Genomic DNA, 57671 nt, shown 5'->3' with positions numbered 1-57671 from the left:
CATGGGGGCAACCGGCAGGTCGAGCGTGCCGGCATCGACGCCGACCAGGACGAGCCGTCCGTGCGGACGCAGTCCTGTGATCAGCTCCGCGACGGGCGCGGTCGACGAGGCGGTACTGATGATGGCGTCAACACCACCGACCTCACGCAGCGCCTTCCCCGCTGGCGTGGCTTCGCTGTCGATATATGCGGAAGCGCCCAGGGCGATCGAAGCTTGTTCCCGTTCGGGACCGCGCGCCACGGCGGTTACCTCGTGGCCCATGGCCGCTGCGAACTGGATCGCCAGGTGCCCCAGCCCGCCGACGCCGAAGACCGCTATCCTGCCGCCAGCAGGTGCATCAGCGCCCCGGACTGCGTTGAACGCAGTGACGCCTGCGCAGCCCATCGGAGCGGCGTCGACGAAGTCCAGGGCGTCTGGGATGTGCGCCAGTGCACTGGCCGGGGCGAGGAAGCGGCTGGCCCAGCCGCCTGGGTAGCTGACGCCGGGAATCCTCCGCTCAGGGCAGTGCACGACGTCTCCGGAAAGACAGGCAGGGCACCGCCCGCAGCTGCCTCCGAACCATCCCACGGCCACCCGGTCGCCCGCCCGCCAGCGTTCAACGCCCGAGCCCGTCTCGCAGACTACGCCCGCGACTTCGTGCCCGGGCGTGACAGGCCCCGAAGCGTGCTCTGCGGCTGCGGTGCCGAGGTCGGCGCGGCACACACCGCTGGCAACGACGTCGATCGCCACCCATCCTTCCGGAGGAGAACCGACCTCGACCCGGTCAGCGGCCAACAGGCCGCCGGGCGCATGGACGCGCATCATCGTCGCCGTGCATTCCACTGTGATCTCCCTCGGTCCAGAACTGCTCCACTAGAGCAGACTACGAGTCTTTGCCGGTCGACAGTAGACCACAAACGTGAATCCAGCGATAACATGTGTGTATGGCAGATAAATTAAGCACCGAAGGAATGCGCTATGTACGGGCAGTCGCGGAGACCGGGTCGTTCAGCGCTGCGGCGAAGTCCTACGGCGTCACCCAGCCAGCATTGTCCAACGGCATCGCCAAGCTCGAAGCGGCACTAGGGCAGAAACTGTTCGACCGCTCGCCTCGCGGCGTGACGCCCACTGCCTTCGGGAAAGCCATGCTGCCACGCATCGAACACGCACTGGTCGCGCTGGATGATGTGCACACCGAGGCCGGTCGCTGGAATACGCCTGCACCGGAAACGATCCGGGTCGGCGTCTCGCCCCTCATCGACCCAAAGCTCGTAGTCAGCGCCTACCGGGCGGTCTGCGACCAGCCGGAGCAGGAAGCCCGTCGCCAATTGGTCCTGCGCGAGGCGAATATGCGTGAGCTGCGCGAATCGCTCGTCGCTGGAGACCTCGACCTCATTGTTGTCCCTTCCGTCGAGCCCATGCCACGCTATGCCCACCGGGTCATCGACTCCGAGCCACTGGTACTGATCGAGCCCCGCCCCGGCGAGGGCCCCGCCCGCCTGGACGATCTCACTGGCCGGCAGCTGATCCTGCTGCCCGACACCTGCGGGCTGACGACTTTTACCCGCAGCCTCATTGCCGACAACGAGCTCAACATCTCCGCCTATCCCGGGGAGGCTGGAAGCTACCGGGTCCTTGAAGAATGGTCCCACCTCGGCCTCGGCTCAGCCATGCTGCCGAAATCCAAGCTCGCCTCCCCCAACGCCCCGCACCGGGAAGTCCTCGACGCTGACGGCAGCGTCCTGGAGATCTTCTACGAGACCGTCTGGAATCCTGCTTCCCCCATCGCCAACGAGCTCGAGGACCTCGCTGACCGGCTCGTCCAGCCGTCGGCCTGAAAGCCGACAGCCGCCTCTGGCCATACACATTCCCTATGGCTCTATTCGCTCTGCCCATCTACCGCTGAACCCGGCCCCGCTCGTAGCGTAGAAGCCATGCGGCATCAACAGGCCGCGGTCCACCAGCACGAAACGGAGCAAGCCTTGGCCTTCCTGCAGATCACCCTGGTCGTCGATGAGCGCGATCGCGCCACCGCCGCCGGCGTTTACGCCCGGTACAAGCAGCCCTTCCTCGACAATGTGCCCGGCGCCGCCAGCAAGGAGCTGCTTGTGCGCGACGAGGACGTCGTTGGGGCCTTGTCCCCGTTGCTGAAGGCCGAACCCGAGATCCGAATCTACGAGACCGCCTGAACCCCAGGCCCCGGAACCAAGGAGAACAACATGACTTTTGAAGGACGCAAGCTGATCGTGGTCGGCGGCACCAGTGGCATGGGCCGCGCAATTGCCGAGAAGGCCGCAGCAGAAGGCGCAGAGCTCGTCATCATCGGCCGAAACCAGTCCAAGCTCAACGAGGCCCGGGAGGCGCTGGCGAAGCACGGGCACGCAGTCCACGCGCTGGCCGCAGACCTTGCCGATGCCGAAGCAGTAGCCGAGCTGCGCAACCGGCTCTCATCCGACCACGCCGACGCCACGCTGCTGGTCAACGCAGCAGGAGTGTTCGTGCCTAAGCCATTCCTCGACTACGAGGCATCCGACTACGACTCCTACCTCGACCTGAACAAGGCGACCTTCTTCATCACCCAGACCGCCGCGGCGAACATGGCGGCTGGTGGAAAGGGCGGCTCAATCGTCAATCTCGGCTCGATGTGGGCACACCAGGCAATCGCTGCCACACCTTCCTCGGCGTACTCGATGGCCAAGGCCGGCCTGCATTCCCTGACCCAGCATCTGGGCATGGAACTGGCTGGGCACAAGATCCGGGTCAACGCGATCGCCCCTGCTGTCGTGCGCACACCGATCTACGAGGGATTCATTCCCAAGGACGAGGTCGACAAGGCCATCAGCGGCTTCGATTCCTTCCACCCCATCGGCCGCGTCGGCACTCCTGAGGAGATTGCCGAGATCGCCGCGTTCCTGCTCTCCGACGCCACCGGCTGGGTTACCGGCGCGATCTGGGACGCCGACGGCGGCGTCATGGCCGGTCGCAACTAACCACCACGCTCCCTGGGTCCACGCCATGTCGGCACAGACCCAGGGATTGCCAACCACCACGACAGGAGAAGCTTGCATGGCATACCACGAACACACCGACCACCAATACTTCCGCAACCTGCGTCAGGGAGCACCGAAGGCTGTCGAAGGATTCCAGGCCTTGGACAACGCCGTCTTCAACAACCCCGACGCCGTGATCCCGCTGAAATACACCGAGCTGATGGCGGTGGCGGTCGCATTGACCACCCAATGCCCGTATTGCATCGAAGCACACTCCACTGGAGCGCGGAAAGCCGGGGCCACCGAGGAAGAACTTGCTGAGACTGTCATGGTCGCCACTGCGCTGCGCGCAGGTGCCGCAGTGACCCATGGCTGGCAGGCCATGAAGTTCTTCACGCAAGCTCAGGAATCCAACGCCTAGACGAGAATATCCGGCTGGCCTTCATCACGGTGAACTCGTGATGAAGGCCAGCTGTCTTATGTGGCCAGTGCCGCCCCGGTCCCCGGCAAACGGAGCCGCAGGGCGTGGGCACCCTCAGGGCATCCCGCCAGGCGATCAAACGCCCATCGAATGACCGCCGAACACCAGCCAAGGAATCGGCATAGAAAAGAGGAATCGACGTGGATTTGCGCCAACTGACGTACTTCTTGGCAATCGTTGACCATGGTGGCGTCAACAAGGCAGCCGAGGCGCTGTTCGTCGCGCAACCCTCGGTATCGCAAGCCCTGCACGCCCTCGAACGTGATCTGAACAGCACGTTGTTCGTGCGTGTGGGACGCAAATTGGTGCTCACAACCTCCGGAGAAGCACTCGTGCCAGCAGCCCGCCATGTCTTGAACGGCATCGGGCTCGCCCGTTCATTGGTCGATGCCGCTGAGGGGCTCCGAAGTGGGCGGTTGCTCATCAGCTCCACGTCGTCGCAGTCGGCCCATCCACTGACGCCGCTGATCACCGGGTTCCAGCACCAGCACCCCGGAGTATCGGTGACCGTGCGCGCCGCCAAGCACCGCGAAGATGTCATTGCCTCGCTCTATACAGGCGATGCTGAGCTTGGGCTCATAGGCCGTCCCGAGCATGAGGCGATCCCCAAGGATCTCGACGCGCTGTCGGTCGAAAGCCAACGCTACCTCTGCATAGCGCGCGATCCCGGAGATTTGCCCTCGGTCCTTGGCACTGTCCGACCCGCGGACCTGGTCGGGGCGAGGCTGATCGTTGGCCAGAATGGCACAGAGATGCGAAGGGCCGCGAACCAGGTTCTGGCGATGGCCGAGGGAAGCACCATTGCCGTGGAAATTGAGCACCGCGAGGCGTTGATTCCGCTGATCCTCGCTGGAGCAGGAGTCGCAATCGTCACTGAGGCCTTCATGGATCTCGCTCTTGCCACCGGCTTGGCGTTCCGCGCCCTCGATGTCCCAGGACCGCTTTCGGTCGACCTGCTCAAGCGCCAAGGAACGGTCAGCCCTGCCGCCCAGGCCTTTTGGGACGCCGCGAAGCTGTGGACCCTCAACCACTCCGAAGGCTGCGCTAATCCATAGGCATTTGCCTATAAGAATGCCAGGTTCTACGTCTTAGACGATTATCTGCCGCGCGCATGTAATAGATCACATGATTACCAAACACCGCATTGCAATTATCCCGGGCGACGGCATCGGCGCCGAAGTCATTCCACCGGCCCGTGCCGTCCTGGAGGCCATTGGCCGTCGTCACGCTTTGGACTTCACATTTGACGAACTCGATTGGTCTTGCGAACGATACGCCCTCGAAGGATCAATGATGCCAGCGGACGGCCTGCGCCGAATTCGAAATCACGACGCGATCCTCCTGGGTGCCGTCGGCTGGCCAGGGGTTCCCGATCACGAGTCGCTGTGGGGACTGCTCATTCCGATTCGCCAAGAATTCAAGCAGTACATCAACCTGCGTCCCATAAAGGTCCTCGACGGCGTGCCAACCCCACTTCGCTCTGACATCGTCAAACAGGGAGTCGACTTCGTGATCGTCCGCGAAAACTCCCAAGGAGAATACTCCAACCTCGGCGGACGACTCAATTCCGGCGGCCCCGACGAGATCGTCATCCAGGAATCCGTCTTTACACGCGCCGGCGTGACTCGGGCCATCGACTTCGCACTGCGCACCGCTGCATCGCGCAATGGAACCCTGACCTCCGCGACCAAGTCGAATGCGATGGTGCATTCCATGACGTTCTGGGATGAAGTCTTCACCGAACGGGCAATTCAGCACCCCGACGTCTCTTGCAGCCAGGAACATGTTGATGCCCTGGCAGCGAAACTCGTTATGGATCCAACACGCTACGACGTGATTGTCGCCTCGAACCTCTTCGGGGACATTCTCAGCGACCTAGCCGCCGGAATCGCCGGCAGTCTCGGCATCGCGCCTTCTGGCAACCTGAACCCCGAACGGGAGTACCCATCGATGTTCGAACCAGTCCATGGTTCGGCCCCTGACATAGCCGGCAAGGGAATTGCCAATCCGCTGGCCGCAATCTGGTCAGCGGCGATGATGGTCGACCATCTCGGCCACCACGAAGCCAGCGCCGAAATGCTCGATGCAGCGTTCGGAGTGCTCGCCGACACGCCCATCCGCACGCGTGACCTTGGCGGAACGGCTTCCACCGTTGAATACACCAATGCGGTGCTGGACCGCATCGGCGTCAGCGCGCCCGCATAGGAAACCCTGCGCTTCAATTCCTGCATTGCAGCATCCGGTTAGCCCGCAGGGATCTTCGCAGCACCCCCGATGCCCGCTGAGGCACTCCCGTCAGCGCCAGGGCATTGGCGGCACCCCCAGTGCCCTGCGCGCCGACGCCATATCCCCACTCGCACCACAAGAGAGCCCCATTTGCCAGCGCTGGTTCCTTGCTGAAGACGGAATGCGCTCTTCCAAAACATGTGGTCTAGAACAGGTCTTCGAATGGAGTCATCATGAGCGACCTATTCATCATCAGCTCGGCGATCATTTCGATCATCGCCATCGTGTTCCTAATCCTCAAACTGAAAGTGGACCCGGTCATGTCCCTCGTACTGGGGTCACTGGCTCTGGTACTCGCCAACGGGAAAGGCCCTCAGGCGGCAATCGATGCCGTCATCAATGGTTTCGGCAACATCATGCTCGAAATCGGGCTCATCATTGGATTCGGCGTCCTCGCCGGAACAATACTCACCTACATGGGAGGCATCAACAAGCTCGGAGCGCTTCTGCTTCGCAAATTCGGAACGAAAGCGATGCCACAAGCTTTCGGGCTCACGATTGGAACGCTGCTGGCATCCTTGTACATCGATGTTTGCCTTGTCCTGACGGCACCGCTGGCCAAGGCGACTGCAGCCGACTTGGGGAAAAATGGTCTGCCCAAGATGGCTTCTGCCGTCATGACGGGCCTTATCGTAGGACTGACAATGACCGTTCCCGGCGTGGCGGCGTTGGCGCTGTCGGCGTTGCTGGGTGTTCCGCTCGGCTCCATGCTCCTCTTCGGCGTTCCAGTAGCCTGCGCAACCATCGCAACGACAATCGCTGCCATGAATATATTGTTCAAGTTCGGCCTCTGGAAACCGTCCATGGATGAAACCGATGCATGGTTGCGGGTTCGCGCTCTTGAGCAGCGAATCGAAGAGCTGGATCCCGCAGAGTCGTTGACTGGGAGTTCAAGTCTCCACCAATCCGGCCCAACATCGAGCTCTAACGAGAATTCACGCGCTGCCACCGCACTGCCTGAGCAAGTCGACGCCCATGGGACCATCCTCCTCAACGAAGACCGCCAGCCTCCACTCTGGTTGTCATTGGGGCCATTGCTTATCGGCCTTGGCCTGATTGCTGCTGGTTCAATTTCAGAGGTATTGGGCTTCGAATCTGAGGAATTCAAATTCCTGAGCAACCCCACAATTGCACTTCTAATCGTGCTTCTGGGCACCTGGGCCGTATGCAGGGTCCGAGCTGGCCACGCAGCGACAGCCCAGGCACTGTCACGCGGGTTCCAGGAGAGCGGAAGTATTCTGCTGGTCACCGGCGTCGGAGGTTGCCTCGCTGCCGCAGTGCAGACAATTGGGCTGGGAGACATCCTGACCAAGTATTTCTCGCCCGGAAGTTTCGCGCCCCTGCTCGTTGTATGGGGAATCGCTGCAGTGCTTCACATCGCCATTGGTTCCGTCACGACATCGGCTATTACTGCCGCAGGCATTCTCGCTCCAATCGTCGAACCGCTGGGTGTCAATCCAGTCCTCATCGCGCTAGCCGCCGCATCGGGCAGCATGCTTCTCATCCACGTGACAAGCAATACCTTCTGGTTAATGCAGACCGTCTTCGGGATTAGCACGCGAGGAGCGTTCAAGGTCTACACGTTGCCCGTTTCGATCGCAGCTTTTGCCGGCCTGGCATGGGTGCTTGTGCTGTCAATTTTCATCTAGTTGCACCAGCCCTCACTGATCTGATTATGGCAGCCTTATCACTTCACCTCATGTCAATCACCTTCAAGACACCCCGGGGCCAAGCAACCCCCTCGGTCCACTGGATCTGCGCATCAGCTGATGACTCAAATTAGGAGAGCCTGTATCAGGTGCTCCGCCAATCCTGATCTCACGAGAATGCGCTGTGAAACATTACTGCGCATCGCAAGGCAAATTACATGTCCAATACCATTCAATGCGATGCAAATTCCAAAAGCATCGGCCCGTGCGGCTTCGGCGATACGGTCGATCCGTTCTTGTGCAGCTGCAGTTTCCCTCATCTTGGCTTCATTGATCCGCTGTTGCTTCAGCTCTTCGTCGTCGCTTTGTCGTTGTTGCAAATTTTTGGGCGGGAATTTTTGAATAAGCAAGATGAACACTCGAAGTAGTAGACCAGCGCAGAGGGCGGTCACAGCAGAATGCGAGAAGTGATTTACCGGTGATTCCCAAGCGTCGATGAGTGAGATTTTCGGTAGACAGAAAAAGAGCAGAACCCACGCAGCAAAGGAAAGCGCGGCCGACCAGAAGTTGATTGCCTGTCGTTCTAACCAGGTCATTGGCCACCCAAGAATTGTCCGGCGGTCATAAGCGAGGCGTTCGTTATGATCGAAGAACAGTGCAGTGGTTTCCCGAAATGGCAGGAGATTGCTGTTCGTAGTTTCTCGTGGTCGATGGCGCTTGGCGCTGGTAGCCCTTGCTTCCGGCGTTTTTACTTCTGCCGCTGGTAATTGAGTGCCCGCCCAGCGATGTTCTCTGCCTCCTGGTATCTTCAACGATCATCCGGGAGAGCTCCTGAGCTTTCTTCGGGCTAGTCATGATCGGGGCCCTCAGTGTTCGGGTTGGCTGGTGGCTAGGCAGCTGTAACTAGGGCTGCTAGGCGATGCGTTGCGGGTGTCCAGAATTGCTAGTATCCGGCGTTGCCCATGTCTTGGGCGACATGGGTGACCAGGTAGCGGGGGCAGAGGTTTGCCGGATTGATCTCTTTGACGTGTATCTGGGTGAAGTTCGCTGCGATGCGGGCGATCTGCAGGCTGTGAGATGAGCCGATGGCATGTCCCTCATAAGACACGAGCCAGGATGGCCAGGCGTAGGGGTTCTTCTTGATCTTGATATGCGTGTACATGACGTTTTCCGTTCGTTGTGGTGGAGGTCGTGGGGTGAGTTTCATAAGCGGGATCGTGGGCCTGCTTTCTGTTGAAGGGTTAGTTGCCGGGTAATTTGTGCTGCTGTTGCTTCGGGTCCCTGGTGTCCTTTGATGGAGCTGCAGGGCGCCTTGCCGGTGCGGACTGTGTTCTGGATGGTGGCCTATAGGCAATAAGTGGTGTCTGAAAACTTGATTCTGCCCCAGCACTCCGGGGCAGAATCAAGTTGTGCATGGATTTCGTTCCCATAGGTGTGACCCTTAATAGAAAAAACACCCACCTATGTAGTATCTGCCAAAGTCCTCAAAAGAAGAACGGGAAACGCAACGGCAAAGTCATCGGCTGGCAATGGTGCGACCACGAAAAATCAGCTGCATGGATTGCGTTACTCAAACACTTCCCACAACCGAAAGTCGTTGTCACCGACGGTGGCTCAGGACTGCTCAATGCATTGAAAGCGCTCTGGCCCGGAGTGGAAGTCCAACGCTGCCTAGTACATATCCAACGCACCATACGCACGTACCTCACCCTGAAGCCACGATTGGAAGCAGGCAAGTCAATACGGCATTTGAGCTTGCAACTAACCAGGATCAAAGACCAGGACGAAGCCGCCCGTTGGGCGGCTGCCTTAGCTGAATGGCAGTCAAAGCATCAGCATCTGCTCGATGAGCGCACCTACGCCAAAGACTGGTCTGGGCCTTGGCCCAGAGGCATCAGTCAGTCCCGGAAGTCCTGGCCGACCCACGAGCGATTGCTCAAGGCCTATAACGCGATGAACTCTGTTTTGAAGCGTGGCCATCTGTTCACGTATCTGAAGCCGGAGCTCATTGGTCTTGGTGTCAGTACGACAACGAACATGATTGAAGGCGCGATTAATTCCGGGCTCAGAGAGATGGTCAGGCTCCACCGTGGCATGCCGATTGAGCATCGCCGGCGTGCGTGTGAATGGTTTTGCTGGACGCACGCGGATTCGTTGGAACGTCCGAAGCTGCCTTTGATCATCAAGGGATCAGAGGTCCTGCTGAAGGAACGGGAGGCGGCCAGAAAACCTGTTCCGGAGCTGATTGGTCCTGAGGTTTATGGCACTGCTTCTATTGCTGAGGATGGTCTTTATGCTCGGGCTGGTTGGGGCGGTCGTAGCCACTAAACACTGAATTCTGTGGGTTTGGCCCGGCGACACGCCAGGGCCAGACACCATTTATTGCCTATAAGCCCGGCCCAGCCCCGCAGTTAAGACGAAAATAGGATCCAGCTTGCAGGAGCAAGCTGGATCCTATTTCATTTTTTGTGCGCCCTGCGGGGATCGAACCCGCGACCAATGGATTAAAAGTCCAGTGCTCTACCAGCTGAGCTAAAGGCGCACGGCACAAGGCCAAAATCCATACTACCCGATGTCACCGCGTGAGTATTAATCGGCTGTTTTCGCGCTGGGGCTGAAGGCAAAAACAGCTGAATCCCGGGCAATATGTGGTGCAACACCTGTTAGCGAAGAACCAAGGTTCGGCGAGTATCCTAGAGCCCATGAGAGGTGCACGCGCAGGATCAAAAGTTGCCCAGGATGCGGGATTCCGCCATCACAAACCACGCCCCTTCGCTCCCGAGGAATTCGAACCCTACGAAGGCGGGGCCGATCCCGCGCGCGTTTCCGAAGCAGCCCACCTTTCAGCCCAGGCCTTCGTGCGCCGAGGCATCGAGAACAACGACCCGGAGATCTCCCGCCGGCTGATCGCCGTGGCGGAGAACGAGGGCCTGGAGGTGCTGGCGGAACTGTGGAGCGAGGCCCCGGCACACTCACTGCCAGGTGCCCTGTGGCGGCTGTACGCGGTGCGCGCGGCGACCATGAGCAAGCCCGAAGTGCACTCGGCCCGCTTCCTGGCAGGCGCGCATCGCGCGCAAGTCGAACGCATCGTGGCCGGAGTCGCCGAGCCGCCGACCGCGGAGGAGCTCAAGAAGATGACCGGGTCGATTCTCACCGGGGCCTTCGACGGGGATTTCGCCCATGCGCTTGAACGCACCGCGGCCTACTGCCGGGTACTGGTTCTGGGCATGACGGAGCACGCAGACGCCGCTGACCTGTCCAATTCCGATCGTGGCAGCAAGCTGACCCAGCAGGCCCGGGCCTTGAACAAGACCGCCGCCGACCTGGAAATTTGCGCGCGCCTGTGGCGCCAGGACGCGTTGGACTAGATCGCTGGGTGGGAGTTCTAGGATGGTTGAGGAACTAGTCCCGACATCTTAGGCAGGTACGTGTGGTCGCTGGATCGAAAGCGAACTCTTCGGGGATCATGCGTTGGCTCATCATCCTGGTGTCCACCGGGCTGCTGTCCCAGGCGGCGTTGAACCTCGTTCGACCGGTTACCACCTACAAGCTCATTTCCTTCGGCGCCGAGGCCTTCACCGTTGGCGCGGTGACCGCGGCCTACGCCGTGCTTCCACTGTTCACCGCCATGCTCCTGGGACGGGTCAGCTCCCGGATCCGACGCATTCGCTTCCTGATGGTGGCCGGGGTGGGACTCATTGCGCTGGGCGGCCTGGGCGTGAACCTCGCGCCGAATGCGCTGGCGGTGGCACTGGCCAGCGCCGTGCTGGGCCTGGGGCATCTCATGTTCACCATCGGCGGCCAATCCTCCATTGCCCGCTATTTCCCGGATGCCGACCTGGACAAGGGCTTCGGCTGGTTTACCGCCGCCTACGCGGCCGGGCAATTCATCGGCCCGCTGATCGCCGGCTTGGTTCTGGGCACCGGCACCGAGGCCATCTCGGCAGAACGAATCGCCGATATCAGCCTGTCGCTATGGATCGGGGCGGGTTGCGCACTGCTGGCGGTGCCGCTCTTGCTGCCAAATTTCCAGCCGCGTGTTGCCAAATCCGTGTCGGCTGCCCGGCCTCAGCGCTCTTCGGCGTCGATCGGCTCTATCCTGCGGATCAAGGGCATGGCCTCGCATATGTTCGCATCCATGATGCTGCTGTCGATGCTGGACATCCTGACCGCCTTCCTGCCCCTGGTTGCCGAGAAACATGACGTCACACCGACAGCTGTGGGTGTGCTCTTGGCCATTCGAGGGTGCGCCTCGGTAGTGTCCAGGCTGTTCATCCCCAAGCTCTCCGCGCACTTCGAGCGCCAGCATTTGCTGGTGGCCAGCCTCTACACCTCCGGCATCTCGATCGCGCTGGCTCCGGTCTTCATCGATGTGCTGTGGGCTTCGGGGCTCGCCCTGCTCATAGGCGGCTTCTTCCTGGGGCTGGGCCAGCCGATGACGATGACGATGATTTCCACCTCCGTGCCTCCGGTGGATCGTGGCGCCGCGCTGGCCGTCCGCTTGATGGGAAACAGGCTCGGACAAGTGGCTTTGCCGCTGATCTCGAGTTCCGTGGCCGCTGGAATGGGGCCAGCGGGCGCCATCTGGTTCTGCTGTGCGCTGTTGTGCGCGAGCGGTGTGGAGAAGACTCTGCGGCGCTAGCGTGAGAAAGTACACGCATCCCCCGCTGTGGTTGACAGCAGGGGCTTGGGGCGAGAACACTAGATAACGGTGTCGGGCCGCTGGTAACCCCGGGCTCCAAAATTCTGCCGCTTCGAGCGGCCTTCCGCCGAGAGGCGTTCCCGGTCCGGCATCATCAATGACCCGGTGTTAACTTCCACGTCGTAAACTGTTCTGCGTTGGTACCAAAAGCAAACGATCCGAATGGTGCGCCCAAAAAGTGAAGTTCCAGGTCTTTCCCTCCGCCTTGCGTGGCATTGAGTTGCTGCGCGCGCTGACCGCCACGATCCGTGGTTCTGTCGAGAGCGTGGCCGAAATGATCGGCAGCCCGGCAACGCGCGCGGACTGCCTGCGCGATCTGGCCACGGCCGAGGCCGAGGCATCGGACTTGCTCCATGCGGTGATGACCCACCTGCGCACCAGCTACGTCAGCCCGCTCCCGCGCGAAGACATGTATGCGCTATCGCGCTTTCTGCACGAAACCATGGAGCATCTGCGCGGTACCGGAGAGCTGATCATGACCGTCGGCTCCACCCCGCTGTCCGAGCGTTCCGCGGAACAGCTGGAATTGATCTCGCAGCTCGCGGAGCTGGCGTCCGACGCGGTGCAGCGCCTGAATAACCTTGACGACCTGGAAGACCACTGGCTGCAAATGCTGCAGTTCTCGAAGCGGGCCGCGCGGACCCATCTGGCGTGGGGCCATGAGATCGCGAATTTCTCCAAGGCAGGCACCATCCGCCGGCACCAGCTGGTAGCCGACCAGCTGATGCTCACCGCCAACACCCTTCGCCAGTTTGCCGACCACCTTGGCCGCGTGCTGGTCAAGGAGTCCTAAGGCCGATGACCCTCCTTTCCGTTCTCACGGCGGTTGCGATCGTCCTGACCCTGGCCTACGGGGTGCTCAACGGGCTTCGTGATGCCTCCACTGCGGTGGCCGCCTCGGTGCGCACCCGGGCGCTGCGTCCGGCGATCGCGGTGTCCGTTGCGGCGTTCTTCGCCTTTCTCGGCACCATGGCCACGTCCGGGCTGAGCGTGGCGCTGGTCCAGGAGCTGAACTTCAATGTGCCTCCGGGCGTTCTGGGACTGAAGCTGCTGATCTGCAGCCTCCTGGTGGCGGGGGCCTGGGGAATCTATTGCTGGTGGCGCGGCTTGCCCATCAGTTCCACCCATGCGCTGCTCTCCGCTTTGGTCGGAAGCAGCGGCGCCTCGGCCTTGATGGGCGATGACTCGGTGCGCAACGCCTGGTGGCTCTTGCTCTCCTCGGTGCTCTTTCCCATGGTGCTCGCCTCGGTCATCGCCTACACCCTGTCGTATCTGCTGGTGATTCCCGCGACCAGGATGCTGCGCCATAACACCTCGCGTTCGGTCAACGACGGTTCACGCGCAGGCCAGGCCATCGCCGCCGGGGCCGTGGCGCTGGGACTGGGGCTGCAGGATGGCCAGCGGACCGGCGCGTTGCTGAGCCTGGTCCTGATCACCGGCCAGGCCATGAATCCGGGACCGCTCACCCTGACCATCCAGCTCGCGGCGGCCAGCGCCCTGAGCTTGGGGGTGCTGCTCGGCGGGTGGCGCATCACCTATACCTTGGGCCGCCGCCTGGTGAATTTCGATCCGTTGCGCGGAATGATCGCCCAGGGCGTCGCCGCGGGGATGCTCTTCGTGGGTTCGCTCGTGCTGCATTTGCCGCTGTCGACCACGCAGTCGGTCACCAGTGGCATCGTCGGGGCGGGCAAAAACCAGGCCTTTGAATCGGTGGTGTGGCGCAATGTGTTCCGCGTCGTCCGGCACTGGTTGCTGACTCCCGTGGCCTGCGTGGCCGGCGGGGCGATTCTGACCTTGGCCGTGAGGCCGCTATTTGTTGCCAGCTAGCCTTCGTCGGGGATGAACAAGTCCTCGATGCGGCAGTCGAAGAGCGCAGCGAGCTTGAACGCCAGGGGCAAGGACGGGTCGTAGCGCCCTTTTTCCAGGGAGATGATGGTCTGTCGGGATACACCGAGCTGGTCAGCTAGCGCCTGTTGCGAGAATCCGCGTTCCTTGCGGTAGTCGCCGAGGTTATTCTCCATTAGCCCTCGGCTCGCTTATTCAATTGGTATCTGATCATGTAATCGAGCAGGGCGACCGAAATCAACCCCGCAAACAGCAATGCTACCGGCACGGAAAGCGGCTGGTCTGCCAGCTGCGAGCAAAGCGAGGCCGCGACGCAGCCAAGCCCCAGGAAAATGACCAGGTCCCGGTAAACACCCGCCTGGGCGCGGGTGCGCCAATCCTGTTCGACAGTTTGTTCCGGATTCTTCGCAGGTCTGGGCAGGGTGCTGCGGTCAACGAAGACGAACCACGCAATTGCGCTGGCCACCAGCCAGAAGGTGAATGCCAGGTTGATCCACGCTGGCCAGAATCCTTCGTCGAAGTCCACCAGCAAGCTGATCAGGGTGCTCAGCACGACGGCGGCAAGCAGGCCGCTCCCCAGGACCAGGGTGAGCATCAGCGCCTTTCCCCCGCCGAAACGGGAGCGTCCCAGCGCCAGGACGCGGGGTTCGATTCCTCGGTTGCCCATCAGCCCTCGACCTTCTTGATCAGCAGGTAGCGCACGGTGGTATCCACCGCGGCGAACATCACGACTCCACAGAGCACCATGACAGGATCGACGTCGATGGGCAGCAGGCCCAACGCCATGGCTCCCAGTCCGCACATGGCAATGAGGTCATGGAAAGTCCCGAACGCCGCCTTTTCGTACCACTTTCCCTCGATAGACGAATCGGGATCTTTCACGGCTCCGGCAAGAGTGTCCCGGTCGAGCATGATTACCCAGCACAGGGCGAATGCTGCCGGGAACATGACCAGCCCGGCGACTACAGCGGCCAGCGCCTTGCGCTGCGCCACAGCGTCCGGACCGAACTGCCAGATCAGCCATGCAAAGGCTGCCGAGAGGACCAGGCCTCCCAGCACGGAGAGCAGAATCAGCAGTGCTGGCGATCCGCCAAAACGCGCACGCCCCCATTTGCTCCGAGTTGCTGTTTTCATTTCCACACCATTGCCCCCTTTCGACTTGATGTAAACCTCACTTTACTGACAAGCATGCTTTACAGTCAAGGTTACTTTACACAAGGGCTTAAAAACCAACGGCGCACCAATACTGGTGCGCCGTTGGCGGTGATCCCCTCCAGGATCCCCGGAAGACCCCCCTTCCGGTTCGTCTATCGCCACTTCAAGAAGCGGCGATATCCGAAATCTTTATCCGAAGCGTCCGGAGACGTAGTCTTCGGTGGCCTTCTGCTCCGGGTTGGAGAAGATGGCGGTGGTGTCGTTGAACTCGATGAGCTTGCCCGGCTTGCCGGTGCCGGCAATGTTGAAGAACGCGGTCTTGTCGCTGACGCGGGCCGCCTGCTGCATGTTGTGGGTCACGATCACCACGGTGAAGTCGTTCTTCAGCTCGTTGATCAAGTCCTCGATGGCCAATGTGGAGATCGGGTCCAATGCCGAGCAAGGCTCGTCCATCAGGATCACGTCTGGCTTGACCGCGATGGTCCGGGCGATGCACAAGCGCTGCTGCTGGCCGCCGGACAGGCCCGAGCCCGGCTTGTCCAGGCGGTCCTTGACCTCGTTCCACAGGTTCGCGCCGCGCAACGACTTCTCCACCAGGTCATCGGCATCCGAACGGGAGATCTTGGTGCCATTCAGCTTCACCCCGGCGAGCACTTCCTCAAACGTACCCGAGTGGCTCGGCAATGCTCAAGATCATCCGCCGGTCCCTCGTTGCGTGAACCATATTTTCATCCGCTAATTGAGCTTGACGAGCATTGGTTCGGCGTGGTCCAGCAAGCACGCGCGGCAGAGGCGGGATGGCGGAGTGCATAGGGTCGCGATCGATCGTGTTCGCAGATCTGGACTCGGGCAAGAGACAGAATTTCGAGGACGGTACCGCGGTGCGGGTTCGGAGAATTGACAGCAGTTCTGGCCACGGCAGTTGCGCCGACGAGTCCAGTGCGTCGCGATAGAAGTATCCACGGAATTCCATCAGACGGCGCGGCCACATCTGCCGAAGGCAAAGTTCATCGCTGATCATTTCCATATGAGCCAACGAGTGAATTTAATAGTCAGGCAGGTGCGTCAACGCAGTTCCCACGAGGTTCGCAAACATAGAGGCAAGGCTAAGGATTCGACTCAAGAAATCCGAAGTCGATCACATTCAACCCGGAATTCCTCTTTATCAAGCCGAAAGGGCGGTCGAAGCTGGTGGCGGAACCCGTTCTTGGCCTCAAGGGCCTCTATGCGACCCAGGAACAGGGGGGCAGCTCCTGGAAGAATTGGATATATGCGGCTTTCAGTCTCACTGCCTTGCGCTTGAGCGGTGCGTACAACCCAACAGAATGTTCGAGGCGACGCCGTTTTCACGAATGCCGCTGCCCATGGCTGATGGAGGCGATGCCCTCCATGCGAATCAAGCTGACTTGCGCCCGCGACGATGCGGCGAATCCGTCGACTGCAAGTCTGAGCCGGAATTGCCACGGCCGCAGGAATCATGAACTTCACCGACTTCGGATACTCTCATGCATGCACGGGCCACTTCCCAGCTGAGCGCGTTGCACCACGCTCAACTCCTTCAAGCTGAGTGAGGACGAAAAACGGTCTGCGCCGTCAGTGGCAATAGGACAATCGCCGCAATTACCGTCAGTGTTGAGAAAGAAGTAAACATGAGCAACGGGCCAGCCACGAAGGCCGCTATGGCCCCACAAAGGTTAGATAACGCATCTACCCCGCCCTGGGCCGACGCCCGGGTTTCGTCGGAAACGACAGTTGAAAAAAGCGCCGAACCAGCAACATTCACAAAGGACCAGCCCAAGCCCAGCATAATCAAACTAGTCATGATCCAATTCATGTCGGTTGGCCACAATCCCCCGGAAATCAAGGATCCAGCGAAAAGTACCAAACCCAAAATAATGGAGATTCGGTGGCCGAACCGGTCCGTGATGTGCCCGACTACCGGAGCCAGCGCATACATGCCAAGAATGTGCAGGGAGATAGTGAATCCAACCAGAGTCACCGAGCCGCCGTGATGGGTAATATGCACAGGGGTCATAGTCATGACTGAGACCATGACGACTTGTGCGCTGAGGATCGCGAATACCGCATATCGCGCCCGTTTATTGATCTTGAGTTCTTGGAAAATCCGCTTGAAGCTTCCCTTTGATCGAGCAGGGACTGCCGCCGGGCGTGCTTGTAACTCGTGGCGCTGAAGCAGCATAAGAGGGTCCGGACGGAGGAACATAAAGACCAGTGCCCCAGCCGCGAACATGCATACTCCAGCAATTAAAAAGGCTCCGGCATAAACGTTAAGACCAATGACCGAGCCAAGTATCCTACCAGGAATGCCAAGGTTGGGCCCCAACACATTACCAATGGTTCCCACCCAAACGATCAACGCCAAGCTACGGCCCTTATGCGCGTCAGCAGCCAAGTCTGTCGCGGCGAAACGAGCCTGCAAACTGATTGCCGACCCCGAACCGATGAGCAACAACCCCACAAAAAGGAGGACAACCTGCTCATACTGGGCAGCAGGGACCAACAACAGACCACCCAGCGCTGCGATCCACCATCCACTGGTCAGAGCGACCCTGCGACCAAATCGAGCGGCAAGATTTCCCAGTGGCAACCCCAAAAGAGCTGCACCAAGTGTGCTCGCAGTACGGGCAAGTCCCGCCCAGGCTTCGTTAGAAGTCACTTCCTCGGCTAACAGAATTCCAATAGAGGGGGCGACGCCAACCCCCACTGTGCCAACGACCTGAGTAATCGCAAGAATCCACACGGTACGCTTCTGAATGCGCCGACGCCAATGATCGCCATCGCCTTTCAATTCTGACCCGTGTATTAGTTGCCTCGGTTCACGCATGATCTTTCGCCTTCCACTACCCTTCAGGACAAGCCGCTCGGAGTTAGGCCTGCATTGAACAGTCTAGACGAAACTGGGATACATCATGTATCCCAGACATGCCTAAAAATATAAACTCAGGCCCTGTAATGCCGGCTTGACCTGAGAGATCGATCATGTAGCGGCAGCCCTCGGGGAACCACTGTCTGCTTCATCACAATTGTCGAACTCAATCCCGCCAGCCCAGGTAATTTGCACAAAACTTCGTCATAGAGCTTCTGGTACGTTTCCCTGCTTTCAGAAACGATACGCAACATATAGTCAGGCGTTCCAAACAATCGCTGCGCCTCGATAATCTCGGGCACCTCGATTAGTGCAGCATCAAAATTCAACACATCATCAGGCTGCGACAATGTGGCAAAAGCTAGCACCTCAAATCCGAAGCCCACGGCAGCAGCGCTGACTTGAGCACCGTATCCAAGAATCACTCCACTCTCTTCCAGATCACGCACTCTCCTTTGGCATCGAGAGAGGCTTAGCTGCACACGTTTCGCCAGTTCCGTGAGGGTCATACGGCCATCCTGCTGCAGTGCGGCAATAATTTTTCGATCAATGCTGTCCATTCACACATTCCTTGCCATTTACACTCCGTTGCCACCCAAAAGACAACAACACCTTGCTCCAAATAGTACCTACAGTGTTACGCATCACAGAATGTTCACCGAAAGGACAACCAATGACCTCCCTGACCGAGCCACGAGAACATACGAAATCAGGACTCAACGTCTTCGATGAAGTAATTGACCGCGAACCCACAAATTCCATGAAGTGGGCTAGCGCGAAAGCAATGCTCTCAGCAGAGGAAGCCGCCGCAAACCCCTTGCCGATGTGGGTCGCAGACACCGATTTCAAGGCACCGAAAGAAGTCCTCGACGCTTTGCACCAGGCAATTGACCATGGTGTCTTCGGCTATCCGGCAGGCCCTACCGAAAGCTATACAAACGCAGTCATTTCCTGGCAACGTAAACGCTTCGGCTGGAACGTCATGCCGGAGTGGATTATGCAAGCGGCAGGGATCATCACCACATTGAAAACGGCAGTACAGGCGTTCAGCGCCCCCGGCGACACGGTCTTGATCCAACCTCCGGTTTACGCGCATTTCCATGATGACGTGAAACTCAATGGGCGCCATCTAGCCCTCGCTCCACTCGTTCGCACCGAAGTAGGGTACAGTTTCGACGCGAAAATTTTCGAGCAAGCCATCACGCCGGATACCAAACTTTTCATCCTGAGCAACCCCCATAATCCAACTGGCAATGTGTGGAGTGAGGAAGAACTGCGCACCATGGGTGATATCTGTGCACGTCACGGAATTATCGTGATTTCCGATGAGATCCATGAAGACCTCATCATGAACCCTGATAAGAAGCATATTCCCTTTGCGACCCTTGGCGAGGACTACGCACAGAACTCCATTACATGCACAGCGCCAAGCAAGACCTTCAACTTACCTGGGCTTCAGAGCGCAAACATCATTACCCCTAATGCCAGGCTACGCGCCGAGCTCCAGCGACAGTACGACCGCAACATGTTCCCGTTGGTCAACACGCTAGGCATGGTCGCAGCCGAAGCGGCCTACACCCACGGAGAGCCATGGCTGGAACAAATGCTCGATTACGTCCGCGGCAACCACGAATACTTCGCCCAGGCAATCAACTCCAGCATTCCAGAACTGAAAGTCCTGCCGGCTGATTCTCTCTATCTTGCCTGGATGGATTGTCGGGGTCTGGGCCTTAGCGCCGACGAGCTGAAGAAATTCATGCTTATTGAGGCTCGCGTCTGGCTCGATCAGGGGCAGAAATTCGGCCTGCAAGGACACGGCTACATGCGTGTCAACCTCGGATGTCCTCGAAGCATCGTCGAGGATGCCGTCAATCGAATCATTACCGCAGTTAACCGACTCAAGGAACGACCATGACCGAAACAATTACTCAACGTCTAGAGCAGCTGGATCTCGTGCTTCCAGAAATTTCCGCGGCATCGGCGGGTATCTATCGCCCCGCACTCAATACCGGCTCACAACTCTTCGTTTCTGGCCAGCTTCCACTCGAGAACGGATTGATTACCACACTAGGCCAAGTTGGCGGTGACGTGACTATCCGCGATGCGCAAGAAGCCGCGAAGCACTGTGCCATTCAGGTTCTCGCCCAGGCCAAAGCAGCATTGGGTTCCCTTGAAAAGGTAGAGCATCTGGCGAAAATCACGGTTTTCGTCTCGTCAGCCTGCGGTTTCTCAGAGCAACATGTGGTGGCCAACGCTGCATCTGAGCTTTTTACCAAAGTATTGGGGTCTATCGGTGAACACAGTCGTTCGGCGGTCGGTGTTGCCAGCTTACCATTCAACGCCACGGTTGAAGTTGAAGCAATCTTCAATATCGCCCCAACGCCAGCGGATCTTCAAGCCTGAACAGGAGCAGACCCATGGGCAGAAGCACACATTCCCCTCCTGAGTCAGGGACTACACCAGTTATCCGAAATCAGGACAACCTTAAACGAAGCATCACACTTGTTGGCGCCATCGGCATCTCGGTCAACCAGATCATTGGTGGTGGCATCGTCTCACTGACTGGCGTTGCTATCGCCATGACAGGTGGCGGTGTCTCGGTGGCTTACGTGTTGGCTGTTGTTGCTGTCATCATTAGTTCAATCCCCTATGCAGCACTCGCCGCGGCTTACCCTACAGCAGGTGGTAGCTACACCTGGACAGCGAGATTAATTCACCCCTCGGCGGGATTCTTACTCGCCTGGTTGCTGGCGCTCGGCAAAGGATCCTTGAGCCTGTATGGTCTGGCCGCAGGAGCCTACCTTCACGCGATCAACCCATGGTTCAATGAAGCCTGGGTAGCAATCTCCTTGGTCACGATCTTCTTCGTAGCCAACCTCGCAGGATCGGTCGTGTCAGCCCGACTAGGGGTGTTCATGATGATCCTCATGTTGCTCGGCTTTGGCACCTTTGCAGCTTTTGGGCTGTCGAAGGTCAATTGGGCGATCTATCCAGAGGTCATGCCAAACGGTTTCGTTGAACTTCTCAGTGCCGCAGCGCTCCTCTCCTTCGCAACGGCCGGGGCGTACGGCGTGGCCGAGCTCGGTCGTGAAATGAAGAATCCAGGACGCGACATCCCTCTAGCAATGATTGGCGGCACAGCGTTGGTCGGCTTGATCTATGTGGCAGTGGCATTGCCCGCAGCTGGAGTGCTTCCCATCGATCGGGTAGCCGGGGAACCACTGTCCACCGTCGCGGAGGAGTTCTTGCCCCATGGAATGTGGCTCTTCTTCATCCTTGCTGGCGCAATCGTCGCCATTATCAGCACAATGAACGCTGAACTCCTCTGGGGCACCAAAGCACTTCTGGCTGCGAGCGATGATGGATGGCTACCCAAGGGTTTGGGTTCAGTGAATAAGCGTTTTGGCACTCCACATTGGCTTTTGGTAATCCTCTACGTCTTGGGAATTACGCCGGCTGCCGTGGGAGTTGATATTTCGGTGATTGGTACAGCCGCATCAGTCTTCGTGCAGATTATGTTCGCTGTGCTGGTGGTGGCTTCGTTACTCCTGCGTTACAAGATCCCCAAACTATATGAGCGTTCACCGTTCAAGTTGCCGTTGACATTGCACGTGTCATTAGTGTTCGCATCGGTAGCGTTGAGTCTTTATCAGGGATATCTATTGCTTGGTGACTTCGATATTCGGGCTTGGGTCGCGGTTGCAGTTTGGCTGGCGATCGGTGTAGCTATTGCGTTGCTCCGTTATCCAACAGTAAAAAAGACACTCGCGGAAAGAGAAGTCCAGTTGCGTAATTCAGAATTACCACGACCATGAAATGAAACTCCTGCGGTGGATGTCGAAAAGCCGTAATTCCCCGCGGGAGTTTCATACATTTAAGCCGTTGTATATGTATCGATCTTCGCTGAAGTGCCCATTAGGCTCGCAGAGAGATTGCTCTCAACGCCTGCACGGATGGAGTCACAGAGAATGAACCTTCTCCAAGTCATTTGGGTGAACGCACAGTTAAAGCTGCTTGTGGTAGGCATTGTCGTGTTCCTTGCTGGCCTCGTCCTGTTTGCTTTCGTCTGCCAAGCATGCATGTATCCCGCGGCTGTCGAACCACCCACCAACAGATAAAGTTGCTTAACTGAGAGCCCCGCTGTCTGACATATGCTGCTTAAGCCGTGCGCCGAACCCCTCGATATCCTTCGATCTCATCAGCTCAACAAGTGCCCGATGCTCTGCAATAATCTCCGCGCAACGAGATTGCAAAGTTTCACCTGAAGCAAAGAGCGCGAAACGATGGCGGTCAGCCAAACGGTCGTAGAGTTCAAGACGAATACTGTTATTTCCAGCTTCGACAAACCCTCGGTGAAACCTGATCGTCAGATCTACAAAGCGAGGCAGATCTTCGTTTTTGAATGCTTGCAGTTGCTCTTCTATCGATTCCAACTGTCGTGTTGCAATGTCATCGCGCTGGGTATCCGTAGCGTCGGCAATTGAAACAGACTCCAGCAACAAACGAATATCCGCCAACTCTGCAATTTGCCGTTCATTTAGCCCTTTAACAAGGGCGCCGCGTTTCGGAAAAATCTCAATCCACCCCTCTTGTTGCAGCCGGCCAAGGGCCAGACGCACTGGAGTGCGACTAAGGCTAAATTCCCTAGCCAGCGAGGCTTCACCCACCATGCTCCCTGGCGCGTAAACACCTTCCAAAATCCCGTCACGAATCAACTGATAAGCACGCTGAGACGCACTAGGTTCTTCAATGGCTGCCACGAAAGGCCCTCCTTGCTTGTTCAGACCGACACGAGGGTGCTCTGTGCCATTCCCAGAATACTTGAGAACTTCTTTCAGTAGCACAACTAGAATTCTACTTGTATCCTAGATACTGTGCGTAAGATTCAGAACCTAAACACGGAACAAGCTGCAAGAAATTCATGGGCCAAACGGAGCCTGAGCATCATTCTTGTATGTGTTGCTCTGCTCATCGCGTTCTTGTCAGTCGGGCGACTGGCGCAGCAAACAGGACCTGATCCAGCTGCTACTGCGTCAGCAACTCCCGACTCAGAACAACCTGATGATCAAGCTGCAGAGATCTCACGGCGTACAGCCAAAGATCCGATGGCAATTGGGAACCTTGATGCCCCGATCGTTCTGACTGAGTGGACGGATTTGCGGTGCCCTTTCTGCGCCGCATTTCATCGTGACACAATGCCCCTCATTGAATCCGATTTCGTCGAGCAGGGGCTTGTTCGAATCGAAATTCGCGATGTCGCCTTCTTTGGCGAACAGTCCGAAAGCGCAGCTGTAGCTGCAAGAGCCGCAGGACGACAAGGAAAATACTTTGAGTACCTAGACGCTGTGTATCAGTCAGCTCCTGCGAGAAGCCACCCGGACTTACCCCGAGAAAAACTTGTTGAATTCGCGCAGCAAGCCGATGTCGATGATCTGGAAAAGTTCACCGCAGACTTATCAGATGACTCGCTACGCGCCGAGGTGCAACAAAGCACGACAGAGGCCCAAGAACTAGGCGTAAGTAGTGTTCCATTCTTTGTAGCAGGAAATACTGCATTATCTGGGGCGCAACCTTCAGAAGTATTTACAGACTTTCTTCATAACGCCGTAGATCAGGGGCGTCGATGAGCATTAACTATCTCTCGGCGTTCCTCGGTGGGATTCTAACCCTTTTCAGTCCTTGTTCAGTGATGTTGCTGCCAGCGTTCTTTTCATACGCGTTTGCCGGGCTCTCACAGCTCATCAGTCGCACAGGACTCTTCTATCTGGGACTGATCAGTACGCTTGTCCCTCTAGGAGCACTTGCAGGAACTCTGGGAGCGCTAGTCAATAAACATCGGGACCTTCTGGTCACTACCTCCGCCATCGTGGTGATCACACTAGGTGTAATGATGTTACTCAATCTCAATTTCCGGTTTCCAGGTAAGTCGACAAAGACCTCAACCACTCCACTTGCGGTTTATCTGCTCGGCACTATTTACGGCTTATCCGGGGTCTGCGCTGGACCGCTGCTAGGCGCTGCATTAGCCTATGCGTCATTTAGCGGCAACCCCATTAAGGGGGGAACCATGCTGTTGTTTTTCGCTGCAGGCATGGCATTGCCGCTACTTCTGTTGGCGCTGTTGTGGCGTCGTCTACCGATCATCCAACGCGTTATCCGTCCACGCAAGATTTCCTTGGGCCGGTGGCAAAGCACATGGACTACCCTCATCAGCGGTGGAGTAACTATTGCTCTCGGAATCCTCCTGTTGCTCAGCCGGGGAACCACAGAACTTGCTGGCCTTCTCGGAGCTTCCGATCAGATTGCGATCGAGTCCGCAGCTCGTGAAGCATCTGTTGCAGTCCCAGACTTCCTGACAGTTGGACTTTCCATGTTGCTTCTCCTGGCCGCATGGTTAATCATCCGCCGAAAACCCAAGAACCATCCAGTTCCTACCACTAAAGAGCCGAATAGTGACAAAAGTTAGTTTTACCCGAACGTCCATCACCACCGCCGACCGCGGAGAACGAAATAGAATCCTTGCTAACCCCATCTTTGGTAAGCACTTCACTGACCACATGGCAAGTATTAGCTGGACCAAAACCTTAGGATGGCATAATGCAGAAATATTGCCTTATGGTCCGATTTCTTTCGATCCTGCCGCGAGCGTTTTCCACTACGGACAAGAAATTTTCGAGGGTCTCAAAGCTTTCAAACAGCCCGACGGATCTATGGCGCTATTCCGTCCCGAATTGAATGCACGACGGATGAACGCATCAGCTCAACGGCTGGCATTGCCCCAAATCGATGAGCACCTTTTCGTCCAGGCCCTACATGAGCTGTTGCAAATTGACGCAGACTGGGTACCGGATGGTCCTGGTCAAAGCCTCTACCTACGTCCACTAATGATTTCAGATGAGACGTTTATCGGAATCCGTGCTGCTCACGCCGCGCGATTCTTGGTGATCGCCAGCCCTGCCGGAAATTACTTTTCAGCAGGCCTCCAACCCATTTCACTATGGCGTTCGGAAGAGCATTTCCGAGCAAGTTATGGAGGTACTGGCGCGGCCAAATGCGGTGGAAACTATGCCGCAGCAATGCTCCCACAACAAGAAGCTTCAGCTCACGGTTGCGATCAAGTCCTCTTCACAGACCCAAACACTGAAGACACGATTGATGAAGCAGCCAGCATGAACATTTTCCTTGTCACGCATGATCGTGAATTAATCACCCCGAAGCTGAATGGCAACATCCTAGATGGGATTACCCGACGCAGTGTCATTGAACTAGCAAAGGAACTTGGACTTCGAGTAAGTGAACGAGAGGTCACCGTTACTGAGTGGGTACAAGGCCTGAAAAACGGCCGAATCACCGAAGCATTTGCCTGCGGAACGGCCGCAGTAATCGTACCGATTCGTGAACTACGTAGTCGAGATTTCGTAGCAGATTTTGGGACCAATTCCCCAGGTCCAATAACGCTCATGCTGCGCGAAGAGCTCCTTGGAATCCAACGTGGAAACCGCCCGGACATTTTCGGCTGGTTGGACCATGTGGACAGCAACACTGGCTGCTGATGGCGTTTCCAATGACAAGTGAGCAACTCTAGATGTGCCGAACTCAGAATCGTACAACCTGAATCATGCTGCTTTAAGAATCTAACGCAATCCACGTGTAGCTAAACCCAGCGCGATACCTTGCGGTAAAAATCAATGCCGCAAGCATCAAATAGATCTCTGCGCTGAATTGGCAGAATCTTCTCTTCCTCGACCACCAAGGAGCAATATTCATGACCGGCAGCAAAGTCGTCGCTTTTGGCCACTTCCAGCCAGAGCGCATCGTGCCAAACACCGAGCTGGAGAAGCTCGTTGAAACCAGCGATGAATGGATCGTGCGACGAGTAGGCATTGAGGAGCGCCGTTGGGGCACCGGTGTTGAAACCGTGGATTCCATGGCTATCAAGGCAGCGAAGATGGCGTTGGAAAATGCCGAAGGCATCGACGCCGGAGACATCGACATGGTTGTCGTCGCTACCTGCACCGCCACCGATCGTTCGCCGAACATGGCAGCCCGCGTTGCCAACGCGCTGAACATGGATCAGGGGCCGGCGACCATTGACGTCAACACCGCATGCTCTGGCTTCGCGCATTCACTGGCTCTGGCGCAGGGTGCCATCGCCACCGGCAGCGCCGCCAAGGCACTGGTCATCGGCTCTGAGATGCTGACCGACTACACCGACTTCACCGACCGCACCACCTGTGTGCTGACAGCCGATGGCGCCGGTGCAATGATCGTCACCGCTTCGGAAACCCAGGAGATCTCCCCTGTGGTTTGGGGTTCGGTCCCTTCTCTGTCAGATGCTATTCGCATTGAAGCGGAGAACAACTCCAAGTTCGCCCAGAGCGGCCAGAGCGTCTACCGCTGGACAGTGACACAACTACAGGTAGTGTGCCAAGAAATTATCGAACGTGCTGGTCTGCAACCTGAAGAGATCGACGGCATCATCCTGCACCAGGCAAACCTGCGCATCATTGAACCACTGGCTGAGAAGATTGGTGCACCAAAAGCACGTGTCGCCATCGACGTGGTCTACTCGGGCAACACCTCAGCTGCTTCGGTTCCGCTGGCACTGTCCAAGATGATGGCTTCGGATGAGCCGCTGCCTTCGGGTTCCAAGGCTTTGCTGTTCGCGTTCGGCGGCGGATTAGCATACGCCGGACAAGTTATAACAATCCCCTAATTAAACGTAAAAGATCAAAACATCAATACTTGCTTCAATCTCCGTCCGACGAAAAACTTCACGTCAACTAAGTTGGGAAAAAGGGATTACCTTCGTAAACATTGCACTAAATCAGATCAGCTAGCCCGTGTATTTCATGAAGACCGGTAGTCATTAACTGACTTAAAAGATGAAAGGGTGACCTGAACTGGGAAAATGGGAGTGTCTAAGCTTCCGAAATCCGCGTTCGAAGGGTCACCTTTTCTTTAATGGTGTGATGTCTCAGGACATCGGTGACGCTTGATGTCTCAAGTCATCGGTAACAGTTCAACCACGCTCCTGCACGTTCTGAAACCTCGCGGTGGCATGCTTCAAACTCAAATACTTCATGCCCTCCGGAAAGGGATAATCGTATTTAGCGATCAGCTCACCATCCATGCTCAACACCATCAGCTCCGCCCGATCCCACAGGACTCTCACTCGGGTGGAACGCACCAGCTTGCCCAAATAGAGTTCCACCCCAGCAACACGCAGGGACTTATTCCTATTAGCCCAGCGCTTTCATGAACGTTCTGAAACCCGCCAACGCACGGCCTAAGCCACACGTTGGCGGTTTTCCCTATTCCAAGGCACCACGAACAGCGCCACTCACTGACGCACGCGCCGGCCACCACCCGCCGAAAAGGTATTGCTGTTGAAGGAATCAAGGACCAGGAACCAGTAGTTCAGGCTACTAATTGCCCGTGACGCCACCGTCCAGCCAGCATGCTGATCCGCTCTTGCAACAGCAGCACCAGACCCGCCTCTGGCGCGTTCTGGTTGACCAGGAGCCGCCGCTGGCGGCTGCCGGTGACCGGCTTCCCCGCCAGCGACCAGATGCGGTACCTCCACCGCTTCAAATCCCAACGTACGGCCGCATGCTCTGCTGGCAGCACCGCCAGCTGGAGCCATGCCACCAGGTTCAAGGCGAACATCGCCAGATTCGCCCAGGCCTGGTTCGCACCGAACGCGAAGAACGGCAACTTGCCTAACTCGGCAGCTTTCAGCGACTTGATCCGGTTCTCGCAGCGGCCCCGCGCTCGATGCCGTACGTCCAGGAACGCCGGGTCAAACCGTGGAGCATTGGTCAAGAATGCGGTGACCCGATTCCCGTCGGTATCGAACAGGTTGGCCTTCGCCCTTAGGATGCAGGGGCTCGGCACGCAGATAGATCCGGGTGCCCGGCGGATAATCCCTCAGCCCAAGATCTTGGTCGCGTCGATTACCCACGCGTCCTCGTGAATCTGCCCGTTGGCGGTGAGCGCCGGCTCCCAATACTTCTTCTCGTTGAACCACCCGATGAAGCGCTCATTGAGAACGGGCAGCGCGTACGAGGTGGAGAACTGCAAACCCAGGGTATGCAGGTGGTGCAAAAATTCGCGGGACGCCCCAGCTGAATCGGTGCGGACCAGGATCTTCTCACCGATCAGGCACCCATCCTGGTCATAGAAATCATCAGGCAGCTGGGCCAACGCCTCGGTGAGGATGCTGATATGGTCAGCCGCGGAATTCGCTCCCTTGTTTCCCGGCCGCAGGTGCACGGCCAACACTTCGCCAGTGCCGTTGGCCCTGCCGTAGTCAGCCATGGCAATCATCGGCGCGAACCCGTACCCGCGCTTATAGGTTCCTTTGGCGCCTTCCTTATCAGAGTGCACATGCACCAACGAAGCATCAATATCCACAATGAGCGGGTTGGTGCGGATGCCCGGACCGCTGGGCTGCGCTGGCCAGCGGCATCCCAGCGCCAGGAGCGGACCTCGCGCCGCGTGATCGCGAAGGCGTAGTCGAACGCGCCGGGATGATCGGCGAGCCGGGTGAAGAACCGGCTGAACGTCGCCTCGGAGGCTACCTGCCCGAAAATGCCTGGGGCAACGCGTAGTGGGTCGGTATCGGTAACGTGCTCCCCGCCCGCGGCAAGCATCATGACCAGATCGCTGATCATTTTCCCTGGCCGGTGGGTCGCGGTGGCGGGGACGAACTGGCCGAGCCGGTCCTCGGCCAGTTGCCGGAATCCGAGGCTATTGAGCAGGCCGGCCAGCATGGACAGTCCTGCGTGGGACACCAGATTCTGGGATGTGGTGATGGTTGGGAGCTGGGGGTAAAGGCCGGTATGCTTGGTCACTGAAAGAGTGATCCTTGAGTGATCCTTGAACTCATGGAATTTTGGCTTAGACACCTTTATTTTCCCAGTTCAGATCACTCTTTCGTTTTTAATGACAGTTAATGACGGGGCTCATCATGAAACACCCGGGTTAGCCAACACGCGGATATCAGTCAGACCTTGTTTGTCGTCAAGACGTACCTGCACGATACCGGATTCGTGGTGGTACCAGAAGACCGACCTCGGACGCTTTTGAAAACGGTTCGAGGTCGGTCGTCTATGCCTATTGACAAGATTTGCTACAGTCCAGCTTCAGCAGAATATTGACTTGCTGTTCCAGAGATGGCGGCACGGATTGCTGGCTGCGTGAATTGGTAGTAGCTATTCCCTTGTTTCTTAGGTTTTGAAAGGCTAGTGTGGTCCGGGTGCGTGGAACCTGGCATTCAGCGTCGGTGGCTCAGGCACCCTTTGGCGCGGACTGAATCAGGAACGGCCGCCGAGAATCCATTGGTACGGGATTCCGGCAGCAGTTGGATAACTGCTGAAAGATCTGGGCTAGTCCCTATGAACTGCCACTTCCAGTGATATCCGTGGTTGAACTATGTTGTAATCATTCATGCGACCCTAAAACGAATCTGTGCGGACTGGTGAGGAAATTCAGCTCATATTGTGCATAATTCGTTTGGCAGCGCTTGACCCCGCACGGAGGGCACCTTCCATATGACCAGCGAATTCTAGGGCGGTTTCTGTCGATGCCCAATGGATGCGGCCCCACAATGGGTTCTGGAACCTTGAATCACCAAAAGTATCAGTGGTAGCGGCTAGCGGCTGTACCTGGCTGGTAAACCTCTGCTTCGCCCAATTAACGATATGAATCTTCGAAGGGCTAGGCATTTCGTTTCCAAAAAGACGGTTCAGTTGGGCAACAAATGCATGACTTATCGATTCATCATTCTTGTTCGAAAAAATTTGAGAGGGGGCGAAACCGAACAAGGCTGCTGGTTTTGCATTTTTTCCACTGTGTTCATGGATTTCCCGGAATGGACCTGCATAGCTGAAGGCAGAACCCGATAACCCAGCTGTACGCCAAAACGGTTCATTGAAAATGGCGACAGCCTTAACCATTGACCCCATCCAGACAGCAGTACGGGCCGCCAGTGACAGTAGATCGTCTGGAAGGTCTTGGCCGAAATCAATTGATTCAACGGCCAGTGCAGGAGGAAGGGCTACGATGACATGGTCCGCCAGGATAACGCCCTGGTCTGCACCCACCAAGATCTTGTCCTCGGCATATTGGAGCGAAGTGACGGTTGTGTTTGTTCGCAATACGTCCGCCGGTAAAGTCAGAGAAAGTTTTTCGGCCAGATCTTGTGCTCCGAGTGCAAAACGATACGACGGCGATTCAATTGGATTTCCTTGTAGAAGTTGCACGTTTTGCGAATCGGGTTCAAAGAGTGCATTTCCAGCAGTTGCTTGCGAAAAGACCTCGCATTTCAGCTCATGGCATAAAGAACGGATCTGGGGTTCATTAGGCCAAAACCATGTAGCGCCAAGATCAATAGCTCCCCCGCTAGTCATCACGGACTTCGCCCTGCCTCCAACCCTTGGTTGAGCCTCTAACAGAACTAATTTCACACCATGCTCAGTCAGTTCGCGGGCAGCGATTAATCCTGCCAGACCCGCGCCAATAATTACCACCTCAAAGTTTTGTAAGCCCGGGGCTGATTGCAATTTCGGTTCCCCTGTTTCCTCTTTGCCTAGTGCCGTTGCGTATTTTGGATTCACTACTTCGTGGTTCTCAGTGTTTTCGTCTATTTCACAGGATTTCTAGAAGATAGAAGCCCCTCAGTGGTGGTTTAGGAATGCGTTCGCTACGTTGTCATCCGCGTTTTCTCATGGGATTCGTTTACAAGGACGAGACGGAATCTCGCTTGACCTTCTCGAAGCACGATTAGGGCGGTCTGCGCTTGGACCAGAGGAAAGGTTTGAACAACCGGACGAATATTATTTCGTACTGCGAACTCCATGGCTTGTTCGGTGTCCGCGGGACTACCCGTAAGATGTCCTGTGATCGACAGCGCATGGGAAATAATCGGCCCCGCTGGAAGTTCTAGTGCCTCTGCGTCAACACCAATCATGACCAGGCGCCCATGAGGTCGTAGCCCATTCAATAGTTCGGCTACCGATTTGGTCGATGATGCAGTACTGATAATCGCATCGACACCCCCTATTTCCCTGAGCGCGTCTCCCGGAAGATTCTCGTTGCTGTCTATGTACATCTCCGCCCCAAGATTGAGGGCAGCCTCTTCTCGTTCAGGACCCCGGGAGATGGCGATTACTTGATGCCCCATCGCTGCAGCGAACTGAATCGCTAGATGTCCCAAGCCTCCGATTCCGAATACTGCAACTCTCGCACCAGTTGATCGCACTTCATGACGTACTGCGTTAAACACCGTGACACCCGCGCACCCCATCGGAGCGGCTTCCACGAAGTCAAGGCCATCAGGGATACGCGCAAGTGCTGACGCTGGGGCATGGACGCGGGTAGCCCACCCTCCTGGATAGCTCACCCCAGGTACTCGGCGTTCTGCACAATGCACCACGTCTCCTGTCCGGCAATGGCGACAATGACCACAACTTCCGCCAAACCATCCGACAGCTACTCGGTCACCGACCTTCCATCCGTTCACTCCCGATCCAGTTTCGGAAATGAATCCCGCGATTTCATGTCCAGGAGTGACAGGCTCTGATTTTCCACGCGCGGCAGCAGTCCCAAGGTCTGCGCGGCACATTCCACTGGCTACAACATCAATGGTGACCCATCCTTCAGATGGAGGGTCAAACTTAACTTGGTCAGCATTTAGGTCCCCATCCGTGGTATGAACTCTCATCATCGTCGTCACAGACATCGATGTCGACTCCCTCTATTGCTAACAATGTTTCTAGAAGAGTACGTGCTTTGGCAGCTCATCAGTAGATGACAATCAATTATCGACGGATAATATATGTGTATGGCTGAGCGTTTAAGTACAGAAGGAATGCGCTATGTTCGCGCCGTTTCAGAAACGGGATCTTTTAGTGCTGCTGCGAAAGCCTACGGCGTCACCCAGCCCGCTCTATCCAACGGAATTGCCAAACTGGAAACGACGCTCGGAGGAAAGCTATTTAATCGTTCTCCCCGCGGAGTGACACCAACCGCATTTGGTGAAGCAATCCTGCCGCGAATCGAACATGCCCTTGGAGCGCTCGACGACATTCGGGCCGAAGCCACCCGCTGGACTGGGCCCGCCACAGATACGATCCGCGTTGGCGTCTCCCCGCTCATTGATCCTAAACTTGTGGCGAGTGCTTATAGGGCCGTATATGATCAGCCTGAACAGGCTTCACCTCGGCAACTCGTCCTTCGCGAGTCAAACATGAGCGAACTGCGCACTTCATTGATCGCCGGTGACATCGATCTGATTGTTGTACCTTCCGTTGAGCCAATGCCACGTTATGCTCATCGCGTTATTGATTCCGAGCCGCTGGTACTAATCGAGCCCCAACCCGGACAAGGTCCGGTTAATCTTGATGAACTCTCGGGACGACAATTAATTTTGCTTCCTGATACTTGCGGTCTTACTACTTTTACCCGCAGTTTAATCGCGGACAACAAGCTTGATGTTACCGCCTACCCAGGAGAAGCCGGTAGCTACCGAGTACTCGAAGAGTGGTCCCTTCTCGGCCTCGGGTCCGCCATGCTCCCGAAGTCCAAACTCATCTCATCCCAGGCAACCCACCGAGAAGTCCTTGACTCAAATGGGTGCTTAGTAGAGATATTCTACGAGGCAATCTGGAATCCCACTGCCTCTACAGCGACAGAACTCGAGGGACTCGTCGAACGGCTCATAAAGGCGTCCAGCTGATCTCTCTGGCTGAATACTACTATTCATATCCCCTATAGCTGCATTCACTATACTCATCTACCGGAGATATCTTCGGGCCTCGTAGCCTAGGGAACGTGCGGCAAGATGTCGCCGCGACATATCTCTAACGGAATGGAGTATTCCATGGCATATCTGCAAATCACACTCAAGGTCGACGAAACTGACCGCATTGCTGCAGCCGGTGTATACGCCAAGTACAAGCAGCCATTCCTCGATACCGTGCCTGGTGCTATCAGCAAAGAGCTGCTAGCTCGAGACGAAGATGTCCAGGTCTTCCATGGATTCGACAACATGGAGAACGCAAAGGCCTATCTTTCATCCGAACTGTTCACGAAGGATGTCGTTGCCGGCCTTTCTGCATTTCTCAAGGCTGAGCCTGAAATTCGCATCTACGACACCGTCTAGTTGCTGGCTGAATGCTATGAAGAGCATCGTGAGCAGTGAACGACGCAATCTGCATGCCTACCAACGGCCTAGACACGGCACCCATCGCAGACCACGTCACTCCCTAGGCGCCTATTCACGCTGCCCACTAATGCCGACCCCAGCCTCTCTCGTAGCATGGAAGCGCTCGGCATCGGCAAACCACACGCCTGTTCCACACTCCGCTGGAATAGATCAAGCCATTACCAACCACCACGACAGGAGAAGCTTGCATGGCATACCACGAACACACCGACCACCAATACTTCCGCAACCTGCGTCAGGGAGCACCGAAGGCTGTCGAAGGATTCCAGGCCTTGGACAACGCCGTCTTCAACAACCCCGACGCAACGATCCCGCTGAAATACACCGAGCTGATGGCAGTGGCGGTCGCGCTGACCACGCAATGCCCGTATTGCCTCGAAGCCCACTCCAATGGAGCGCGCGAAGCCGGGGCCAGCGAAGAAGAACTCGCTGAGACTGTCATGGTCGCGACTGCGCTGCGAGCAGGTGCCGCTGTGACCCACGGCTGGCAGGCCATGAAGTTCTTCACGCAGCACTAGAAGGCAGGCGCCTAGCTGCAAATGCTCCGCTGGCGTTCATCGCTGTGGTCTCGTGGGGAAGGCCAGCTGCATTTTTTGGGGGTATCAGCGGGGGTCTCGGCCATGCCTGTTATCCGAAAAATGGATTCCTGAACCTGTCGTCAAGCTTTCTGCACTCGGTGATGAGCTCAGTGGTGTTATCGGCACACTGTGAATGTCGCTCCAACAACGCGCCCAAAGGTCGGCGAGCATACAATTCACGGTACCCCTGCGGAGGGATAGGACATAGAAATTGGAGATCAGCTCAAACTGTCCTTGCTGCATCTGGAAGAGAAAAGTTCTTTGGCCACCTGTTCTGGAGCAAGGCGTCACAAGGTCTGAATCGCGCTCCAATCAATGTGCGCGTTCCCACCATTGATAATCCACGCACTCTCAGGTGAAACGAAGAATGATGAACGTGGACTTATCTCTCTGAGAAATGCGCGCATGCTTCTGTTGCTCGTAACAAACGTGACCGTCAATTGTCTCGCTTGTCATTCGCTGTCAAGAAGTACTGCCGTCCCCCATCCGCTGTTAACGTCAGTAACTGTGAAAGATGTACAAGTTGCAATCATCGGTGCCGGAGTCGCTGGCCTTTGCGCTGCACGCGGTCTAGCTGAAGCAGGAATACCCTTTATAGTGCTGGAAGGCCGAGACAGGCTTGGCGGTCGAGTGCTGACCCTTAATGATGGGGGCGAGAGCCGGGCAGGTGGCTTCGATTTGGGTCCCTCCTGGGTCTGGCCAGCTACGCAACCGGCTGTGCAACGAGCAATAGCAGAGCTCGGGCTCGAAACTTTCACCCAGTACAGCGAGGGAGATGTTGTCTTCGAGCGCATGTCCCGTGAACCGTCTCGTCGCTACACAGCCACCGAAGACATCCCCGCAGCGCAACGGTCTGCACGCATAAAAGGTGGCACTTCAGCGCTGGTGCAAGGTCTGGCCGATGCTCTGCCCGCCGCTTCTCTAGTGCTCCAAGCGCCGGTCACACATCTGGAACTGACATCGGACGGGGTACACGTCACCTTTCTGAATTCATCCAAGGTTCAAGATAGCGTCCACGTCGATTTCGTGATTGCCGCCGCACCTCCACGGATGCTGGCTTCAAGCATCGTTTACGGTCCTGAGCTTGATCCGGAAACTGTAGGGTTGTGGCGCAGCACCCCCACGTGGATGGCGTCTCAAGCGAAATTCATTGCCGTCTATGAACAGCCATTCTGGCGTGAGGACGGCCTATCGGGAACTGTACAGAGTTTAGCTGGCCCGATGTCGGAGATTCACGACGCCACGACCGCGCATGGGCAAGCTGCGCTGATGGGGTTCCTCGGCATTGCGCCGACAGATCGCAGAAGCCTGGGCAGGGAAGCAATGACCGAAGCTTGCCTCGAACAGTTCACCCGGGTTTTCGGCCAGAAGGCCGCAACTCCTAGAAGCATTCTGCTAAAGGACTGGGCCGCTGACGAGCTGACATCTACTACCGAAGATTTGGTATCGTCCGGACACCCGGCTCCTGCGAAAGCTTGGACGCACGGTGTTTGGGCTGAACGCCTAATTCTAGGCGGGAGCGAAGTCAGCGATCATGAAGCGGGATACCTAGCAGGTGCTTTAGAAGCAGGCACAAATGCGGCCCATATAGCAACAGAACTTATCAGGAAGGATGGAGTAAAAAAATGACTCACAAAAAACGGCGAATCGACCATCTCGTTTTGATAGTGCAAGACCTTGATGGAGCTGCCGATTTCTATCGGAAGCTTGGCTTCACAGTCGGATCTCGCAACCGGCATCCGTGGGGTACGGAGAATTACGTGATTCAATTGGGTTCCTCGTTCTTGGAACTGATCACGGTGACAGCTCAAGATGGAATCAGTGAACACACCCCAGAGCGTTTCAGCTTCGGCGCTTTCGTGCGCGATTATCAGGCACAGGGCGAAGGTCTCGGAATGCTGGTTCTCGATAGTGATAATGCGGAAGTAGATGCGAAGCACTATGCGCAGTCCGCTATTGGCTCCTTTGAACCGTTTTCATTCGAGCGGAAAGGCACTGCCGCCGACGGCAGCGAAACTCATGTGGCTTTCAGCTTGGCTTTCGCCGTCGACGAACGACTTCCTAATTGCTCGTTCTTCGTCTGCCAGCAACATTTCCCGGAAGCTTTTTGGAGCCCGAAACTACAGCAACACGCCAATGGTGCCAGAAATGTGGCCAGCGTGCGCCTCGCCGTGGAACTACCTGAGGAACACGAAAAGTTCCTCAGTGCTTACAGCGGCGTTGCAAGCACCCAGAACGGCATGCACTACCCGCTGGCCGAGGGTGGCGACATAGATGTGGACGTTAGCGCCATCGTCAACGGCTTCACCGGATACTCGGTATCCGTCGCAAAGCTCGGCACAGTGCGGCAGTTGCTCGGCAGTAATGGCGTACCTTACATCGAGGACGACGGTCGAATCATCATCAAATCCAGACAGGGTTACGGTGCGCAGATCGAATTCGTGCGCCAAAAACGATAACCAGAAAGCGCGCCGCAGCCGATACCAGCATCTGCCGGCGGGTAACATGCCTTCCGATTAACAATGTGAATGGATAGAGCTGCAATGCCGCACAAGGATTGCTTAAGTCATTCGCACAGAATCATCGGAACAGCAGGCCGGTCAATTTCGGATGTCAACTTTGAGATGAGTGTGGAAGCGTGGCGATTGCTTATCAGAGATCGAGATGCCACGAACCTAGAAACCCCGGATGACCTGCATGCAAGAACATTCGAAGGGCAGTTTGCCACCCCTGAAGACACAATAGTACAAAGGCGCGCGAGCGATGATCACCACGAACGTGGACATCTTCCTCGGGCTGGAGGTCTTCATTTTGTCTCTCGTGTTCGCAACGTGCCTGGGAACAACAAGTGTACTTTCACCTTGGCCTGAGTCGGCCCGAGAATGGTCTTAGCGGACCGATCCGACGCTATCTTTGTGCTGCTCGCCACCGCGGCTTGCCACCTTGGTGTTCCGGTACCTCAGATTGCCCGGCTTCTCGATGCAGCGCAGCGCAGATATGAATCCAGAATCGGCGAAAACGGACGAATAAGACGAATTCAACGCCTAAGTCACAGCAGGCGCCATGCCGGTCTGCCCTCCGCAAGATCTCGATCTCTGGCCAGGATTAAGCCACTTCGGGCATGCGAGTGGATGCGGTTTGGGCCATTACTGCCGAAGCGCCAAAAAGGCGGAAGGATCATGGGCTACGTCGCACAGATCCGTCGCTACTTCGGCGGTTCCTCGGTCCCGGCTAGATCATGATGCCGTGATGGACCTCCTCACAGCATGGAGCTTGCCCAACAGCGTTGCAGAATACCCGCACAGCGCGGATTGAAGCGAAACTACTATCACGGCGCCCACCAGCCCACCGCTTGGGCATCGGCCAGCATTGTGCGCTGGATAGCAGACCCTTGCCCTCGTCGGCACAGACGACGGAAAAGTAGCGTTCCGGGATCCGGGCTGCGAAATGATGTCTTTGAGCACCCAACCCGTGGCCCCGGCTACTCATTTGAAGTCCCTCCCGCTTAGCCCTGCCCTGAACCTCTGAGCCGGGTTTCGCCCCTTTGAGCCACTGAAAATACCACGTCGCAGATCCCCGGCAACACCATAGCCACCGTCCCATTTCTAGGATCCTACGCAGGCTTGGTCTCCAACACCGCGACTAACGGGCGCTTCGGCGAAGTCCGATTTCGCCGGCCAAGGGAAGCACGAGCAGTAGAGACGAGCGCTGATCTGTTAGCCGCACCGACGGTTCCCAGTGCCGTTAGCAACGGTCCGCTAAGCGAACCACTTTCTGATGCATCAGAGCTGGACAGTGCTGACGTAGCGAATGGATCGCTCCCAAACCGGGTGATTCTTTCACAAGTCCACCCGCCACCGCACTGTTCCATCCAATCGCCGTCAACGATGCAGTGACCAGGAATTGAAACCTCTGCGGGAATTTCTGCCACTACGAACTGGCCCCCTTCCTCTGTTGAAAAACCCACAGAGTCGAAGCGCGCTCGGACGATAATGCGTTGCACTGACGGTTCCGACATGCAGCCAGATTAAAAACCAACGGCGCACCAATACTGGTGCGCCGTTGGCGGTGATCCCCTCCAGGATCCCCGGAAGACCCCCCTTCCGGTTCGTCTATCGCCACTTCAAGAAGCGCCGATATCCGAAATCTTTATCCGAAGCGTCCGGAGACGTAGTCTTCGGTGGCCTTCTGCTCCGGGTTGGAGAAGATGGCGGTGGTGTCGTTGAACTCGATGAGCTTGCCCGGCTTGCCGGTGCCGGCAATGTTGAAGAACGCGGTCTTGTCGCTGACGCGGGCCGCCTGCTGCATGTTGTGGGTCACGATCACCACGGTGAAGTCGTTCTTCAGCTCGTTGATCAAGTCCTCGATGGCCAAGGTGGAGATCGGGTCCAATGCCGAGCAGGGCTCGTCCATCAGGATCACGTCTGGCTTGACCGCGATGGTCCGGGCGATGCACAAGCGCTGCTGCTGGCCGCCGGACAGGCCCGAGCCCGGCTTGTCCAGGCGGTCCTTGACCTCGTTCCACAGGTTAGCGCCGCGCAACGACTTCTCCACCAGGTCATCGGCATCCGAACGGGAGATCTTGGTGCCATTCAGCTTCACCCCGGCGAGCACATTGTCCTTGATGGACATGGTCGGGAACGGGTTGGGGCGCTGGAAGACCATGCCGATCTGGCTACGCACGGTGACCGGGTCGACACCGGCACCATAGAGGTCGTCCCCATCTAGCAGGACCTGCCCCTCGACGCGGCCGCCGGGAATGACCTCGTGCATGCGGTTCAGGGTGCGCAGGAAGGTGGACTTGCCGCAGCCCGACGGGCCGATGAAGGCGGTGACGGACTTGGGCTCGATATTGATCGAGACGCCCTCAACGGCCAGGAACTTGGAGTAGTAGACGTTCAAATCTTTGACGTCGATGCGTTTTGCCATGATATTTCCTTGAAAAGTCTAGGTGGATCGGACCGGAGCCTTGGCTCAACGGCCCTTCTTGGGAGCGAAGATCGAGGCGACCAGGCGAGCAATCAGATTCAGCGCCATCACCATCAGGATCAGCAGCAGGGCCGCTGCCCAGGCGCGCTGCACCGATGGGTCGATATTGGTCGGGCTGGTCGGAGTCAGGATCTGGTAGTAGATGAAGGTCGGCAACGTGGACATCCAGTTGGCGAAGACGTTCAGGTTGATGTTGCTGGCGATGCCGGCGGTGACCAGGATGGGTGCCGTCTCGCCGATCACGCGGGCAATGGCCAAGGTGACACCCGAGGCAATGCCGGAGATCGCGGTGGGGATGACGACCTTCAAGATGGTGCGCCAGCGCCTGACGCCCAGGGCGAAGGAGGCTTCGCGCAGTTCATTCGGGACGATCTTGAGCATTTCCTCGGTGGAGCGGACCACGGTCGGGATCATCAGCACGCTCAAGGCCACGGCGGCGACGATGCCCATGCGGGCGTTGGGGCCCAGGATCATGCCGAAGAACGCGGCAGCGAACAGGCCGGCCACAATCGAGGGGATGCCGGTCATCACGTCAACGAAGAAGGTGATGGCCTTGGAAAGGGTCTTGCCCTGCCCGTATTCGACCAGGTACACCGCGGTGAGCATGCCCACCGGAACCGAGATCAAGGTGGCCCACAGGGTGATCAGCAAGGTGCCCATCACCGCGTGGTAGGCGCCGCCGATCACCGGCTCCCCGTTGGCCACGGTCTGGTTGTCGATGGCTCCGGTGACGCCATTCATCGAGGAGAACAGGAAGTGGCTGTTGATCCCGGGCAGGCCCTTTTGCAGCACGGTGAAGAGCACCGAGGCCAGGGGGATCAGCGCCACGATGAAGGCGGCGTAGATCAGGTAGGTCCACATCGCATTCTTGCCACGGCGCTTGCCCTCCACCATGGTGGTGATCACCGAGGCGGCGACCAGGAAGATGATGGCGGAGTAGATGGCGAAGGAGGCCACGTTGAAGCCGGTGAGGGTGGAGGCCGCGGCGCCGAGGACGATCGATCCGGCAGCGATGGCCCAGATGGCCCATCGTGGCAGCTTGCCCTTGGCCAGCGAATTGCGCTTGCGCACCGGCGGGGTGGGATTGATGCCGGCCTGGTGATCGAGGTTGGTTGTGGTGGCACTCATCAGTTAGCTCCCGAGAATTCCTTGTGGCGGGCGATGATTCCGCGGGCGATCATGTTCACTACCAGGGTGATCAGGAACAGGACCAGGCCGGCAGCGATCAGCTCCGAGAGGCGCAGCCCGAATGCCTCGGGGAAGTTCAAGGCGATTTCCGCGGCAATGGTCTGGTTGCCGGTCTTTATCAGCGACGGGATCAGGTTGCCGGTGGAGAGCACCAGGGCCACGGCCATGGTCTCGCCCAGGGCACGTCCCAGTCCCAGCATGACCGCCGAGATGATGCCTGGCCGGGCAAAAGGGATCACCGCGGTGGTGATCATTTCCCAGCGGGTGGCTCCCAGGGCCAGCGCCGCTTCTTCATGCAGCTTGGGCGTCTGCAAGAAGATTTCTCGGCTCAGCGAGGTGATGATCGGAAGCACCATGACGGCCAGGACGATGCCAGCGGTGAGCATGGTCTTGCCGGTCTGCGAGGCGGGACCCTCGAAGATGGGAAGGAATCCCAGGTTCGCGGCCAGCCATTCGTATCCCGGGACCAGGGCCGGTGCCAGCACCATGTAGCCCCAGGCGCCATAGATGACCGACGGAATCGCGGCCAGCAGGTCGATCAGGTAGCCGAGCGGGCCAGCAACCTTCCTGGGGGCGAAGTGCGAGATGAATAGCGCCACGCCGATGCCGATCGGGGTAGCTACAGCCAGCGCGATGGCGGCTGCGATGACGGTGCCGATAACAATCGGCCAGATGTAAGCGAAGAATCCTTGGCCACCGGAAATCTCCGCCGGATCAGCGAAGAACGTCGGTAGCGCTTGGATCAGCAAGAAGACCGCGACCGCGAAGAGCGTGATCAGGATCAGGACACCGGCAGCCAGCGCGGCGCCAGAGAAGATCTTGTCGCCTGCGCGGCCGGAAGTCGATGACTTGCTCGTCAAAGCATTGGTAGTCATGGCTAAAGCCTTTACGAAACGGGGGTGAAGCAGTATTCACTGCTGGGGGTGGAGGGGTGTTGCTGGTGCGGGTGGCTGAGTCACCACCCGCACCATGCACCGGTTGCCCGGCAGGAGTCCTACTGGGCGACGGTGATCGAGTCGATCGCCTTGGCAGCCTTCTCTGCGATGCTTGCCGAGATCGGCGCGTTGCCGGCCGATTCCTGGGCGGTCTTCTGGCCTTCCTCGGAAACTACGTAGTTGCCGAAGGCCTTGACCAGGTCCACGGTGGCCTGATCCTTGTAGCTGCTGCAGAAGATGTGGTACGAAACCAGCACGATTGGGTAGGTGCCCGACTCGGTGGTGTCGCGCTTCAGGTCCAGTGCCAGGTCATTTTCGGCCGCGCCTTCAACCGGGGTTGCGGCTTCCAGGGCCTTGGCAGCTGCATCAGCCGAGATCTTGGTGTACTCGTCGCCGACCTTGACGTTCACGGTGGACAGGCCGCCCACTGCGGAGAAGTCAGCGTAGGTGATGGCGCCGTTGGTGGAGGTGGTGGTCGAAACCACGCCGGAGGTGCCCTTGGCGTTCTCCGACTGGATGTCGCTTGGCCAGTCGCCGGAAACCTCGTAGCTCCAGACATCGGCTGCGGCAGCCTTCAGGTACTCGACGAAGTTCTCGGTGGTACCGGACTCATCGTTGCGGTGAACCACGGTGATGGCGGTGTCAGGCAGTTCCACATCCGGGTTCTGCGTGGCGATGGCCTCATCGTTCCACTTGGTGATTTCCTTCTTGAACACCTTGGCGATGGTGGCTGCGTCCATGTTGATCTCATCAACGCCTTCGAGGTTGAAGGCAACAGCGATCGGCGAAACGTAGGCCGGGATGTTGAAGGCACCGTCCGGGCCGCACACTTCCTTGGCCTTGGTGGCTTCCTCTTCCTTCAGGTAGGCATCCGAGCCGGCGAACTGCGCGCCGCCTGCCAGGAAGGCTTCACGGCCTGCGCCGGAGCCATCTGGCGAGTACTGCACGGTGGCGCCGGAGTTGGCGGCCTTGAAGCCGGTGCTCCATGCTTCCATTGCCGAATTCTGGCTGGAAGCACCGATGCCGGTCAGGGTGCCGGTGACGCCAGAGGCCGATGAGCTGCCTGCTGCGCTCTCGGAGCTGGCAGCGGTTGGGCTGTCTGAACCGCAAGCGGTCAGTGCGAGTGCCGCGACAGAAAGGACGGCAGCTGCACTGCCAAAGCGATTGAGCTTCACGAGATGTACTCCCCATGTTGAATACTAAATGTAAGAAACTTGCCAGCGGATTCTGTCCCGCTTCATCTACGACGTTAAAGAGCCAAGGTAACCAGTTCCCCCGGCGAAGGTGAACAAGAGGTTAACAGCTTCTGCATGGGCTGGTGATCCTGCTCACTGAAGCGATTTCGCCGCATCTTCATCGGCTTCGCGCCCAGTCCGTGGGAGACTGAGCCTATGGCTATTGGGAGTACTCAGAAGCGATTGCCGGCAAAGGTTGCCGGCTTCCTGGCTGCGCGAAACCGCGCCGGATTGCTCCGCGCGCGCAATTCGCTGCCTAGGATTCTGCGCATGACCCTGGGCGCCATCGGCGCCTTCTGGATTGCCGAGAGCATCTGGGGGCACACCCAGCCGATTTTTTCCGCCACCAGCGCCCTGATTTCCCTGGGCTTCGGCGCTTCCACCACGGCGCGCAAAACCGCCGAGGTGGCCCTGGGCTGCACCCTGGGCGTGGCCTTGGGCGATACCTTGATGCACTGGTTCGGCCAGGGCATCTGGCAGGCGGCCCTGGTGATGTCGCTGAGCCTGGTGGTGGCCCGCTACCTGGACTCAGGGGCGATCTTCTCCACCCAGTTGGGCATGCAATCGGCGCTGGTCGTCCTGCTGCCGGTCAGCGTGGACGGTCCCTTTGCCAGATCCATCGACGCGCTGACCGGTTCGCTGCTGGCCCTGCTGGTGATCATCTTCTGGCCCACCGATCCGCGGCGCACCCCGGTGGCGGCCCTGAGCGAACTGTTCAAGGAACTCTCCGAGGCCATCCTCGAATGCTCGTGGGCCATCCGCGATGATGACCGGCGCTCGGCATTCCACGCGCTGATCAAGGCCCGCGGAACCCAGAAGCACCTGGACAAGCTGCCCGGGGCTTTCAGTGCCTCCAAGGAAATCGCGATGATTTCCCCGGCCGGCCGCCGGCACCGCCACGAGCTGGCCCGGCTTTCCGAACGCTTCAACCACTACGACTGGACCGCCCGCAACCTGCGCGTCTTCGCACGCCGCTTGGCATCGGTGCTCAGCAATGGGGCGCTGACCCCTGAAGGGGCCGAGGCTCTGGCACCGCTGTTGCGCGAGGTCTCGGAGGCCGCGAACTCGCTGGCCCACTCGGTGCGCGAACAAACCGTGGCCGGGCAACGCAAATACGAAAAATCCGCGGTGCGCCAATTGGAGAACGCAGCGGCGCAGCTGGACCCGCGGGCGCTAGGGGTCGAGGGCCTGCAGGGCGAAGGCCTGGTGCTATTGCTGCGGCCGATGATCGTGGATCTGCTCGAAGCCGCCGGGCGCAATCACGACGAAGCCATCAGCGCGTTGCCCAAGCTGTCTTGAGCAATTTTGTCCGCCCGGCTCGATAGCATGGGCCTATGGCCAAAACCTCCACACGCAGCAAGTCTTCGCCGACATTCAAATGTTCTGAATGCGGCTGGACCACCATCAAATGGGTGGGACGCTGCGGCGAATGCCAGGGGTGGGGCACCGTTGAAGAGGTAGGGGTTGTCTCCGCGCGCACCGTGGCCGCCGCCAAGGTGGCCCACCCGGCCAAGCCGATCGCCCAGATCGATGGCTCCGAAGCGGCCTTCAGGCCCAGCGGGGTCTCCGAACTGGACCGCGTGCTCGGTGGCGGGCTGGTACCGGCCGCGGCCATCCTGCTTGCCGGTGAACCGGGCGTCGGAAAGTCCACGCTGCTCCTGGATGTGGCCGCCAAGGCCGCGCAGACCGGTCTTCGGGTGCTGTATTTGACCGGCGAGGAATCCGCGGCCCAGGTCAAGTCCCGGGCCGAACGCATCAACGCGATCGCCGACACCCTGTATCTGGCCGCCGAAACCGATCTGGCGCTGGCCCTGGGACAGATCCAGGAGATCGACCCGCAGCTGCTGATCCTGGACTCGGTGCAGACCTTCTCCTCGGCCGAGGTTGATGGGGCCGCCGGCGGCGTCTCGCAGGTGCGCGAAGTGGCCGCATCGATCATCAACGCCGCCAAGACCCGTGCGATGTCCACCATCATGGTCGGGCACGTGACCAAGGAAGGCTCGGTCGCGGGCCCCCGCCTGCTGGAGCACCTGGTGGATGTGGTCTGCCAGTTCGACGGCGAAAAGCATTCGAGGCTTCGCATCCTGCGCGCGCTGAAGAACCGCTACGGGGCCACCGATGAGGTGGGCTGCTTCGATTTGAATGAAGACGGCATCGAGTCATTGACCGATCCGTCCAAGCTCTTCGTCACCCGCACCCGCAATCCCGTGCCGGGAACCTGCATCACCGTGACCTTGGAGGGCCGGCGCCCACTGGTCGCCGAGGTGCAGACCCTGCTCTCGCGCAGCAACGCCCCGGCAGCCCGGCGCGCCACCAGCGGATTGGACGCGGCCCGCGCACAGATGGTGGTCGCGGTCCTGCAAGCGCGGGCGCATATGGACCTGTCCTCCATGGATTCCTACATCGCCACCGTTGGCGGGGTGAAAATCGCGGAGCCGGCCTCCGACTTGGCCTGCGCCCTGGCGCTGGCCTCTTCGATGAACGAGTTCCCCCTGCCCCAGGATTTTGTGGCCTTCGGCGAAGTCGGGCTGGCCGGGGAGGTGCGGCAGGTGCCGGAGATTTCACGTCGCATCACCGAGGCGCAACGCCTGGGCTTCTCCTTCGCGATGGCCCCGGCCACCCCGGAACCGCTGAAAAATATCCCCGACGGGATCCGCGTATTCCAGGTGGAAAACATCGCCCAGGCCTTGGATATCGCCTTCACCCAGCGGCAGAAGCCAACACGATAAACTAGAGTGCTGCCGCCCGCCGAAAGGACGCACGTTGAAAGCGAACCCATCCCCCGGATTCCTGGCCATCCTGGCCCAAATCGCCCCGGGGACCGAACTTGCCCAGGGGCTCGAGCGCATCCAGCGCGGCCGCACCGGCGCCCTGATCGTGCTGGGACATGACAAGGTGGTTGAATCCATCAGCTCCGGCGGCTTCAGGATCAACACCGACTACACGCCCACCCGCATCCGCGAACTGGCGAAGATGGACGGGGCGATCATCCTGGATGGCACTGCCCGCCAGATCCTCCAGGCCGGGGTGCAGCTGATGCCCGACGCGCAGATCGACACCCAGGAGTCAGGCACCCGCCACCGCACGGCCGAACGTGTTGCCGCGCAGACCGGCTTCCCGACCATTTCGGTCTCCCAGTCCATGCAGACCATTACGCTCTACGCCGCCGGCGAGCGCCACGTGCTCGAGCCGGCCGAACGGCTGCTGGCCCGAGGCAACCAGGCCATCGCCACCCTGGAGCGCTACCGCCACCGCCTGGACCAGGTCACCAGCGCCCTGTCCGCGGCGGAGATCGAGGATGTAGCTACCGCCCGCGAAGTCCTGGCGGTCTTGCAGCGCACCGAAATGCTGCGCCGGACCAGCGAGGAAATCTCCCGCTACGTGCTGGAGCTGGGCATGGACGGGCGCCTGCTGGCCGCGCAGCATGCGGAATTGCTCTCCGGGATCCAGGTCGATAACCAGCTGCTGATGCGCGACTACGCGCAGGCCGAAGACCCGGAGCTAGATATTGATATCGCTCTCGAGAGACTGCATGAGGTCTCCGATGCGCAGCTGATCGACCTTGAAGGGTTGACCAAGATCCTGTTCCCGCAGGGCAGTGTCGGGCCCGATGATCAGCTCACGCCCAAGGGCTACCGCCTGCTCTCGCAGATCCGCACGGTGCCCAAGGCCATCGGTGATCGACTGGTGGCGTCCTTTGATAATTTGCAGCTTTTGATGGCCGCCTCGACGACCGCGTTGATGGAGATCGAAGGGGTGGGCGAACAACGCGCCCGTTCCATCCGCGAGGGCCTGGCCCGCATGGCCGAGTCCTCGCTGCTGGATCGCTACATCTAGGAACTACTCCAGGGTGAAGCTCACCGGCTCGGATTCGAATTCCCCGATGGCCGCAGTGAACTTGTAGGTGCCCGGCCGTGGCTGGACACTCACGGCCTTGCAGCCCGGCGCCGAGCGGTCGCGGTTCCAGGTGAAGCGGGCGTTCTCCTTCTGCCCTGCGGCGAAGGCCAGCGGCACGTCTTCGCCGTTTTGCAGGCAGTCCACCGTGGAGAAGACCCGGTCGGAGCCGCTGGAGATCAAGAATTCCTGCATGTTGGTCCCGACGTTCACTTCGCACTCGCGCTTCGAGGTGTTTTCCACGCTCAAGATCAGCACCGGATTCTTGCCTGCCGGATAGCTCTTGGCGTCCGTGGAGGCGGTCACCTTCACCTCATCGGCCTTGCACTTCTTACCCGCGTCCTCTTCGGATTCCGCGCTCTGGGTCGGCGCGCTGGACTGCGCGGTAGGGGCCGGGGCTGCAGGATCCTTCGGGTCCTGCGAGAGCAATCCGGCAATGGCGGCAATACCCCAGATGATCAAGCCCACCAGCACCAAGGCCATCACCGCGACGGTGATGCGCCGGCGCCGATAGACGCTGGCTGGAAGCTTTCCCCCTGATGCATTGCTCATGGCTTAAGGCTAGTTCATTGCTGCCCGGGATCCGGGTAATGGCAGGGGAATCGAGGCAATGAAACATCGTTGGCTACAGTGGTGGGGTGCAACAAATCCATCACCTCATCAATGACTGGTACCAGAAGAATTCCCGGGACCTGCCCTGGCGCCGTGACCGCGTGAGCGGCTGGGAGGTCATGGTCAGCGAATTCATGCTCCAGCAGACCCCCGTGGCGCGTGTCCTGCCGGTGTGGGAACAGTGGATGCGCCGTTGGCCGCGGCCTCAGGACCTGGCCGCTGAGCCGCTCTCCGAAGCGCTGAAGGCCTGGGGCCGCTTGGGCTACCCGCGCAGGGCCCAGCGGCTGCATGCCGCGGCGGTGGAAATCACCACCGAATACAACGGCGAGGTGCCACGCACCGAAGAGGCGCTGAGGGCCTTGCCCGGGGTAGGCGACTATACGGCCGCAGCCATTGCCTGCTTCGCTTTCGGTGAGCGCACCGTGGTGGTCGATACCAATATCCGGCGGGTGCATGCCCGGCTCTTTGGCGGCATGGCCCTGCCCGAGCCCGGCCCGCGCGCCAGCGAATTCGCGCGCGCCCGGCGGGTGCAGCCCGAAGATGATTGCCAGGCGAATTTGTGGAATATCTCGGTGATGGAGCTCGGCGCGCTGGTATGCACCGCGCGCAGCCCGCGCTGTGATGCCTGCCCGGTCTTCGAGCAGTGCGCATGGATCGCCGCAGGCCAGCCGGCCCCGCACTACACTCCGAAGGGCCAGGCCTGGAAGGGCACCGACCGCCAGGTGCGAGGCGCGATCATGGCGGTCCTGCGCGAACATGAGCATCCGGTTCCGCAAGCTTCCTTCCTGGCCGATCTTGCCGGGCAGAGCCACGCCACCTATGTGGCGCTGGAAAAGCTGCAGGCTGAACCCGCGCAGCGCGAGCGGGCCCTGGCCGGCTTGCTCAAAGACGGGCTGGCAGTGCTCGAAGATGACGGCGTGCGCCTGCCATCCTAGCTATGCTTAGCGCATGAACGCTTCCGTTGATCCGGCCGCTGCCGCCCATCAGGCCGCACGGCACCCGTGGTTTGAACGCCTGGCCCGGCTCGGCTACATCGCCAACGGCATTTTGCACGGCACCATCGGGGTTCTTGCCGCGGTGCTCGCCACCGGCGGGCAGGCGCAGGCCGACCAGAGCGGCGCCATGCAGGCGCTGTCGGCACAGCCCTTCGGCGTGGTGCTGCTGTGGATTTGCGCCGTCGGCGCGCTATTGCTCGGTGTGTGGTCGCTGGCCCAGGTGCTGCTGCCGGAGAAGGAAGCCAAGGATCGGCTCAAGTTCGCGGGCACCGGCGTGGTGTTCCTGGCCGTGGGGTTCGCCTTCGGCCGTTTTGCCGTGGGCAACCCCAGCGATTCTGGCCAGAGCACCACGAGCCTGAGCGGCATGCTGATGAAGTCCGTGGCGGGGCGGGCCGCGCTGATCATCCTGGGCCTGGTGCTGCTGGGGATGGCCGGGTATTACATCTACAAGGGAGTGAGCCGCAAATTCCTTGATGATCTGCACCGGTCGAGCCGCAGCGAAATCTCCTCGGCGATCCGCTATTCCGGGATGATCGGCTACCCTGCCAAGGGGCTGGTGCTCGGGGCGCTGGGGCTCTTATTCATCGTGGCCACCATCCAGGGCGATCCCGAAGAGGCCAGCGGCATCGACGGGGCGCTCAAGGCCATCCGCGACCAGGCCTATGGCTCGGTGCTGCTGATGGTCATTGCCGCCGGCCTGCTCAGCTATGCGATCTACCTGGTCTTGCGCGCCCGCTATGACCGGATGGACTAGCCTGGACTAGTCCAGGGCGATGATCATGCGGGTATTTCCCAGCGTATTGGGCTTGACCCGGGCAAGGTCCAGGAATTCGGCTACGCCTTCATCCCTTGAGAGCAGGATTTCCTGGTACACCGAGGAATCCACTGCGCTCTGGTCGGCCATCACGCTGAAACCCTGGCGTTCGAAGAAGGCGACCTCGAAGGTCAGGCAGAAGACCCGGGAAACCCCGACGGCCTTGGCCCGGCGCAGCAATTCACCCAGCAAAAGGTGCCCGACGCCCATGCCGCGGACCGTATCGGAAGTGGCGAGGGTGCGGATTTCGGCGATGTCTTCCCAGATCACGTGCAGGCCACCACAGCCGACAACATTCCCGTGGGCGTCCTGGGCTACAACGAATTCCTGAATGGATTCGTAGTAGGTCACCGCTTCCTTATCCAGCAAGATGCGTTGTTCGGCCAAAGGTCGCACAAGATCGCGAATGGCCGGGACATCACTGGTTCTGGCGGAGCGGACGGTAAAAGTATTCACCTTCAAATCCTATGCCCGTTGGCAACAAGTTTCGAAGCCGTTGCCAGAAATGTCATAGTGTCCGGGATGCCGGTTCGATTGTGCAAAACTTAGCTAGAAGCACTGCGGAACAAAGCTGAGGATGAGGATGCCAGTCAAGGAAGCACGCCCCGGATTCGGGCTGCTGGCCATCCTCCTGGCGGCTGTGGGCATCGCGCCGCTGCTGAGCTACGGGTTGAACGCCACCAGCGATTTGGTGATCCGGGACCTGGGCATCACCGAATCGCAGTTCGGGCTCTTGGCCACGGCTTGCTTCGGCTGCGCGGCCATCGGCAATGTGGTGTTCGGGAGATTCTCCGATGCGCAGCCCGACTCCCGGCTGGTGCTGATCATTTTCGGAACCGCGTCGGCCGCCATGGCCCTAGCGGCGGTGGATGCAGGATATGTGCTGCTGCTGGTGGCCTCCGGGATCGCCGGCTTCGCCCAGTCCTTCCCCAACGGGGTGACCAACCGGATTCTGGCCCAACGCGTTCCTGCGGCCCAGCGTATTACCTGGACCGGCATCAAGCAGTCCGGGGTCCAGGTCTCGCAGCTGGTCGGCAGCCTTGGCTTTCCGCTGCTGGCTGCACTGATCGGCTGGCAGGGCGCTTCCCTGGCCGGGGCGCTGCTGGCCGCGGGCCTGGCCATCCTTGCAGTGCGCATAATCAAGGCCACCCCGGTGCTTGCCGCCCCGGCGCCAGGTGAGAGCAAGCAGAGCGGCACTGATAGCGGCGAGCCGGTAGCCAGCGCGGCTGCTTCCACCCGGTTCATCATCTACGCGCTGAGCCTGTTCGGATTCATCAACGGCGTGGGCGTGCAGGCCACGAATGTGTATCTGGCGCTCTTTGCGGTGCGCGAATTGGACTTCTCGCTGGTTGCCGGCGGGCTGACGGCGGCCGTGGCCGGAATTGTCGGGGTCAGCGCCCGAGTCGGGTGGGGGCGGATGATGTCGCGGGGAGTTGCCGCGCCGAAGCTCCTGCTATTGCTGGCGGTATTGGCCACCGGTGGCGGGGCGAGTTTCCTGCTGGCCCAGCTGCTGCACTCCCCGATCCTGCTCTGGCTTGCGGTCGCGCTGCATGGCGCTTCGGCCTTGGGAGTATCGGTGGTGCTGATGGCGGCGCTGCTTCGCGTGGTTCCGGCGAATCGCCTGGGCAGTTCCAGCGGCCTGGTGTCTGCCGGCCAGTTTGGCGGTTTCACTGTGGGGCCGCTGGCCATGGGATTGCTCGTGGGATCAGCCGGGGGCTTCGCCGCGGGCTGGGTCTGCGTTATCGGCGTGTACCTGTGCTGCACGGTGCTGGGAATCTTCCTGGTCCTGCGTTCGGCTCGGAGCCGGTAAGCCCATGGATACCCAGGCGCTGAAGGTCCTGGCGCATCTGCGCAGGGCCAAGGATCTAATGGATCAGCACTATGACCAGCCGCTGGATGTCCCTGCGATGGCCAACAAGGCGCTGATGTCCCCGGCCCATTTTTCGCGCGAATTCAAACGTGCTTATGGGGAGACCCCGTACTCCTACCTGTTGACGCGCCGCATCGAGCGGGCCATGCATCTTCTGCGTTCCGGGACTTCGGTCACCGACGCCTGCATGCAGGTTGGCTGGAGTTCCCTGGGTTCCTTCAGCACCCGCTTCACCGAGGTTGTGGGCGAGACGCCGACCGCCTATCGGGAGCGCGAGCATGAGGATTCGGAGCAGATCCCGGCGTGCATCGCCAAAGTCCTATTGCGCCCCTCAAGATTCTGAGCAGTTTTGAAGAAGCGCGGACCTGCTGCTCGTCCATAAGCTGTAGGCATGACACAGATTTCAGTTCAGTACATTCCAGTCACCGTCCTCGATGTTGATGAAGCCTTGGGCTTCTACCGGGACGGTCTGGGCCTGGAGGTAGTCTCCGATGTGGCCAATGCGGGATTCCGCTGGGTCAGTCTTGCGGTGCCCGGCCAGCCGGGGTTGAACCTGGTGCTCTCCGCCCCGGGGGCCGGACGTTCCGATGCCGATGCCCAGTCACTGGCAGAACTTGTGGCCAAGGGCGCCTTGGGCGGGCTGGTGCTCAGCGTCGACGCCCTTGACCCGTTGTTCGAATCGCTCAGCGCTTCCGGCGCCGAAGTGCTGCAGGAACCCATGGATCAGCCGTGGGGTCCCCGCGATTGCGCTTTCCGCGACCCGTCGGGCAACATGGTCCGCATCAACCAGGCGATGAAGGGGCAGGGAGAATGAACGAGGCAGAGCAGTCCGGATTCTCGGCGGCCGAGAAAGCGGCGATGAAGGAACGCGCGGCGGAGGTGCGGGCGCCGAAGAAGCGCATGACAAAAGCAGAAAAAGCCGCCCAGGCGCGCAAGGAGCTCGAAGAGAAGATCGCTTCCTTCCAAGGTGCCGACAAGGTGCTCGCTGCAAGATTGCATCAGATCATCACCGAGACCGCGCCGGAATTGGAGCCCAAGACCTGGTACGGCATGCCGGCCTACGCCTTGGATGGCAAGATCCTCTGCTTTATCCAGGACGCCAAGAAGTTCGATGCCCGCTATCTGACCTTCGGATTCAACGATGTGGCGCAGCTTGATGAGGGGACGCTCTGGCCAACCTCGTTTGCGATCACCGCGTTGGATAGGAAGCAAGAGCGCATGATCGCCCAGCTAGTCACCAAGGCTGTGGGGCGCTAGATCCCAGGTGTTAAAGCAGCAAGCCGCGGAACCAGTTTCATCTGGTTCCGCGGCTTGCTGCTGGTGATTATTCGAGCTTAGCTCTCCAGCGCAGCCGGTGCTGGCTCGCCTTCCAGCTGGCCGGTGCCGCCTTCAGCGTGGAAGACGAACTTCTGGTCCGCACCCTCGCCTTCGACATCCACGGTGACCTTCTGTCCGGCGACAATCTGGCCGAAGAGGATCCGCTCGGAAAGCTGATCTTCGATATCGCGCTGAATGGTGCGACGCAGCGGACGAGCACCCATGGCTGGGTCGTAGCCGCGCTGTGCCAGCAGGCTGCGGGCAGCCTGGGTCAGCTCGATGGTCATCTCGCGTTCCTTCAGGCGCTTGGCCAGGCGGCTGACGAACAGGTCGACGATTTCTTCGATCTCTTCCTGGTTCAGCTGCGGGAAGACCACGGTGTCATCTACACGGTTCAGGAACTCCGGGCGGAAGTGCTGACGCAGCTCTTCCTGCACCTTGGCCTGCATGCGCTCGTAACCGGTCTTGGTATCCGCGGCCGACTGGAAGCCGGTCATCACACCCTTGGAGATGTCACGGGTACCGAGGTTGGTGGTCATGATGATGATGGTGTTCTTGAAGTCCACCACACGGCCCTGGGAGTCGGTCAAGCGGCCGTCTTCCAGGATCTGCAGCAGCGAGTTGAACAGGTCGGCGTGGGCCTTCTCTACCTCGTCGAAGAGGACGACGGAGAACGGACGGCGGCGGACCTTCTCGGTCAGCTGTCCGCCTTCTTCGTAGCCGACGTAGCCTGGAGGGGCACCGAACAGGCGGGACACGGTGTGCTTCTCCGAGTATTCGGACATGTCCAGGGTGATCAGCGCGTCTTCCTCGCCGAAGAGGAACTCTGCCAGCGCCTTGGCCAGCTCGGTCTTGCCCACACCGGTTGGGCCGGCAAAGATGAACGAGCCGCCTGGGCGGTTTGGATCCTTCAGGCCTGCACGGGTGCGGCGGATCGCCTGGGAGATGGCCTTGATCGCCGAATCCTGGCCGATCACGCGCTTGTGCAGCTCCTCTTCCATGTTCAGCAGGCGCGAGGACTCTTCCTCGGTCAGCTTCACTACCGGGATGCCGGTGGAGTTGGCCAGGACTTCAGCGATCAGCTCTTCGGTGACCTCGGAAACTTCATCCATGTCACCGTTGCGCCACGCCTTTTCCTTGTCGTTGCGCGCCTCGATGAGCTTGGACTCCTTGTCGCGCAGCGAAGCTGCACCTTCGAAGTCCTGGGCGTCGATCGCTGCTTCCTTCTCCAGGCGCACGGTTGCGATCTCCTCGTCCATTTCCTTCAGGGCTGGAGGCGCAGTCATTCGCTGGATGCGCAGGCGGGCACCGGCTTCATCGATCAAGTCCACAGCCTTATCCGGCAGGAAGCGATCGGAGATGTAGCGGTGGGCCAGCGTTGCGGCGGCCTGCAACGCACCATCGGTGATGGTCACGCGGTGGTGCGCTTCGTAGCGGTCACGCAGGCCGCGCAGGATCTGCGTGGTCAGCTCAACGGTTGGTTCCTTGACCTGGATCGGCTGGAAGCGGCGCTCGAGCGCTGCATCCTTCTCGATGTTCTTGCGGTATTCGTCCAAGGTGGTGGCACCGATGGTCTGCAGCTCGCCACGAGCCAGCATGGGCTTGAGGATCGATGCAGCATCGATAGCACCCTCGGCGGCGCCAGCACCCACCAGGGTGTGGATCTCGTCGATAAACAGGATGATGTCGCCACGGGTGCGGATCTCCTTGAGGACCTTCTTCAGGCGCTCCTCGAAATCACCGCGGTAACGCGAACCTGCCACCAGGGAACCGAGGTCCAAGGTGTAGAGCTGCTTGTCCTTGATGGTTTCCGGCACGTCGCCGCGAACGATCGACTGGGCCAGGCCCTCTACGACGGCGGTCTTGCCAACACCAGGTTCACCGATGAGAACAGGGTTGTTCTTGGTACGGCGCGAGAGGACCTGCATGACGCGTTCCATCTCGTGCTCGCGGCCGATCACCGGATCAAGCTTGCCTTCGCGGGCAGCGGCGGTGAGGTTGCGGCCGAACTGGTCTAGCACTGCCGAACCTGCCGGGGCGCCTTCCTGCTGGCCGCCCGAGCTGACACCAGCAGATGCGGTCTCCTTGCCACCCTGGTATCCCGAGAGCAGCTGGATGACCTGCTGGCGCACGCGCCCGAGGTCGGCGCCCAGCTTCACGAGCACCTGGGCGGCCACTCCTTCGCCTTCGCGAATCAGGCCGAGCAGGATGTGCTCGGTCCCAATGTAGTTATGTCCCAGCTGCAACGCTTCGCGCAGCGAGAGTTCCAAGACTTTCTTGGCGCGAGGAGTGAACGGGATATGACCGGAAGGCGCCTGCTGGCCCTTGCCGATAATCTCCTGAACCTGCTCACGCACGGCTCCCAGCGAAATGTTCAGCGACTCGAGCGCTTTTGCGGCTACACCGTCACCTTCGTGGATTAGGCCGAGCAGCAGGTGCTCGGTGCCGATGTAATTGTGGTTGAGCATGCGCGCCTCTTCTTGGGCGAGCACGACAACTCGACGGGCACGGTCGGTAAATCTCTCAAACATCTTCGGCACACTCCTTGCTTACCAATAATTCGATGCTACGCATCAAGCGCCCGCAATTCTCCCTTGTTCGCCACGGGGATAACCGGAGAACTCCCCGGGAGAGGCTTCGCGCATTATATCTGGCCCGCAATTCCATTTTTTGTTGCTGCACAAACAATAATATATTCAACCAATTAAGTGGATAAATAGAGATGGCGGCATAAATAAATGAGCCGGCACATTCAATGTGCCGGCTCATTTGAAGCCTATCCGAGACCGATCGAATTACTTCGTGCGGTTGCGCCCGCCCTTGCGCATTGCAGCGTTGTAGGCATCTACAACTTCTGCATTAAGGCGCCCGCGGGCATTGACCTTAATATTGTTTTCTTTTGCCCAAGCGCGAATTGCAGGGGCTTCGCTGGATGCAGTCTGCTTCGACGAGCGCGCCGCTTCCACATACGGTTCAATAGCCGCATGGAATTGCGCGGCATGCTCGTCGTTCAAATCAATCTCGAAGTGCTGGCCAGCAACACTAAAAGCAATTGATTCAGTAGCTTCGCTGCCGTCAATATCATCAATTAGTGCAATTTGAACCTGACGTGCCATTTGGGGATTCCTCCGAGCTTGAATGTACTGAACTAGCCGGTTTCGGACCCACCAGTTGTATCAGTCTTCTAGAATATACAAATAGCAACTCAGAATTCTAATTCTGATCAGAATTCACACGATTCTTTCAGGAATACCCTAATTGTCGCTAGGCTGATTATTGGAATCTGAACCATTTTCAATAAGCGCGCCTGCTTCCGCTTCAGCTTGGCGCTCTTTTCGGTCCGCGTTAGTAATAGCCTTCATCACGTACCAAAAAAGCAACGCCAGACAGATAGTCGGAACAATTGCCTCGATATACGGCATTTCTATGCCTCCGGCTTAAGCAGTGGGAAGAGAATGGTTTCGCGGATACCGAGGTTGGTAAAGAGCATCACCAAACGGTCGATGCCCAAACCGATGCCGCCCATTGGCGGGGCTCCATATTCCAAGGCACGCAGGAAGTCTTCATCCAGCTGCATGGCCTCAGGATCGCCGCCGGCGGCCAGCAGGGACTGCTCGGTCAGGCGTTCGCGCTGAATGACAGGATCAATGAGCTCGGAGAACGCGGTACCGCGCTCCATGCCGCCGATGATCAAGTCCCACGCCTCGATAACCCCTGGCTTGGAACGATGCGGACGAGCCAATGGCTGAGCCAGCGGCGGGTAGTCGCAGACGAAGGTCGGGTCGATCAAGGTAGGCTCGACGATTTCGCCGAAGAGCTCGATAACCAGCTTCTGGGCACTCCAGGCCGGATCGATCTTCACTTCGTGCTTGGCCGCGACCTCACGCAGCACCGAAGCATCGGTGTCCGGGGTGATTTCCACGCCCACGGCCTCGGACAGGCCAGGGTAGACGCTCAACCAGCGCCATTCGCCGTCCAGGTTCGCGGTGCCTCGAGGGGTCTCGATGGTACGGCCGGCGCCAATGGCGTCCGCGGCGTTGAGGATGATCTCCTTCATGCGCTCGGCCATCACGTACTGGTCCGCGTAGGCCTCATAGCATTCGAGGGTGGTGAATTCCGGCGAGTGGGTCGAATCCACGCCTTCGTTGCGGAAGATGCGTCCGACTTCGAATACGCGGTCCACGCCACCGACAACACAGCGCTTGAGGTATAGCTCGGTGGCGATGCGCAGGGTCATTTCCTGATCAAAGGCGTTCAGGTGGGTCTTGAATGGCCGAGCCGAAGCGCCACCGTGGACCAGCTGCAGCATGGGGGTTTCAACCTCAACGTAGCTGTGGTTCTCCAGGGTGTTGCGCACGGCGCGAACGATTGCGGCACGCTTGTAGACCATCTCGCGGGCTTCGTTGCGCACGATCAAATCTGCGTAGCGCTGGCGGACGCGGGTTTCCTCGTTCAGGTCGGCATGCAGCACCGGCAATGGGCGCAGTGCTTTGGATGCCATGTCGAAGGTGTCGGCCATGATGGACAGCTCGCCGCGGCGCGAAGAGATGACCTTGCCGCTGACCAATACGTGGTCGCCGAGGTCAACCAGGGACTTCCACTGCGCCAGGCGCTCTTCGCCAACATTGGCCAGCGACAGCATGACCTGCAGGCGCACGCCCTCGCCCTTGGGGCCGCCCTCCTGCAAGGTGGCAAAGCACAGCTTGCCGGTGTTGCGCATGAAAACAATACGACCGGCAACGCCTACGACATCTTCGGTTTCTTCGCCGGCTTCGAGGTGCGCGTACTTGTCGCGGATTTCCAGCAGTGAGTGGGTGCGGGCCACACCCACAGGGTAGGCTTCCTCACCCTTGGCCAGGAACTGGTTGCGCTTGTCAGTGCGGACCTGTCGCTGGTCGTTGGGATCAATGGGCTGTGCGGAATTATTTTCGGAAGTCACAATAGTCCATTCTACGTGTCATTGCGCGCGGATTAAGCCCACCATGATCAGACTTACACCCCGAAGTCCGGCCGGATACAGGCCAGGGCACCGGAACGCTGGCTTTCCGGTGCCCTGGCTTAGCGCCCTGCTGGCTTACCAGATCTCAACGCGCTGTTCTGGATCCAGCCACATGCCGTCCCCCGGCTTGGTGCCGAAGGCTTCGTGGAAGGCAGCGAGGTTCTTCGGAACCTGGTTGCAACGGAATTCGCCCGGCGCGTGCGGGTCGGTCGTCACGCGGACTACTGCTGTTTCCGGGCGGATCAGCGTGCGCCAGCATTCGGCCCAAGCGTAGAAGAACCGCTGGTCGCCGGTGATGCCGTCGATGACTTCGTCCTCTTCGATTCCGCGCGCAGCCAGCTCGAGCTTGTACGCCTTGTAGGCGATGCCCAGTCCGCCCAGGTCGCCAATGTTCTCGCCCAAGGTGAGCGCGCCGTTGACCTTATGGTCTGGAGCTTCGGTGGGCGAGAGCGCGTTGTACTGGTCTACCAGTTTGCCGGTGAGTTTCTCGAAGGAAGCACGGTCCTCATCGGTCCACCAGTTGCGCAGCTGGCCGGTGCCGTCGAACTGCGAACCCTGATCGTCAAAGCCGTGGCCGATTTCGTGCCCGATAACCGCACCAATAGCACCGAAGTTGGAAGCGATGTCGCGGTTAACGTCAAAGAATGGCAGGCGCAGGATCGCCGCGGGGAACGCAATTTCGTTCAGCAGCGGGTGGTAGTAGGCGTTGACGGTCTGCGGGTACATGAACCACAGCTCCCGGTCCACGCCGTCGTCGATCTTCTTCAGTTCCCGGCGGAATTCGAATTCATTGGCCGAGGCCAAATTCGCAATGACATCGTGCTGATCGGTGGTGATGCTGGAGTAGTCGATCCACTCGTTCGGGTAGCCGATTTTCGGGCGGAACTGCGAGAGCTTGTCGAGAGCCTTCTCAATGGTTTCAGGGCTCATCCACGACAACTCGCTGATGGAAATCCGGTAGGCCTCGATAAGGCGTTGAACCAATGCGTCCATTGCGCTCTTGGCATCGGCGGAGAAGTTCTTGGCTACATAGAGCTGGCCG

Annotated in this window: 55 protein-coding genes, 1 tRNA gene and 5 pseudogenes (2 of these 61 running past the window's edge); 34 read left to right on the top strand and 27 right to left on the bottom strand. The window is 59.0% G+C overall.

Annotation, left to right across the window (positions count from 1 at the left end; all coding sequences use genetic code 11):
• On the bottom strand, positions 1-801 hold the 5' portion of the coding sequence (locus OF385_RS00815) for an alcohol dehydrogenase catalytic domain-containing protein (protein WP_264277828.1). It extends 216 nt beyond the left edge of the window; only the first 801 of its 1017 coding nucleotides appear in the window; its start codon is at positions 799-801; its stop codon lies beyond the left edge, outside the window.
• A 122-nt stretch (positions 802-923) separates the two neighbouring features.
• Here OF385_RS00815 and OF385_RS00810 point away from each other — a divergent pair, with 122 nt between their 5' ends.
• The 7 genes from OF385_RS00810 to OF385_RS00780 all read left to right on the top strand — a co-directional run bounded on the left by OF385_RS00810 (position 924) and on the right by OF385_RS00780 (position 7385).
• A complete protein-coding gene (locus tag OF385_RS00810) occupies positions 924-1817 on the top strand; it encodes a LysR family transcriptional regulator (protein WP_264276538.1) in 894 nt (297 codons plus the stop codon).
• 96 nt (positions 1818-1913) lie between these two features.
• Positions 1914-2168, top strand: a complete 255-nt coding sequence (locus OF385_RS00805) for a hypothetical protein (RefSeq protein ID WP_264276537.1) — start codon at positions 1914-1916, stop codon at positions 2166-2168.
• Positions 2169-2198: 30 nt separating this feature from the next.
• Entirely contained in the window at positions 2199-2969 is a 771-nt protein-coding gene (locus OF385_RS00800) for an SDR family NAD(P)-dependent oxidoreductase (protein ID WP_264276536.1), read from the top strand.
• A 76-nt stretch (positions 2970-3045) separates the two neighbouring features.
• Entirely contained in the window at positions 3046-3390 is a 345-nt protein-coding gene (locus tag OF385_RS00795) for a carboxymuconolactone decarboxylase family protein (RefSeq protein ID WP_264276535.1), read from the top strand.
• A 200-nt stretch (positions 3391-3590) separates the two neighbouring features.
• Positions 3591-4505: a LysR family transcriptional regulator gene (locus OF385_RS00790; protein ID WP_264276534.1), complete on the top strand. Its 915-nt coding sequence runs from the start codon at positions 3591-3593 to the stop codon at positions 4503-4505.
• A 70-nt stretch (positions 4506-4575) separates the two neighbouring features.
• A complete protein-coding gene (locus tag OF385_RS00785) occupies positions 4576-5655 on the top strand; it encodes a tartrate dehydrogenase (RefSeq protein ID WP_264276533.1) in 1080 nt (359 codons plus the stop codon).
• 254 nt (positions 5656-5909) lie between these two features.
• Positions 5910-7385: a GntP family permease gene (locus OF385_RS00780; RefSeq protein ID WP_264276532.1), complete on the top strand. Its 1476-nt coding sequence runs from the start codon at positions 5910-5912 to the stop codon at positions 7383-7385.
• A 125-nt stretch (positions 7386-7510) separates the two neighbouring features.
• Here the strand turns inward: OF385_RS00780 and OF385_RS00775 are convergent, their stop codons facing one another.
• Positions 7511-8197 (bottom strand): hypothetical protein, encoded by a 687-nt coding sequence (locus OF385_RS00775; RefSeq protein ID WP_264276531.1) that lies wholly within the window; start codon positions 8195-8197, stop codon positions 7511-7513.
• A gap of 131 nt (positions 8198-8328) precedes the next feature.
• Positions 8329-8547: a hypothetical protein gene (locus tag OF385_RS00770; protein WP_264276530.1), complete on the bottom strand. Its 219-nt coding sequence runs from the start codon at positions 8545-8547 to the stop codon at positions 8329-8331.
• A gap of 344 nt (positions 8548-8891) precedes the next feature.
• On the opposite strand from OF385_RS00770, the pseudogene OF385_RS00765 reads away from it, so the two are divergent.
• Positions 8892-9558 (top strand): annotated as a pseudogene (locus OF385_RS00765) (transposase); the annotation flags it as partial.
• Positions 9559-9854: 296 nt separating this feature from the next.
• On the opposite strand, the gene OF385_RS00760 reads toward OF385_RS00765, so the two are convergent.
• A tRNA-Lys gene (locus OF385_RS00760) sits at positions 9855-9927 on the bottom strand.
• A 160-nt stretch (positions 9928-10087) separates the two neighbouring features.
• Between OF385_RS00760 and OF385_RS00755 the strand changes: the two genes are divergently transcribed.
• The 4 genes from OF385_RS00755 (at position 10088) to OF385_RS00740 (ending at position 13914) form a co-directional block, all read left to right on the top strand.
• On the top strand, positions 10088-10753 hold the full coding sequence (locus OF385_RS00755) for a hypothetical protein (RefSeq protein WP_264276529.1): 666 nt from the start codon (positions 10088-10090) through the stop codon (positions 10751-10753).
• Between the two features lie 98 nt (positions 10754-10851).
• Positions 10852-12027, top strand: a complete 1176-nt coding sequence (locus tag OF385_RS00750) for an MFS transporter (RefSeq protein ID WP_264276528.1) — start codon at positions 10852-10854, stop codon at positions 12025-12027.
• Between the two features lie 238 nt (positions 12028-12265).
• Positions 12266-12880, top strand: a complete 615-nt coding sequence (locus OF385_RS00745) for a hypothetical protein (protein WP_264276527.1) — start codon at positions 12266-12268, stop codon at positions 12878-12880.
• Between the two features lie 5 nt (positions 12881-12885).
• The gene (locus OF385_RS00740) at positions 12886-13914 is read left to right on the top strand and encodes an inorganic phosphate transporter (protein WP_264276526.1); all 1029 of its coding nucleotides are present in this window, start codon (positions 12886-12888) and stop codon (positions 13912-13914) included.
• Here OF385_RS00740 and OF385_RS00735 read toward each other — a convergent pair.
• From OF385_RS00735 to OF385_RS00720, 4 genes and pseudogenes are all read right to left on the bottom strand, one after another.
• The gene (locus OF385_RS00735; RefSeq protein ID WP_264276525.1) at positions 13911-14108 is read right to left on the bottom strand and encodes a helix-turn-helix transcriptional regulator; all 198 of its coding nucleotides are present in this window, start codon (positions 14106-14108) and stop codon (positions 13911-13913) included. The two genes, OF385_RS00740 and OF385_RS00735, sit on opposite strands and share 4 nt — an antisense overlap.
• A complete protein-coding gene (locus OF385_RS00730; protein ID WP_264276524.1) occupies positions 14108-14599 on the bottom strand; it encodes a hypothetical protein in 492 nt (163 codons plus the stop codon). Before OF385_RS00730 ends, OF385_RS00735 begins: the two co-directional genes overlap by 1 nt.
• Entirely contained in the window at positions 14599-15066 is a 468-nt protein-coding gene (locus OF385_RS00725; RefSeq protein ID WP_264276523.1) for a hypothetical protein, read from the bottom strand. Before OF385_RS00725 ends, OF385_RS00730 begins: the two co-directional genes overlap by 1 nt.
• A gap of 210 nt (positions 15067-15276) precedes the next feature.
• Positions 15277-15747, bottom strand: a pseudogene (locus tag OF385_RS00720) (phosphate ABC transporter ATP-binding protein); the annotation flags it as partial.
• Positions 15748-16009: 262 nt separating this feature from the next.
• On the opposite strand from OF385_RS00720, the gene OF385_RS16670 reads away from it, so the two are divergent.
• Complete coding sequence (locus OF385_RS16670) at positions 16010-16390, top strand: transposase (protein WP_413468051.1); 381 nt, start codon at positions 16010-16012, stop codon at positions 16388-16390.
• A gap of 255 nt (positions 16391-16645) precedes the next feature.
• Here OF385_RS16670 and OF385_RS00715 read toward each other — a convergent pair whose 3' ends face one another.
• Entirely contained in the window at positions 16646-17932 is a 1287-nt protein-coding gene (locus tag OF385_RS00715; protein ID WP_264276522.1) for an MFS transporter, read from the bottom strand.
• 116 nt (positions 17933-18048) lie between these two features.
• The gene (locus OF385_RS00710) at positions 18049-18534 is read right to left on the bottom strand and encodes an Lrp/AsnC family transcriptional regulator (protein ID WP_264276521.1); all 486 of its coding nucleotides are present in this window, start codon (positions 18532-18534) and stop codon (positions 18049-18051) included.
• Positions 18535-18647: 113 nt separating this feature from the next.
• On the opposite strand from OF385_RS00710, the gene OF385_RS00705 reads away from it, so the two are divergent.
• Genes OF385_RS00705 through OF385_RS00695 form a run of 3 tightly spaced genes read left to right on the top strand, consistent with a single transcriptional unit; the run spans position 18648 to position 21789 of the window.
• Complete coding sequence (locus OF385_RS00705; RefSeq protein ID WP_264276520.1) at positions 18648-19889, top strand: MalY/PatB family protein; 1242 nt, start codon at positions 18648-18650, stop codon at positions 19887-19889.
• Positions 19886-20377 (top strand): RidA family protein, encoded by a 492-nt coding sequence (locus OF385_RS00700; protein ID WP_264276519.1) that lies wholly within the window; start codon positions 19886-19888, stop codon positions 20375-20377. The genes OF385_RS00705 and OF385_RS00700 overlap by 4 nt, the downstream gene beginning before the upstream one ends.
• Positions 20378-20391: 14 nt before the next feature.
• Entirely contained in the window at positions 20392-21789 is a 1398-nt protein-coding gene (locus tag OF385_RS00695) for an APC family permease (protein WP_264276518.1), read from the top strand.
• A 309-nt stretch (positions 21790-22098) separates the two neighbouring features.
• On the opposite strand, the gene OF385_RS00690 is transcribed toward OF385_RS00695, so the two are convergent.
• Entirely contained in the window at positions 22099-22734 is a 636-nt protein-coding gene (locus tag OF385_RS00690; RefSeq protein WP_264276517.1) for a GntR family transcriptional regulator, read from the bottom strand.
• Between the two features lie 114 nt (positions 22735-22848).
• Here OF385_RS00690 and OF385_RS00685 point away from each other — a divergent pair, with 114 nt between their 5' ends.
• From OF385_RS00685 to OF385_RS00670, 4 genes are all read left to right on the top strand, one after another.
• Complete coding sequence (locus OF385_RS00685) at positions 22849-23601, top strand: DsbA family protein (RefSeq protein WP_264276516.1); 753 nt, start codon at positions 22849-22851, stop codon at positions 23599-23601.
• Positions 23598-24440, top strand: coding sequence for a cytochrome c biogenesis CcdA family protein (locus tag OF385_RS00680; protein ID WP_264276515.1), 843 nt, complete (start codon positions 23598-23600; stop codon positions 24438-24440). The genes OF385_RS00685 and OF385_RS00680 overlap by 4 nt, the downstream gene beginning before the upstream one ends.
• Entirely contained in the window at positions 24427-25527 is a 1101-nt protein-coding gene (locus OF385_RS00675) for a branched-chain amino acid aminotransferase (RefSeq protein ID WP_264276514.1), read from the top strand. Before OF385_RS00680 ends, OF385_RS00675 begins: the two co-directional genes overlap by 14 nt.
• A gap of 212 nt (positions 25528-25739) precedes the next feature.
• On the top strand, positions 25740-26690 hold the full coding sequence (locus OF385_RS00670; RefSeq protein WP_264276513.1) for a beta-ketoacyl-ACP synthase III: 951 nt from the start codon (positions 25740-25742) through the stop codon (positions 26688-26690).
• A 306-nt stretch (positions 26691-26996) separates the two neighbouring features.
• On the opposite strand, the pseudogene OF385_RS00665 reads toward OF385_RS00670, so the two are convergent.
• The 5 genes and pseudogenes from OF385_RS00665 to OF385_RS16665 form a co-directional block, all read right to left on the bottom strand.
• Positions 26997-27221: pseudogene (locus OF385_RS00665) on the bottom strand (IS481 family transposase); the annotation flags it as partial.
• A gap of 173 nt (positions 27222-27394) precedes the next feature.
• Positions 27395-28749, bottom strand: a pseudogene (locus OF385_RS00660) (IS1380 family transposase).
• A gap of 717 nt (positions 28750-29466) precedes the next feature.
• Positions 29467-30594, bottom strand: a complete 1128-nt coding sequence (locus OF385_RS00655) for a flavin monoamine oxidase family protein (protein WP_264276512.1) — start codon at positions 30592-30594, stop codon at positions 29467-29469.
• A gap of 86 nt (positions 30595-30680) precedes the next feature.
• On the bottom strand, positions 30681-31193 hold the full coding sequence (locus tag OF385_RS00650) for a zinc-binding dehydrogenase (RefSeq protein ID WP_264276511.1): 513 nt from the start codon (positions 31191-31193) through the stop codon (positions 30681-30683).
• Positions 31194-31370: 177 nt separating this feature from the next.
• Positions 31371-31601 (bottom strand): annotated as a pseudogene (locus OF385_RS16665) (alcohol dehydrogenase catalytic domain-containing protein); the annotation flags it as partial.
• Positions 31602-31820: 219 nt separating this feature from the next.
• On the opposite strand from OF385_RS16665, the gene OF385_RS00645 reads away from it, so the two are divergent.
• The 5 genes from OF385_RS00645 to OF385_RS00625 all read left to right on the top strand — a co-directional run bounded on the left by OF385_RS00645 (position 31821) and on the right by OF385_RS00625 (position 36240).
• The gene (locus tag OF385_RS00645; RefSeq protein ID WP_264276510.1) at positions 31821-32714 is read left to right on the top strand and encodes a LysR family transcriptional regulator; all 894 of its coding nucleotides are present in this window, start codon (positions 31821-31823) and stop codon (positions 32712-32714) included.
• A 144-nt stretch (positions 32715-32858) separates the two neighbouring features.
• Positions 32859-33140, top strand: a complete 282-nt coding sequence (locus tag OF385_RS00640; protein ID WP_264276509.1) for a hypothetical protein — start codon at positions 32859-32861, stop codon at positions 33138-33140.
• A gap of 251 nt (positions 33141-33391) precedes the next feature.
• A complete protein-coding gene (locus OF385_RS00635; RefSeq protein ID WP_264276508.1) occupies positions 33392-33721 on the top strand; it encodes a carboxymuconolactone decarboxylase family protein in 330 nt (109 codons plus the stop codon).
• A gap of 465 nt (positions 33722-34186) precedes the next feature.
• Positions 34187-35410 carry a flavin monoamine oxidase family protein gene (locus OF385_RS00630; RefSeq protein ID WP_264276507.1) on the top strand — a complete coding sequence of 408 codons (1224 nt, stop codon included), beginning with the start codon at positions 34187-34189 and terminating at the stop codon, positions 35408-35410.
• Complete coding sequence (locus tag OF385_RS00625; RefSeq protein ID WP_264276506.1) at positions 35407-36240, top strand: VOC family protein; 834 nt, start codon at positions 35407-35409, stop codon at positions 36238-36240. Before OF385_RS00630 ends, OF385_RS00625 begins: the two co-directional genes overlap by 4 nt.
• Before the next feature lie 1690 nt (positions 36241-37930).
• Here the strand turns inward: OF385_RS00625 and pstB are convergent.
• From pstB to pstS, 4 genes are all read right to left on the bottom strand, one after another.
• Entirely contained in the window at positions 37931-38710 is a 780-nt protein-coding gene (pstB, locus tag OF385_RS00620; RefSeq protein WP_264276505.1) for a phosphate ABC transporter ATP-binding protein PstB, read from the bottom strand.
• 45 nt (positions 38711-38755) lie between these two features.
• On the bottom strand, positions 38756-39898 hold the full coding sequence (gene pstA / locus OF385_RS00615; protein ID WP_264276504.1) for a phosphate ABC transporter permease PstA: 1143 nt from the start codon (positions 39896-39898) through the stop codon (positions 38756-38758).
• Positions 39898-40833: a phosphate ABC transporter permease subunit PstC gene (gene pstC, locus OF385_RS00610; protein WP_264276503.1), complete on the bottom strand. Its 936-nt coding sequence runs from the start codon at positions 40831-40833 to the stop codon at positions 39898-39900. The genes pstA and pstC overlap by 1 nt, the downstream gene beginning before the upstream one ends.
• A gap of 119 nt (positions 40834-40952) precedes the next feature.
• Positions 40953-42068 carry a phosphate ABC transporter substrate-binding protein PstS gene (gene pstS / locus OF385_RS00605; RefSeq protein WP_264276502.1) on the bottom strand — a complete coding sequence of 372 codons (1116 nt, stop codon included), beginning with the start codon at positions 42066-42068 and terminating at the stop codon, positions 40953-40955.
• A gap of 216 nt (positions 42069-42284) precedes the next feature.
• Here pstS and OF385_RS00600 point away from each other — a divergent pair, with 216 nt between their 5' ends.
• From OF385_RS00600 to disA, 3 genes are read left to right on the top strand one after another with little or no spacing between them, the layout of a single operon-like run.
• A complete protein-coding gene (locus OF385_RS00600; protein ID WP_264276501.1) occupies positions 42285-43427 on the top strand; it encodes an FUSC family protein in 1143 nt (380 codons plus the stop codon).
• Positions 43428-43462: 35 nt separating this feature from the next.
• Positions 43463-44857 (top strand): DNA repair protein RadA, encoded by a 1395-nt coding sequence (radA, locus tag OF385_RS00595; protein WP_264276500.1) that lies wholly within the window; start codon positions 43463-43465, stop codon positions 44855-44857.
• Between the two features lie 34 nt (positions 44858-44891).
• Complete coding sequence (gene disA, locus OF385_RS00590) at positions 44892-45965, top strand: DNA integrity scanning diadenylate cyclase DisA (protein ID WP_264276499.1); 1074 nt, start codon at positions 44892-44894, stop codon at positions 45963-45965.
• Between the two features lie 3 nt (positions 45966-45968).
• Here disA and OF385_RS00585 read toward each other — a convergent pair whose 3' ends face one another.
• On the bottom strand, positions 45969-46574 hold the full coding sequence (locus tag OF385_RS00585) for a hypothetical protein (protein WP_264276498.1): 606 nt from the start codon (positions 46572-46574) through the stop codon (positions 45969-45971).
• Between the two features lie 86 nt (positions 46575-46660).
• Between OF385_RS00585 and OF385_RS00580 the strand changes: the two genes are divergently transcribed.
• Both OF385_RS00580 and OF385_RS00575 read left to right on the top strand, forming a co-directional pair.
• Complete coding sequence (locus OF385_RS00580; protein ID WP_264276497.1) at positions 46661-47569, top strand: A/G-specific adenine glycosylase; 909 nt, start codon at positions 46661-46663, stop codon at positions 47567-47569.
• 13 nt (positions 47570-47582) lie between these two features.
• A complete protein-coding gene (locus tag OF385_RS00575) occupies positions 47583-48383 on the top strand; it encodes a DUF1206 domain-containing protein (RefSeq protein WP_264276496.1) in 801 nt (266 codons plus the stop codon).
• A 6-nt stretch (positions 48384-48389) separates the two neighbouring features.
• Here OF385_RS00575 and OF385_RS00570 read toward each other — a convergent pair whose 3' ends face one another.
• Entirely contained in the window at positions 48390-48899 is a 510-nt protein-coding gene (locus OF385_RS00570; RefSeq protein WP_264276495.1) for an amino-acid N-acetyltransferase, read from the bottom strand.
• Between the two features lie 127 nt (positions 48900-49026).
• Here OF385_RS00570 and OF385_RS00565 point away from each other — a divergent pair, with 127 nt between their 5' ends.
• The 4 genes from OF385_RS00565 to OF385_RS00550 are packed head-to-tail and all read left to right on the top strand — an operon-like array spanning position 49027 to position 51570.
• Positions 49027-50253 carry an MFS transporter gene (locus tag OF385_RS00565; RefSeq protein WP_264276494.1) on the top strand — a complete coding sequence of 409 codons (1227 nt, stop codon included), beginning with the start codon at positions 49027-49029 and terminating at the stop codon, positions 50251-50253.
• Between the two features lie 4 nt (positions 50254-50257).
• Entirely contained in the window at positions 50258-50656 is a 399-nt protein-coding gene (locus OF385_RS00560; protein ID WP_264276493.1) for a helix-turn-helix domain-containing protein, read from the top strand.
• 48 nt (positions 50657-50704) lie between these two features.
• A complete protein-coding gene (locus OF385_RS00555; protein WP_264276492.1) occupies positions 50705-51127 on the top strand; it encodes a VOC family protein in 423 nt (140 codons plus the stop codon).
• On the top strand, positions 51124-51570 hold the full coding sequence (locus OF385_RS00550; protein WP_264276491.1) for an iron chaperone: 447 nt from the start codon (positions 51124-51126) through the stop codon (positions 51568-51570). The genes OF385_RS00555 and OF385_RS00550 overlap by 4 nt, the downstream gene beginning before the upstream one ends.
• Before the next feature lie 77 nt (positions 51571-51647).
• Here the strand turns inward: OF385_RS00550 and OF385_RS00545 are convergent, their stop codons facing one another.
• The 5 genes from OF385_RS00545 to OF385_RS00525 all read right to left on the bottom strand — a co-directional run.
• On the bottom strand, positions 51648-54161 hold the full coding sequence (locus OF385_RS00545; RefSeq protein ID WP_264276490.1) for an ATP-dependent Clp protease ATP-binding subunit: 2514 nt from the start codon (positions 54159-54161) through the stop codon (positions 51648-51650).
• 264 nt (positions 54162-54425) lie between these two features.
• The gene (locus tag OF385_RS00540) at positions 54426-54746 is read right to left on the bottom strand and encodes a histone-like nucleoid-structuring protein Lsr2 (RefSeq protein WP_264276489.1); all 321 of its coding nucleotides are present in this window, start codon (positions 54744-54746) and stop codon (positions 54426-54428) included.
• Positions 54747-54884: 138 nt separating this feature from the next.
• Positions 54885-55052: a hypothetical protein gene (locus tag OF385_RS00535; protein ID WP_264276488.1), complete on the bottom strand. Its 168-nt coding sequence runs from the start codon at positions 55050-55052 to the stop codon at positions 54885-54887.
• 2 nt (positions 55053-55054) lie between these two features.
• A complete protein-coding gene (gene lysS / locus OF385_RS00530; RefSeq protein ID WP_264276487.1) occupies positions 55055-56569 on the bottom strand; it encodes a lysine--tRNA ligase in 1515 nt (504 codons plus the stop codon).
• Between the two features lie 135 nt (positions 56570-56704).
• On the bottom strand, positions 56705-57671 hold the 3' portion of the coding sequence (locus OF385_RS00525) for a M13 family metallopeptidase (RefSeq protein WP_264276486.1). The gene runs 1007 nt beyond the window's last position; the window shows 967 of its 1974 coding nt (coding positions 1008-1974); its start codon lies beyond the right edge, outside the window; the stop codon is at positions 56705-56707.

This window comes from Glutamicibacter sp. JL.03c (assembly GCF_025854375.1).
Lineage (GTDB): Bacteria > Actinomycetota > Actinomycetes > Actinomycetales > Micrococcaceae > Glutamicibacter.
The sequence above is the reverse complement of the archived record's forward strand: the minus strand, read 5'-3'. Positions and strand labels throughout refer to the sequence as shown.

Bases quoted from the DNA above. Each gene is read 5' to 3' on its own strand.
- OF385_RS00695 (WP_264276518.1), top strand. From the start codon at position 20,392: ATGGGCAGAAGCACACATTCCCCTCCTGAGTCAGGGACTACACCAGTT.
- OF385_RS00730 (WP_264276524.1), bottom strand. From the start codon at position 14,599: ATGGGCAACCGAGGAATCGAACCCCGCGTCCTGGCGCTGGGACGCTCC.
- OF385_RS00780 (WP_264276532.1), top strand. From the start codon at position 5,910: ATGAGCGACCTATTCATCATCAGCTCGGCGATCATTTCGATCATCGCC.
- OF385_RS00555 (WP_264276492.1), top strand. From the start codon at position 50,705: ATGACACAGATTTCAGTTCAGTACATTCCAGTCACCGTCCTCGATGTT.
- radA (WP_264276500.1), top strand. From the start codon at position 43,463: ATGGCCAAAACCTCCACACGCAGCAAGTCTTCGCCGACATTCAAATGT.
- OF385_RS00600 (WP_264276501.1), top strand. From the start codon at position 42,285: ATGGCTATTGGGAGTACTCAGAAGCGATTGCCGGCAAAGGTTGCCGGC.
- OF385_RS00630 (WP_264276507.1), top strand. From the start codon at position 34,187: ATGCTTCTGTTGCTCGTAACAAACGTGACCGTCAATTGTCTCGCTTGT.
- OF385_RS00755 (WP_264276529.1), top strand. From the start codon at position 10,088: ATGAGAGGTGCACGCGCAGGATCAAAAGTTGCCCAGGATGCGGGATTC.
- OF385_RS00725 (WP_264276523.1), bottom strand. From the start codon at position 15,066: ATGAAAACAGCAACTCGGAGCAAATGGGGGCGTGCGCGTTTTGGCGGA.
- OF385_RS00545 (WP_264276490.1), bottom strand. From the start codon at position 54,161: ATGTTTGAGAGATTTACCGACCGTGCCCGTCGAGTTGTCGTGCTCGCC.
- OF385_RS00805 (WP_264276537.1), top strand. From the start codon at position 1,914: ATGCGGCATCAACAGGCCGCGGTCCACCAGCACGAAACGGAGCAAGCC.
- OF385_RS00700 (WP_264276519.1), top strand. From the start codon at position 19,886: ATGACCGAAACAATTACTCAACGTCTAGAGCAGCTGGATCTCGTGCTT.
- OF385_RS00750 (WP_264276528.1), top strand. From the start codon at position 10,852: ATGCGTTGGCTCATCATCCTGGTGTCCACCGGGCTGCTGTCCCAGGCG.
- OF385_RS00565 (WP_264276494.1), top strand. From the start codon at position 49,027: ATGCCAGTCAAGGAAGCACGCCCCGGATTCGGGCTGCTGGCCATCCTC.
- OF385_RS00770 (WP_264276530.1), bottom strand. From the start codon at position 8,547: ATGTACACGCATATCAAGATCAAGAAGAACCCCTACGCCTGGCCATCC.
- OF385_RS00795 (WP_264276535.1), top strand. From the start codon at position 3,046: ATGGCATACCACGAACACACCGACCACCAATACTTCCGCAACCTGCGT.
- OF385_RS00715 (WP_264276522.1), bottom strand. From the start codon at position 17,932: ATGCGTGAACCGAGGCAACTAATACACGGGTCAGAATTGAAAGGCGAT.
- OF385_RS00540 (WP_264276489.1), bottom strand. From the start codon at position 54,746: ATGGCACGTCAGGTTCAAATTGCACTAATTGATGATATTGACGGCAGC.
- OF385_RS00680 (WP_264276515.1), top strand. From the start codon at position 23,598: ATGAGCATTAACTATCTCTCGGCGTTCCTCGGTGGGATTCTAACCCTT.
- pstB (WP_264276505.1), bottom strand. From the start codon at position 38,710: ATGGCAAAACGCATCGACGTCAAAGATTTGAACGTCTACTACTCCAAG.
- OF385_RS00670 (WP_264276513.1), top strand. From the start codon at position 25,740: ATGACCGGCAGCAAAGTCGTCGCTTTTGGCCACTTCCAGCCAGAGCGC.
- pstC (WP_264276503.1), bottom strand. From the start codon at position 40,833: ATGACTACCAATGCTTTGACGAGCAAGTCATCGACTTCCGGCCGCGCA.
- OF385_RS00740 (WP_264276526.1), top strand. From the start codon at position 12,886: ATGACCCTCCTTTCCGTTCTCACGGCGGTTGCGATCGTCCTGACCCTG.
- OF385_RS00645 (WP_264276510.1), top strand. From the start codon at position 31,821: ATGGCTGAGCGTTTAAGTACAGAAGGAATGCGCTATGTTCGCGCCGTT.
- OF385_RS00625 (WP_264276506.1), top strand. From the start codon at position 35,407: ATGACTCACAAAAAACGGCGAATCGACCATCTCGTTTTGATAGTGCAA.
- OF385_RS00585 (WP_264276498.1), bottom strand. From the start codon at position 46,574: ATGAGCAATGCATCAGGGGGAAAGCTTCCAGCCAGCGTCTATCGGCGC.
- OF385_RS00785 (WP_264276533.1), top strand. From the start codon at position 4,576: ATGATTACCAAACACCGCATTGCAATTATCCCGGGCGACGGCATCGGC.
- OF385_RS00800 (WP_264276536.1), top strand. From the start codon at position 2,199: ATGACTTTTGAAGGACGCAAGCTGATCGTGGTCGGCGGCACCAGTGGC.
- OF385_RS00735 (WP_264276525.1), bottom strand. From the start codon at position 14,108: ATGGAGAATAACCTCGGCGACTACCGCAAGGAACGCGGATTCTCGCAA.
- OF385_RS00705 (WP_264276520.1), top strand. From the start codon at position 18,648: ATGACCTCCCTGACCGAGCCACGAGAACATACGAAATCAGGACTCAAC.
- OF385_RS00810 (WP_264276538.1), top strand. From the start codon at position 924: ATGGCAGATAAATTAAGCACCGAAGGAATGCGCTATGTACGGGCAGTC.
- pstA (WP_264276504.1), bottom strand. From the start codon at position 39,898: ATGAGTGCCACCACAACCAACCTCGATCACCAGGCCGGCATCAATCCC.
- OF385_RS00635 (WP_264276508.1), top strand. From the start codon at position 33,392: ATGGCATACCACGAACACACCGACCACCAATACTTCCGCAACCTGCGT.
- OF385_RS00560 (WP_264276493.1), top strand. From the start codon at position 50,258: ATGGATACCCAGGCGCTGAAGGTCCTGGCGCATCTGCGCAGGGCCAAG.
- OF385_RS00710 (WP_264276521.1), bottom strand. From the start codon at position 18,534: ATGGACAGCATTGATCGAAAAATTATTGCCGCACTGCAGCAGGATGGC.
- OF385_RS00550 (WP_264276491.1), top strand. From the start codon at position 51,124: ATGAACGAGGCAGAGCAGTCCGGATTCTCGGCGGCCGAGAAAGCGGCG.
- OF385_RS00575 (WP_264276496.1), top strand. From the start codon at position 47,583: ATGAACGCTTCCGTTGATCCGGCCGCTGCCGCCCATCAGGCCGCACGG.
- OF385_RS00640 (WP_264276509.1), top strand. From the start codon at position 32,859: ATGGCATATCTGCAAATCACACTCAAGGTCGACGAAACTGACCGCATT.
- OF385_RS00535 (WP_264276488.1), bottom strand. From the start codon at position 55,052: ATGCCGTATATCGAGGCAATTGTTCCGACTATCTGTCTGGCGTTGCTT.